Consider the following 57,671-nt stretch of genomic DNA (forward strand, 5'->3'; position numbering starts at 1 on the left):
ATCCTGGAATGCGAAGATATTGGAGGATGATATGAAAATAAAAAAAGAGCCCCCATTACTACAGCTGGGGACTCCATTATGACGCTAACCTGTTCATCTGTGGAAATATGAAATGCGATAAGCTGTGGGCTGCACAGCTCCCTTCCAGCATGGAACAGATTCGAAGCTATTAACGTGCCGCTTCCACCTTGTTCAATTCCTTGGTTCGCTTCGTATCACGTTCCAGGATGGGTTTTAGGTACTTCCCTGTATAAGACTCGGACACCTTGACTAAATCCTCAGGCGTTCCGGTAGCGATGATGGTACCACCGCCGCTGCCGCCCTCCGGACCCAGGTCAATCAGATAGTCCGCTGTCTTAATGACATCGAGATTGTGCTCGATGACAAGGACGGACTCCCCGGACTCCACCAGGCGGTGAAGCACAACCAGCAGACGGTCGATATCGTCCACATGCAGGCCGGTAGTCGGTTCATCCAGAATATACATCGTTTTGCCTGTGCTGCGGCGGTACAGCTCGGAAGCCAGCTTCACGCGCTGGGCTTCACCACCGGACAACGTGGTGGCAGGCTGGCCCAAAGTAATATAACCCAGACCGACATCCATCAGCGTCTGCATCTTACGGTGAATCTTCGGAATGTTTTGGAAGAAATCCGTTGCATTCTCAACGGTCATCTCCAGTACTTCAGCGATGTTCTTGCCTTTATATTTGACTTCCAGCGTTTCGCGGTTGTAGCGTTTGCCCTTACACACTTCGCAAGGCACGTAGATATCCGGCAGGAAGTGCATCTCAATCTTGATAATACCGTCCCCGCGGCAAGCCTCGCAGCGGCCACCCTTCACGTTGAAGCTGAAGCGGCCCTTCTTGTATCCGCGAATCTTCGCTTCATTCGTCTGGGAATAGATATCCCGGATATCGTCGAAGACGCCTGTGTAGGTCGCTGGGTTGGAGCGAGGCGTACGGCCAATCGGTGACTGGTCGATGTCAATAACCTTCTCGATATGCTCCAAACCTTTCATCTCGCGGTATTGCCCCGGACGTACTTTGGCTCTGTTCAAGTCACGAGCAAGTGTCTTGTAGAGGATCTCGTTGACCAGTGTCGACTTGCCTGACCCGGACACACCGGTTACCGCGGTAAAGACGCCAATCGGAATTTTCACGTTAATATTTTTCAGATTGTTCTCTTTCGCGCCTTTAATCTCAAGCCAGCGTCCATCGGTCTTGCGCCGCTTGCTGTTGACCGGAATGAACTTACGGCCGCTCAGGTACTGGCCCGTCAGAGAGTTAGGGTCGTTCATAATCTCCTTCGGGGTTCCCTCCGCGATGACTTGGCCGCCATGAATACCAGCGCCAGGACCAATATCGATGATATAGTCCGCAGCCATCATGGTGTCCTCGTCATGCTCGACCACAATCAGCGTATTGCCCAGATCCCGCATATGCTCCAGCGTCGAGATCAGGCGGTCATTATCCCGTTGATGCAGCCCAATGCTGGGCTCGTCCAGAATGTACAGCACGCCCATCAGGCTTGATCCGATCTGCGTGGCTAACCGGATCCGCTGCGCTTCCCCACCGGACAGCGTTCCCGCCGAACGACTGAGAGTCAGGTAATCCAGACCCACATTAACAAGAAAGCCCAAACGGCTGTGAATCTCCTTCAGAATGAGATTCGCAATCTGTTTTTCTTTCTCGCTAAGCTCCAGATGATCGAAGAATTTCAGGGACTCTCCGATCGACAGGCTAGTGACATAGGCCATGTTGCGGTCATTGATCGTAACGGCCAGGCTTTCCTTGCGGAGACGATGACCTTTACAAACATCGCATGGCTTGCTGCTCATATAACCTTCGATGTATTCGCGAATACCCTCGGAATTGGTATCGCGATAGCGACGTTCCAGATTCGGAATGATGCCCTCGAAGGTTACATACGCTTCCTTGCGCTGACCGAAGTCGTTTTCGTAACGGAAGTGAACCTTCTCATTACCCGTACCGTACAACAGTTTATTCATCTGTTCCTGGCTAAAGGTACTGACCGGCTTGTCCAGCGGAATGCCGAAATGCACGCAGACCGATTTCAGAAACTGAGGATAATAAGTCGACGTGCCCCCACTCCATGCGGCAAAGGCACCTTCCTCCACGCTTTTGCTCGTATCCGGTATAAGCAGCTCCGGATCCACGATCATCTCGACGCCCAAGCCGTCACAATCCGGACAAGCACCGAAAGGGGTATTGAAGGAGAACATTCTCGGCGTCAGCTCTTCCATGCTGAAGCCGCAGATCGGGCAAGCAAAGTTGGAGCTGAACCGCAGTTCCTCCTGACCCATGATATCGACCAGGAGCTGACCGCCTGATAGGTTCAATGCCGTCTCGATCGAATCGGCCAGACGTGCCTCTATATCTTCCTTAACTACGATCCGGTCCACAACCACCTCGATCGTATGCTTTTTGTTCTTCTCGAGCTCGATGCTTTCCGATAGATCGCGCAGCTCTCCATCGACGCGAACCCGAACGAAACCCTGCTTCGCTATATCGGCGAACAGGCTCTTATGCTCGCCCTTGCGCCCGGAAATGACCGGTGCGAGGATTTGCAGTCTCGTCTTCTCGGGATACTGCATGATGCGGTCTACCATTTGCTCGACCGTCTGGGAGGTAATCTCCACGCCATGCTCCGGACAGTGTGGGTGTCCGATCCGCGCGAACAAGAGACGCAAATAATCATAGATTTCCGTGACGGTACCTACCGTAGAGCGCGGGTTGCGACTCGTGGTTTTCTGGTCAATCGATATCGCCGGCGAGAGGCCTTCAATGGAATCGACATCCGGTTTCTCCATCTGTCCGAGGAACTGGCGTGCATAAGCGGACAAGGATTCCACGTAACGGCGTTGACCCTCGGCATAAATCGTATCGAATGCGAGAGAGGATTTGCCAGAGCCGCTAAGCCCCGTAAGAACGACGAACTTGTCACGCGGTATCGTGACGTCGATATTTTTCAGATTATGTGCACGGGCGCCTTTGATCACAATATTTTCAATGGCCAAACGATATCATCTCCTACTCCATATGGCATGCATGTGGTGCTTATATTTTCACAAAGAGAACGACCGCATAGGCCGTCCCCCCTGTCATTCGTATCTCCAACATTTATTCGGCTTGCAGCTCCAGCAGCGCATCACGAAGCTCTGCCGCACGCTCGAATTGCAAATTCTTGGCCGCTTCCTTCATCTCGGATTCCAGACGCTGGATCAGATTCTGACGCTCTTTCTTCGACATCTTCTGTCCTTCTCCCACCAGATAATCTGCTTTGCCCTCTGCAACCTTCGTTGCTTCGATGACATCGCGGATCTTCTTGCGGATCGTCTGCGGCGTAACGCCATGCTCCTCATTATAAGCGATCTGGATACTGCGACGACGTTCGGTTTCCTTAATCGCCCGATCCATGGAGTCTGTGATCTTATCACCATACATGATAACTTTACCTTCCGAATTCCGGGCAGCCCGGCCAATCGTCTGGATAAGGGCACGGTCAGAACGGAGGAAACCTTCCTTATCCGCATCCAGAATCGCAACCAAGGAAACCTCCGGCAGGTCAAGACCCTCCCGTAGAAGGTTAATACCCACCAGCACGTGGAATGTACCAAGCCGCAGATCGCGCAGAATCTGCATCCGTTCCAATGTCTTGATATCGGAGTGCATGTAACGAACCTTGATGCCAATTTCTTTCAGGTAATCAGTCAGGTCCTCTGACATCTTCTTCGTGAGGGTGGTCACGAGCACACGCTCGTCACGTTCCACCCGGTCATGGATCTCGCTAATCAGGTCATCGATCTGCCCTTCTGTCGGGCGCACATCAATGATCGGATCTAATAGACCCGTCGGCCGAATAATCTGCTCGACCATCGTATCACAGTGCTCCATCTCATACGGACCCGGCGTGGCCGATACGTAGATGATCTGGTTGACTTTCTCCTCGAATTCCTCGAACTTCAGCGGCCGGTTATCCAGCGCGGACGGCAGGCGGAAGCCGTGATCAACCAGCACCGTTTTCCGTGCCCGGTCACCGTTGTACATCGCGCGGATTTGCGGGAGCGTAACGTGCGATTCATCAATGACAAACAGCATATCGTCCGGGAAATAGTCAAGGAGCGTATATGGCGTAGCACCAGGCTCCCTGAAGGTCAGGGGGCCGGAGTAGTTCTCGATGCCGGAGCAGAATCCGACTTCCTTCATCATCTCGATGTCGTAACGGGTACGCTGCTCCAGGCGCTGCGCTTCCAGCAGCTTGCCTTCCGAGCGCAGCAGTTCAAGGCGTTCCTCCAATTCGCGTTCGATGTTCACGATTGCTACCCGCATCGTCTCTTCACGGGTAACGAAGTGAGACGCCGGGAAGATGGCGATATGCTCGCGTTCCCCAACCAGTTCGCCCGTTAAGACGTCGATCTCCGTGATCCGCTCGATCTCGTCGCCGAACAGCTCGACGCGAACGGCATGCTCCCCCTTCGAGGCAGGGAATATCTCGATCACATCCCCACGGACGCGGAATGTACCGCGAACGAAGTTGATATCGTTCCGCTGGTACTGGATATCAACCAGCCTCGACAAAATCTCATTGCGCGGCTTCTCCATGCCCACCCTGAGCGAAAGCAGCAATTCTCCGTACTCATGCGGCGAACCCAAGCCATATATGCAAGATACGCTCGCCACAATGATGACATCGCGCCGTTCGAACAGCGAACTCGTTGCAGAGTGGCGGAGCTTATCAATCTCTTCATTAATGCTGGAGTCCTTCTCGATATACGTATCGGAGGAAGGGATATAAGCTTCCGGCTGGTAGTAATCGTAATAACTCACGAAATAATCCACCGAGTTATTCGGAAAGAATTCCTTAAACTCGCTGGCCAGCTGTGCAGCCAGCGTCTTGTTATGCGCAATGACGAGTGTGGGACGGTTTACCTTGGCGATTGTCTGCGCGATCGTAAACGTCTTACCCGTTCCTGTTGCACCTAGCAGCGTCTGATGTTTTTTCCCTTGGCGGAGTCCTTCGACCAACGCATCAATAGCCGTGGGCTGATCGCCCTGCGGCTGGAATTCAGACTGGATCTCAAAGGATTTGGTACTGACAACTAAATCGCTCATTGCCCTTCATCACCCTCATACTCTAAAATGAAATTCATGCTAAAAGATATGTCGAAACTTCCCGATGATATACTATGGGAAATTAGTGGTGTCTACGTAAAGAATAAGAATATTTGTTCCCGTCTCATTATACCCTTTACGTTTTTTTGATGCAAATAGTTTAATGAAAATTTCAATAAGTTCCAGCGCGAATGTTCCGTGCTTCAACTTGTATGACCCCACAGCCTTCATATTCCATGTCGGACTAGCTTCAAGCGAACCCATGGTCTTCAATTAACTTCCTTAAGGAGATGATACAGCGTTATGGATATTACAATTATTTTTGGCATTCTCGCCGGTCTGGCCGCGTTGATCGGAGGGTTTTTATGGGAAGGCGGGCATCTGAGCGGCCTGCTGCAAGGAGCGGCTGCGCTTATCGTATTCGGCGGCACCATCGCCGCCGTCATCGTCAGTTTTCCGGCCACCCGGCTCCGCACCATCCCGGCTGCGCTCAAGCTTGCCTTCGGCCGCAGCAACCGTTCAACGGACGAGCTGATTGACGCCATTGTTGATATGTCGGTTACAGCCAGAAGAGACGGGGTCCTGGCGCTGGAGCGTATCTCCGCCGATCACGAGGATCCCTTCTTGCGGGAAGGCATGCAGATGGTCGTCGACGGCAGCGATCCGGAAATGGTGCGCCAAATCCTGGAGCTCGATATCAATGCCGCCGAGCAGAAGCACGAAGGGTATGCCAAGATTTTCGAGTCCGCCGGGGGATATGCTCCTACCATGGGGATCATCGGTACCGTCATGGGATTGATCCACGTGCTGGGCAGTCTGCAAGACCCAACCGATCTCGGACCTTCGATCGCGGTCGCGTTCACCGCCACTTTATACGGCGTCGCAAGTGCCAATATTATCTTTTTGCCCATTGCGTCCAAGATTAAAGCACGTTCCGAAGAAGAAATTGCAAATATGGAGCTGCTGCTCGAAGGAATTATGGCTGTTCAGAACGGAGAGCACCCGCTGTTAGTTCGTAAAAAGCTAGCCTCCTTCGCTTCCGCTGGCACCACGGACATTCCGTCCTCAAGGGGGATTGTGCATGAGACAGCCGAATAGACGGCGCCGTCATCGCAAGCAGGCCGAAGGCGAACAGCGCGACCGCTGGATGATCACCTATGCCGACCTGATTACGCTGCTCCTGATCTTTTTTGTTGTAATGTATGCCATGAGCCGGCTCGATACGGAAAAATACAAACTTGTCACCCAATCCCTGCAAGCCACCTTCCAGAGCGGAGACAGCGTCCTGGAGATGGGTTCGGGCCTTACCGGCACAGCCGATACGGAGAACCATAAGAATCCTCCACCGCAGCCTGCCGCCAATGAGGAAGAAGAGGGTAAAGATGCAGGTTCTGAACCGCTAACCGAGCGGGAGCTCGCTTTCCGTGCCCAGGAAGAAGAGCTGGCGAACTTTATGGGGCTTATTCAGCAATACGTGAAGGACAACCAGCTCGAAGAGGATATCTTCATCGCCGACGAGCCGCAAGGGATTGCCATCACGTTAAGCGACCGGTTCCTGTTCGATGTCGGCAAGGCCGAGCTTAAACCCGGGGCTGCTCCCGTTCTGGGCAAATTGGCAAGCCTGTTCGGTGATTTAAACACCACCGTGAGCATCGAGGGGCATACGGACAATGTGCCGATCGGACGCTATTCCAGCTACAAGGACAACTGGGAGCTTTCCGGTGCCCGGGCGATGTCGGTGCTGCGGTTCTTCCTTGAGAGCAGCAAGCTGGACCCGGAAGGCTTCCAGTATGCAGGTTATGCCGACACGAGGCCAGCCGCGGATAATGCGACTGCTGAAGGCAAGCAGAAGAACCGACGGGTCGAAATTACAGTGTTACGGCAGCTTAAGGAGTAGGAAGATGGCCTCCAAGCGGCTCAACCCGCTCCATGCCTTGACTTAGAAGAAAATGCTCAACCCATCGTCGCCAATATGAAATAAGCGCCCGGTAGACTGAATCCATGCATTCAGATCTGACCGGGCGCTTTCGTTTTAAAAAAATGATTCGATTACTAACAACGTTCCTGAGAGATATTAGGTTTCCAACATACTTGTTAAGCTAAGCGCCTTGCCCTGCCCCGCGCTCGCTTGGCCGCAGGACAGCGGAACCGACGGCCAGCAGAATGACCGCCATCAGACTGAGGATGGCCAATGGCAGTGCGATATCGGATAACGTGCCGCCTGTAGCCGCAATCTCCACCGCCTCAATGGCCCATTTTTGCGGTATGAAGTTGGCGATCTTCTGCATGAATTCCGGCATAATGGCAAGCGGCCAGAAGCACCCGCCCAGCATGCAGGTCGGCGTGACGATCATGGAATTGATCATAGCCGCATTTTGCCCGTTCCGGATCAACCCAGCAACCGTACTTGCCAGCCCTAACGATACCATCATAAAGGCCATCAGAATAAGGAAATGCAGCAGTAACGGAATTCCGTAATCGTAACGGAGCACATACCGGCTGAGCGCGAGCACGATGATCACCTGCAACGAGCCGACCACCAAGCTGCCCAGAAAATTACCTAAAGCGATCTGATAGGCACGCACCGGTGCAGTGTACATGCGAGACAGCGTTCGCTGTCTGCGGTCATCGATCATCATCGACACAACGCTGGAGATGAGGGTCATCATGAACATCAGGGTAAAGCCTGTTACGTTCGAGAGTCCCGGCTTGGCGTACAGATTCAAATCCGTGACCTCCGTATCCACCCGATTCAGCGCGGATTGCTTGAGCACTTCTTGCAGCATCAACATGCGGTCAACAGCCGGCTCCGAGGTTTCCCGAATCAAAGCAGCCGTGCCGCTCAGACGCGTAACCGCAGAGTCCGCCGTCATTCGTATCATCACCGAAGCTTCCGAAGTTGAAGCCTCATATACCTGAACCGTCGGCCACTGTCCTTCAATCAATCCGTCGCTGAAGCCCTCCGGTATATAAACGCCTACCATGCTTTTATTCTCCACCAGGTCTTCTCTCAACATGTTCTCGGATTCGAACTCATTGAGTACGTATTGGCCGCTGCGCTCCAGCTCGTTCATCAGATACTGGCCTGCCGGGCCCTCATCCTCATTCACATAAGAGACTAGAATGCTCGCAGCCGAGGTCTGCCCCAAGAAAAACACCGTCAAGGTAACAACCACGCAAGGAACCAGCAGGAAGACGATCCAGCCTCTTTTGCGCCCCAGTGTGCGTCTTACCATATGCCAGGCTATGGTTAAGCTATGCATGGTATCCCACCTTTCTGTACGTAATCATGGCTGCAGCCGACAGGGCCGCGGTAATAGCCGCTAGCATACCCAGACAAGTGAGAATCAATTGCACGTCGCTGTTCAGCATCATCCGCAGCATGCTCTGCATGGCCCAATGATTGACGGTGAAGGAAGCGATCTTTTGGAAAAATTCCACGGGAAGCGGCATGAATCCCCCGCTGACAAATGTCATGGCGATAATGATCGCCTGCATCAGCCCCCTGGCTCCTGCCGCCGTTGAGGAGACTAGGGTTATAAACGTGGCAATGGTCATGGACGATAGCGTGATTAAAACGCAGACCATGATGAGCAGCAAAGGGTGAGGCCCCCATTTCACGCCGTACAGCCACATGGAACCCAGCACAATGGCTGCTGCCTGTACAAGCGTAATCAGACTGCAGCCAATAATCTTACCGGCAAATACAGTTCCGGGTGTGACCGGTGCGCTTTGCAGGCGATACAGGGTACGGCTTTCCCGCTCTCCCAGCAGACTGCTGCTTGCCATCTGACCGGAATACAACAGAAACATGATCAGCATGGAGGCTGCGTAATATTGGGCTGCTGAATACGTGGCTCCTTTCTCGCTTAGGTTCCCGATCGTTACGTTCGGTTCGGACGAGGTTTCAACAGGTGCTGCCGTTTGAGCGGCAAGAACTTTATCTCCGCCCATAACGATAACCTCCGCCTGTTTGTGATTGACATCCGCGATAAAGGTCTTGAAGATGGTGTCTGCTACCAGGTTGAGATTACGGTCTCTTCCGGGCAACAATTCAAGCTTCACGTCCGCTCCCTGGCCCATTCGTTCATCAAACGAAGCGGGAATTACCACCGCATAATCCACCTCGCCCCTGCGCAGCTTTCCTTCAACCTCTTCACGGCTGGCTGCCATCTCTTGAACCAGAATGTCCTGTATCTCCGGTGAGCTGGTTAGAGCCTGAACACTCCCCGGCAGCTGACCCCCGTCCGCAGCATTCACTACAAATCCCACTCTGACCGATGGCTGTTTAAACTCCTGATCGTTGCCAAACCAGCCCGAGAGTGCATTTCCCAATATAAAAATAAGGAGGAGCGGCAGCAAAAACTGGTTAATCAGCACCGATCGGCTGGTAGCCATCCGCTTTAGCTCAAACCAGGCAATAATCATCGTATTCATCTTCGGGTATTCCTCCTTCATGAATTCCTCTGCATATGTCCCTTATGATCAATCACGCAGCGTCCGCCCGGTCAGACTGAGAAACAACGTTTCAAGCCCCGGTTCCTCGCACTCCAGGGAGCGAAGCGTCGTATGCTGTTTACTGCAGATGAACAGAATATCCTGCAGCTCCTCCTGAGCCGACGGTACATAGACCTCAATCTGGTTACCATTCTGCGTGACGCGTCGAACGCGCGGGTGAATGGTCAACTCCTCCACCAATTCCGGTGTGATCCCATCAGCAGTAAGTATGATTTTTTCCTCATGCGCCACGCGTGCCCGAAGCTCCTGCTGCGTCCCGCAGGCGATAACATGACCTTGATCCATAATCGCCACCCGATCACTGATCGCAGCAACTTCCTCCATATAATGACTCGTATAAATTACGGTTGAGCCCATGCGGTTCAGCGTCTTCACGGATTCCAGGATATGATTTCGGGACTGCGGATCAATCCCTACCGTAGGCTCATCCATAATGATCAGCTTCGGACGGTGCGTGATCGAGCATGCAATATTCAGTCTGCGTTTCATCCCCCCGGAGAAGGTGGACGGCTTTTCCTTCGCCCGATCCTGCAAGCCGACAAACTCCAGCGCCTCTTGCACCCGTTCCTTCAACTGGTGGCCTCGTAGCCCGTACAATTTTGCAAAAAAAGCGACATTATCCCAAGCCGACATCTCTTCGTACAGAGCCAGATCCTGCGGCACCAACCCGATTCTCCGCTTCACTTCCAGCGGCTGCTCTTCAATCGAGATACCGTCCACCTTAATGCTGCCCTGATCCTTGGGAAGAAGGCCACAGATCATACTGATGGACGTGCTTTTGCCGGCCCCGTTCGGTCCTAGAAGCCCAAAGATTTCCCCTTCGTTCACTTCCAGGTTCATATGATCCACCGACAGCTTGTTTCCATATCTTTTCACGACATCCTTCATCTGCAGAAAGACCGCCATATTCACCATCTCCATTTCTCATATCTCTCGTAACCTTTTGTTGATTTCATTCTATCTGGAATGTCCGAAATTATAAGGTAGAAGAAGTCACCTTATAGGGTGACGAAAGTCATCTCCTTACCAAAAACATCCTTGTGATATAATGAAGCCAATCGTTTGAACGTTTTGATTTCACTATGGAAAAGGGTCTGATCGCACGTGACATCCCCACTCACCTGTCTCCGATATGGCTTAATTCTCCTTCCGGCCGCCGCGGACATCTTTTTGCAGCAGCTCGATGATTACGGGGAATATATGGTGTACATATTGCTGTTTCTATTGATTACGGTGCTAAGCCGCTTTTTGCCATCGCCTGCTTATCTGAAGGCAGCCGCTCTGCTGGAAATTCCACTATCTCTGTGGCTATGCCATCAATACGGCTTCATGATGGTGTTCCTGTCCGTCTCCACCCTATGCGTCTATCTGCCCTTATTCCAGCGGCCAGGCAGGCTATGTCTGGCGTTTGGTCACCTTCTGCTGCTCAACATGGCCATTACCAATTACGATGCGCTGCTGCTGACGACAGCCAATCTGCTGTTTCTGTTCATGACGGTAACGTTCAACCACATCTATGAAATGAATCAGAAGCAAGTGGATCATATTCAGTTATACGACGAGCTGAAAAGACTGCATTTCCAGCAGGATGAAGCAGGTAGACAATTGCTGCAATTTGCCCATCAGGTAGAGAGCGCAGCGCAGGCCGAGGAGCGTAACCGCATCTCCCGCCAGCTGCATGACGATATCGGCCACCGGCTGATTCGCATAAAAATGATGATGGAAGCAGCTCTCCATATCGTGCCTCAAGATCTCGTCCGCGGCATGGATATGCTCCATCAAATCCGTGACCAGCTGGGAGAGAGCATGGAGCAGATGCGGACGGCCGTAAAACAGATGAACCCGGTCCGGCGGATCACGGACGACTATTCCCTGGATCGGCTCCTGGAAGAGACCGGCCGGGAGACCGGGATCGAGACCGACCTTATATTGCAGGGCATCCCCTATCCGCTCTATCCCAGTCAACAGGTGGTGCTATACAAAAATGCCCGTGAAGCTATCACGAACGCCATCCGCCATGGCGAGGCTAAACGAATCCAAATCATCCTGCATTACGGAGATCAGGACGTCCGGATGGAGGTTTCCAACGATGGCACAGTCCAGGAGCCGGCTGGCCACGAAGCTGCACCAGACCGTCAAGGTATCGGAATGAGCAGCATGCTCGAGCGAACCCAAGTGGTGGGTGGGACGCTTGAGGTACGGAGAACCGTACCTTTTACTGTCATCACCCGGCTGCCTGTCTACCAGAAGCGTGAGATTATGTAATTTAACAAGACAAGACGCAGTATCTTATTTTATAGAAAAGGTCGTGGCCATCCATGATATCCGTTTTAATTGTAGATGATGACCCGTTCATTCGGGAAAGCTTGAAATTACTGGTGGGGATGGACCCGGATATCGAAGTATCGGCTGTCGCGGAGCACGGCGAGGAAGCGCTGGCTTTGTTGGAGGGGGGACTTCCTGTCGATGTTGTGCTCATGGACATTCGGATGCCTGTATGTGACGGTGTGGAAGGAACGCGGCGGATTCGTGAACGACATTCGGATGTGCGAGTGCTTATGCTGACTACCTTCGATGATGATGATTATATCGTGGAGGCTCTGCGGAACGGGGCTAGCGGTTATCTGCTGAAGAACATTCCGCCGGACCGCATCATCCAGGGAATCAAAACGGTGCATGACGGTAACATGCTGATTCATCCCGATATCGCCCGCAAGCTGACTGGCATGCTTCGTCCAACGTCGCAGCCCGTCCCTAAAGCTGCTGAGCTGGAACAATTCGGGCTGACCCCGGCCGAGAAGAAAGTCGTCGTCCTTATTGCGGACGGCTTGTCCAATAAGGAAATTGCCGGACAGCTTTTCTTAAGCGAAGGCACCGTCAAAAACTATGTCACCGAAATCCTGGGAAAGCTGAATCTTCGGGACCGGACGCAAATCGCCATTTTTTATCTTAAAAAGATGCAGGGTTAACTCCATTCAAAAAATTTTATAGCTCATACAAAAAAAAGCGGGGCCTTGTCCATATAGGACAAAGGCCCGCTTTCAGTATCATGATGAATGGAATCCGGCTTCTTCGGAGCCGCCGGTCGTCTTACTACCGGAAGAACCACGCTTGCTGCGAATATGAAGTTTATTCGCCAGCAGCGTGATCAAGCTTACCGGCTTCAACCCGACCGCTATGCCATCCCTCGGGTCGGGGGCAACGATAGCTCCCAATTGATGATGATCCCCCGCGTAGATTGCACGCTGCAGGAATTTACTCTCCCCTTGATGGTTCTGTACCTCCAGCTTACAGAAGGCCGAATTCTGACGAAGCGCGCTATGCAGCTGTTCCTTACTGTGAATCAGTTTACCGTTCACCTTCAGGATCGTCTCTCCTGCCAGAATGCCAAGTTCGCTTGCCGGACTATTCGGAAGCACTGCGAGAACGCGTAGTCCACGAATCGGATGCACAAAGATCGGACTGCGCTGCTGTTCTTCATAACGGCTGTACCACACCAAGCCCTCATGCAGCAGTAATGCCGCTAATGCAGCCACGATCGTGAGTGGTGTCCACCACTCGGCCAACAGACTCAATGCCAGCACAATGGCTCCGTAAAATATGAGCCGCTTCGATGTGATGCTTGCCTTCTCCTGCGGGAGCATGCTCTGCGTCATTTCCCCGAAGCCAATCACGACCGGGAGTGCCATCATGGTAAAGCCTGTACTCCAGGCATCACCACCGAAGAACGGCGTCCATGGCAGCACGCTGCCTCCGCTTACCGCCGGAACAAGCAAGAACAAGGGCAAGGGCCAGAAGCTCTGCATGTGATAACCGCCAACGAGCTTGCCACGTTTACCCTCAAGAAACAGCGGTGTAGCAAAACCCGAACCCTGTATCCTGACAAGCAAGGCTTCTGCAAAATGCAGAACGGCGGATAAAGCCAGCAGCGCAGGAATGTCCAATCCCTGGATCGTTGTCGTTATGTGACTGACCCAGCCATCCGGCTGCCAATTCGGAAACCAGCCTAATCCAAACTGAATGATCCCGAGAAGACCGATGGAATAGGCAAAGCATAAGTACCGGATATGAAACAGCATCAGGATCAGGGAAGTCACCCATATGCATATGATGGCTTCCAGGCTTAAGGATATTCCCAGGAAGGCTACTACGATGGACACGCTGATTCCTGCCAGCAGCCCGCCCAGAAACGTTCGCCAAGTCTGCAATCCCCAGGAATGCAGCTTCACATGGAACAACTTACGCTCCACCAACACCTGCCTTCGGTAGAACAGCATGACAAACAAAATCGAAATATAATAAAAGGGCTGCGTCAGCAGTTGTATGCCTGCATCTATCCCATACATCAGCAGTTGTTTCAATGTCTCCAACAGCTTGCCACGCTCCTTTCAGCTTCAAGATGCTTCGAAATTTATACTTTCAGATATCTTAAAAGAAAAAAAGAAGGCTAACGTTCAGCCTTCTTACTTGTTCGACGCCTTGGCGGCGATTTCCTTCCGGACCTCGGCAATTCCGCGATTCATTTGATTATCCTCTTTCGGATCCTGAATCTTCTCAATCAATGCGGCTTCCAATGCCTCGGCTGTAGCGCCGTTAAGGATACCGTCCGCTTTTAGCTTGTGCTTGCTCTGGAAACTCTTAACGGCCTTCTCTGTATTCCGGTCGAAATAGCCATCCGTACGCCCGATCTTATAACCAACCGCTTCAAGCATGATCTGTGCATTCTTCACATCCGTGCTATTCGTGTCGTACGTATAAGTTTTCTTCTTATCGATCGGTGCAACGGTAAAGTATTCTGGCTGTGACACCTGAATATCCGGCTCAATTCCCTTCTCATGGATCCAGGTACCGTTTGGCGTCAACCACTTGGCAATCGTTACTTTCAGCAGGCTTCCATCGCCAAACTGCTTATCAAAGCTCGTTTGCACGGTACCTTTTCCGAAGGAATGCTCACCCATTAAGGTAGCTCCTGCCGATTGCTGCAGTGCGCCCGCCAAAATTTCGGAAGCGCTGGCGCTGCCCTTGTTCATCAGCACCGTAATCGGATAGGATTTCGCCTCACCGCCCGAAGGATGCTTCTCTCGCTTCTTATCCTTATCCTCTACCTGAACGATCAATTCGCCTTTAGGTACGAACTGCTCTGCAATGTCAATGACAACGGACAGCACACCGCCTGGATTGTTCCGGACGTCGATCAGCAGTCCCTTCATGCCTTGGCTTTCCAGTTTCTTGAGTTCTTCCTTAAAGCGTTCGCCTGTATTCAGCGAGAATTGGGAGATCTCAATAACACCGATTCCGCCCTTCTCCATCCGTGCCGACACGGTTTCCAGATCGACGTCATCACGAACGATAACATACTCGACAGGCTGCTCAGAGCCTGCACGCTTAATCTGAAGGACGGCCTTGGAACCTTTCGGACCGCGAATCTTGTTGACTGCCGCGTTCAACTCCAGACCCTGCAAAGATTCCCCATTAACTGAGAGGATGGTATCCTTTGCCCGGATCCCGGCTTTATCCGCAGGAGATCCCTTGATCGGGGATACAACGACGACACTGCCATCTACAGAGGATACCTCCGCACCAATCCCTGAGAAGGAGCCCTCAATGCTCTCTTCAAACTGGGCTGCCGTTTCTTTTCCCATATAGTTGGAATATGGATCTTCCAGCGCTTCCATCATCCCGTTGATGGCGCCGTCGATCAGTTTCGACCGATCGATATCCTTGTAATAATTGCTTTCGATGAGGTCAATCGCTGTCCCCAGTTTTTTCGCTTCAGACTGCTCCAGTCCATTCCTGTTTGCTATACTGGCCAGCAGCCCCTCACCGTCTCCGGTCTGACTAGGAGCGGGCAGCTGGGTCAAAGCCATCGTTAACAGCACGCCGCACAGCATGGCAGCTATGACCAGAAAGACAGCCGTTCGTTTTTTCAGCAAGTACTTCACCGCCTTTGTACGTTTCAACTGCTACACATGGGGAATCCCGTCCACCTAGTATATGATTGGCTTGCCGGGAATATTTATACAGCGGTCTGAAGGTTATATGGTATAAGTCCTAAAAATTTGTTACAGATAAGGCGAAGGATTCACCGGCGATCCATTGATCCGAACCTCAAAATGAAGATGCGGTCCTGTGCTCTGACCCGTGGAACCCACTTCGGCAATCTTCTGCCCTCTGGACACCTTGTCGCCTTCGCTGACTTTAATGCCGCCATTGCGGATATGTCCATACAAGGTCCATACGCCGCCCCCATGATCAACAATAACACAGTTTCCGTAACCGCTCCACCACTCGGCCAAGATGACCGTGCCGCTCTCCGCTGCCCGGATCTCAGTCCCCTGTGGTACCGCGAAATCCTGGCCTGTATGCATCTTGCCAACCTGGCCCGTTACCGGATGAACTCTCGGCCCATAACCCGATGAAAGTCTGGCACCGGAAACCGGGAACGCGAATGGTCCGCCGTTACCTGTATATCCGCCGCCACCTTTACTACCGCCGAGGGTGGTCGCCTTGGCTCTTTTCGCCGCAGCTGCTTTGGCAGCCGCTGCTTTACGGGCAGCTTCCTCAGCCGCAAGTTTATTCTTTTCCTTCTGCAGATCCGAACGTTTGCTTGCCAGGGCAACCAACATTTTATCCTGCTCTTCGGTCAAGATTTCCGCATCCTCGATATCCTGATCATACTGGGCCAGTAGTACGCGCTTCTCCTGTTCCTTCTCGTTCAGGATACTCTTGCGGTCCTCCATTTGGCCATACAGGTCCTTGGCGGTTGCATACTGTCCTTCAAGCTCCTTCTTCTTGTCGATGACCAGCAGCTTGTCCTGCTTATGCTCCACCAGCAAATCCTGGTCCTGGTTAACGATCGTCTTCAAAGAATCCGCACGCTCAATAAAATCGCTGAAGCTGGTCGAGGAGAGCAGCACATCCAGATAAGATACTTGCCCATCCATATAGATGAGGCGAATCCGGGATTCCAACAGCTTCTCACGGGAGGCGATACGCTCCTCCGCCGCTTCAAGTTCTTTGGTCGTTTTTCTCAGCAGATCCTCTGTCTCCTCGATCTTCATGGAGATTTTGGTCAATTCATTGCTGACGATGCTGATCTGCTCCATCACATATTTCAAATTCTTCGTTGTTTTTTTCTTGTAATGCTGAGCTTCTTGTTTATTTTCCGCTGCTTTGTTCTTCTGTGCCCGTGCTTTCTTGACCTGCTCCTGAAGCACGCTCAGCTCTCGATCTACATCGGCTGAAGTCTTCTTCTCGGCTTGTCCGACGGTCGGTTGGATCATAACAGTGGCCAGTAATAAGGCTGCTACTCCTGCGGCGATTTTCTTCAAGTTTCGCTCCCCATCCTTTACCTTGTTTTATACTTTCAAAAATTTACGTATCGACATGGTGCTGCCCCAGATGCCAATGACCATGCCCAGCCCAACGATAATGATGCCGAGCTGCAGCCACAAATCTCCCAGCGGGATTAAGCTCTTTGCCAGCGTCAGATCGGTTTGCGACGCAGCGTACAGACGATTGTAGCCTACAAACAACAGCGTGACCGTCACAATGGAGCCCATCAGGCCGATCATGGCACCTTCCACGAAAAACGGCCAGCGAATGAAGTTGTTGGTCGCGCCGACAAGCTTCATAATGCCGATCTCGCGGCGACGAGCCAAAATAGTAACCCGAATGGTGTTCGAGATCAGGAACATGGACATCAAACCGAGTCCCGCTACGAAAATAAAGCCGATATTCCGCACCGTCTTCGTAATCTTGAACAGAGTTTCGACCGTGCCTTCCCCATACTTGACTCGCAGGATCGGCTCCTCCGTATACTTCTGGTTCAGAGCGGTAATCTTGTCGGCAACAAAACCGACCGTGGTCGGTTCAATAACGGAAACCTCGAATGCATCCGGAAGCGGATTCTGGTCCGCCTCGCTGAAGCCTTCCACCCATTCGGAGCCCAGGCTTTCCTCAAGCTCCTTCATGCCCTCTTCCTTGGACACGAACTTGATGCCGCCGACCTCCGGCATTGCCTCGATTTCACTCTTGATGGTTTCGCGCAGCTTCTTATCCACATTGAGATTTAAGTACGTATTGATTTGCACATTGCTATCTGCTTTATCGGCTAAAGCGTTAACATTCATGACTAATAGCATGAAAACGCCCAGTATAAACAAAGACACTACGATGGAAGTAACCGATGCGACCGACATCCATCCATTCCGGAAAACGCTCTTCGCCCCTTCCCGCAAGTGCCGCAAGAAGGTTCTAAAATTCATACCCGTAATCTCCTCTCTGCTGGTCACGGACGATCTGTCCATGCTCAATCGCAAGAACGCGTTTACGCATGGTGTTCACGATATCCCTGTTGTGGGTAGCCATTACGATGGTGGTTCCCCTGAAATTGATTTCATCCAGCAGCTGCATGATGCCCCACGAGGTTTCCGGATCCAGGTTACCTGTAGGCTCGTCCGCAATAATGACGGAGGGGTTATTCACAATCGCTCTGGCGATTGCGATCCGCTGCTGCTCACCGCCGGAGAGTTGGGATGGTTCGCGGTTCGCCTTGGCTCTCAGGCCCACAAGCTCCAGCACCTCCATGACCCGTCTCTTGATAAGACGCTGCGGCGCTTCAATAACCTCCATGGCAAAAGCTACATTTTCGTAAGCAGTCAGCTTGGGCAGCAGACGATAGTCCTGAAAAATAACCCCGATATTTCGGCGAACATAGGGAATTTTGCGCTGCTTCAGCTTCCCGATATTAAATCCATTAACAGAAATTTGCCCCTTCGTAGGCACTTCTTCTCTATAGATAAGTTTCATAAACGTCGATTTGCCAGCACCTGACGGTCCGACAACATAGACGAATTCATTTCGATTGATTTTGACGGAAACTCCTTGAAGCGCATGAGCGCCGTTCGGATATGTCTTCCATACGTCCTGCATTTCGATCACTTCATCACTTCCCAATCCTTAATTAGCCATTATACTTTTCGACAGTTTCCATCGAATTCCTTTAAAATCCATGAAAAATCCTCACGACATCGTCTATTGTAACAAATTTGTTACCTTTTGAGTACCCGAAAGTTTAAGCCCACCGTGACATATACATGAAAAAGTGCATGAACTGCGGCCAATACGAAGTTAAGAAGGTGGTTCAATTGAAAAAAATTCATCTTGGTCTCATCATTGTCATCAGTTTCGGTCTTCTCCTCTCCGTCGGCTTCGGTCTATTGACGATGTACGTGAACCAGAAGGAACTCCCGAAGGGGGTCGTTCTCTCCGGTTGGCAGGTAGGCGGTACACCCGCAGACGAGGTGCTGTCAGAGCTGGATCAACGGCTGCAGGCGATGACAGCATTGAAGGTGGAGCTGCAATCGGACACTCTGAAAGGGCACACGGAAAGCTTCACTCTCCGGGAAGCCGGAGTTCAATTCAGCGCTGCCGATTTTCGGGAAGCTATCGCCAGGTTGTCCGAAGGATCATTATGGGATCAGGTTCTTTACCGGCGTAACTTTCAGCTGGAGTGGCATATATCCACGGACTGGGATCGCAATGTGTTAAAAGAGCGGTTGAGCGAAGACTGGCAAAAGGAACGCTTTGGCGAACCCGTCAATGCGGTACGGAGCATATCCGAAGATGACGTTGTCCGGTACACCCCGGAGAAAACGGCATACCGCATCGATTGGCCGACATTCTATGAAGGGTTCGGCGCTGCGCTTCCGAATGAGTCTCACTTCACCGAGCCGAAATTGGATGAGATCATTACGGTCCAACTGCCTGTCATCCGTCAAAAGCCCCCCGTTACCGTAAAATCGCTGCAGGATGAGGGGATTGAGCGCAAAATCGTCGAATTCTCTACCAGTCTCGGATCCAGCGGGCCTGGACGCGTTCATAACGTGACTGCCGCTGCCAAAGCCGTAGACGGCATGATTCTGAAGCCCGGCGATGAATTCAATTATGCTCATATTATTGATGCCGCAAAGAAGGAGTACGGCTTTGAAGAAGCCCCCGTTATCGTGAACGGCAAGCTGGTTCCCGGGATCGGCGGCGGGATCTGCCAGGTATCCAGCACGGTCTATCATGCCGCTTTGCTCGTCGGGCTGGAAATCACCGAACGGCGCAATCATTCCCTTCCGGTCAGCTACCTGCCCAAGGGGCAGGATGCCACCTTTGCTGAAGGGGTGATCAATTTTCGCTTTCGGAACAATACAGGCAAGCATCTGCTTATTTTATCGGAGGTATCGCACGATAATTTAACACTAAAGATGTTCGGCACCTTCCCGGAAAATACGGAATATGAGCTTGTGTCCACCACCGTTGAAACCTTGCCGTCACCAGAGAAAATCATTCACAATAACTCGCTTCCTCCAGGACTCAAGCAGGTGGTTCAGAACGGGAAGCCAGGCTATGTGGTTGAAACCTACCGAGCCAAGAAAGTAAACGGCAAAGTTGTGGAGAACGTCAAAATATCCAAGGATACCTACCGCCCCCAGAACAGCATCGTTGCCATTAATCCGACGAACGATGTCCAACTGCCTGAAGCGAATGATACCCCGAAAGAGGAAGTGGTTGAGGACGGTATCAGTGCCCCGTAAACCTGAAGACAACATGGAACAGCCCGGATTCGCGATAGAACCGCGAATCCGGGCTGTTTGCCTTGCCGTTATTTCAATGTAATGTATCGACTTTATAGCAGCTCTCGTATTCTCCAGACGGATATCCTCGCCTTCAATCAGCTCGGCATTCAGATGTCCCATCCGGAAGGGCATCGTTGTTACCCTTAAAACCGCCGAGATGCTCTGACCTCGGCTTCCGGATGCTGTGACAGTTCATCTCTGTACTCCACTTGCCGAATCTCGCACCCTTTGCCTAGGATCACCCGGTTACCGCGGACGATATCGGCTTCAACATACTCGAGATCAAGGACATCGCCCTCAATAATACGAGCCTCCAGCCGTGTTCCCCGTAAAGGCAAGGACAGCATTTCCCAGAGCCGCTTCCCTTTTTTGCGGACCGTTATCCGGTCTCCAACGATTTCCTGTGCAAGGCAGCGGCCCAATACTCGGATATCCGCTGTTCCAACATGCAGGCGGCCATCGATCTTAAATCCCCCTTGCAACGTGGCGGATTCACTTCGCACGTCACCACGGCTTCTCAGGTTTCCGGTGACCTCAAGCTTCTTCGATTCGGAATCTCCGTGAATGCTGCAATGCCCCCCGATAAAGATGGAGCGACTGCGCAATCCATCCTTCAAACTCAGGCTGCCGGCTACATGCAGCTCCTCAGACTCCACAGCCCCCTTAATGGTTCCCGAACCGTTCACGCGAATCGTACGGGCAGCTACGGCGCCACTAACACTCATCGTTCCATTGCCTATTAATTCTCGGCAATCCAGATCTCCATTCACCTGCCCGGCCCCGTCAATGCGTACCTTATCGTATTGGCCGCCGCTTGAACTTCCGGTTCCCGTAATCTTCAGATCGGACAGCTTGTCGTCATGTGGTATCATGAGTATCCTCCTCCAGATTTACAAAGTGATCACTATCTATATCTTAACTTCTTCATCACAACAGTTATTTCTACAATAAATGTCCGTCCTCCACCAGGTGGAGTCATAATCTCCCTCTAAGATACCACACTCCCGCTATTCATAGAACAGCCCGATGGCTGAACTTCACCTCGGTCCCAAGACCGAGGCGTTCTCAGGCACTGTCCTCGTCTTTTCCTGCAAATGATGGATCGGATTTGCTTGGAGCAAGGGAGATTGATTGTGATATGATTCAAATAGGCTCGTCATTGATCTCTCATTTAGTGAAGTGAAAGGGGATACATCATCATGGCTCTTATGCAATGTCGCTTTTACTCGGAGGTACTCGGTCTCAGCACGTCCATGACCGTCATTCTCCCTCAGCAAACCTCTTCGCAGATCGGTATGACCAATCATGCCAAAAGCGGTCTGCATCCGACGCTCTTCCTGCTGCACGGCCTGTCCGACGACGATTCCATCTGGCTGCGCAGAACCTCCATTGAACGCTATGTGGCCGAGATGGGCATTGCCGTCGTGATGCCGCAAGTTCACCGCAGCTTCTATACCGACATGGAATACGGCGGCAAATACTGGACCTTCATCAGTCAGGAGCTGCCGGCCATTGCCCGTTCCTTCTTCCCGCTATCCCACGCAAGAGAAGATAACTTTGTCGCCGGCTTGTCCATGGGCGGATATGGGGCATTCAAGCTGGCGCTCCGCTGTCCGGAATCCTTTGCCGCGGCTGCCAGTTTGTCGGGCGCGCTCGATATGGCGGGTCATGTCCAGAGGAATGAGGCCTTGTTTGAACATCGATTAGTCTACGGAGATCGAGACATTACCGATACCGACAACGATCTGTTATGGCTGCTTCAGCAAGTCGAACGATCGGAGGGGCCTAAGCCGCTGCTGTATCAATGCTGTGGAACCGAAGACTTCCTCTATGAAGACAATCAAGCGTTCCGCAAAGCCTGCGAAGAAACCTCCCTCAATCTCACCTATATGGAAGGCCCGGGCGATCATGATTGGGGATATTGGGATACCCGCATTCAGGATGTTCTGAAGTGGCTTCCACTGAAGGCCTGATAAACCTATAGTCACACCATGACATGCCAGCAGTTTGAATTCGGCAATGCAAGATATGGCGAATCTCATCATTATAAGAAAGACGACGTAGATTCTCAGAAGACGAAGACGGATTTGCTTGCGATATCAGGGGGACCACGCTTCGAAGTTTATACTTTCTGATATCATAAAAAGGTGGATCAGCAAACTTATCGTTTGCCGATCCACCTCTATTTTTTCTACCGTAATATGCCGTTACTCAACATTCCCTTGGCGGAGACCCAACCATTCTTCCGTAGTCTGAAGGGTCTGCACGCTGCGATCAATGGCCGCCTTCACTTGCTCGGTTGCCGTGCCGCCGTAAACGTTACGCGCATTGACCACCGTCTCCGGTTGAAGGACGCCATAAATGGAGTCGTCGAACAGCTCCGAGAACTGCTTGAACTCATCCAGCGTCAGGTCCAGCAGATACTTGTTGTTCTGGATACAGTACAATACAGTCTTGCCGATCACTTCGTGCGCCTGACGGAAAGGAAGCCCTTTGCCAACCAGGAAGTCCGCGATGTCGGTTGCGTTCGAGAAGTCGGTATTCACCGCTTCGCGCATGCGGCCTTTGTTGACCTTCATCGTGGCGATCATCGGCGCGAACAGCTGCAATGCGCCTTCCAGCGTAGCCACCGTATCGAACATGCCCTCTTTGTCTTCCTGCATATCCTTGTTATAAGCAAGCGGCAGGGACTTCAGCACGGTGAGAAGACCCATTAGATTGCCGTATACACGTCCGGTTTTGCCGCGAACAAGCTCAGGCACATCCGGATTCTTCTTCTGCGGCATAATGCTGCTGCCCGTGCAGAACGCATCATCCAGCTCGATAAAGTTGAACTCCGTGCTGCTCCAAAGCACCAGCTCCTCGCTTAAGCGGGACAAGTGCATCATGATGATGGAAGCATCCGAGAGGAATTCCAGGATGAAGTCGCGGTCGCTGACCGCATCCAGACTGTTCTCGTAAACACCATCAAACCCAAGCTGCTCTGCCACGAAATGGCGGTCGATCGGGAACGTTGTACCCGCAAGCGCGCCTGCCCCGAGCGGCAACACGTTAATACGCTTATAGCTGTCGATCAGACGGTCGATATCCCGCTGAAACATGGACACGTAAGCCATCAGATGATGCGCGAACAGAATCGGCTGTGCACGCTGCAGATGCGTATACCCCGGAATAATCGTATCCAGGTTATCCTTGGCTTGTCCGATCAATGCGGTTTGCAGCTCATGCAGCATGCCAGTCAGCGCCACCACGCGGTTACGTAAATACAGATGCATGTCCGTAGCCACTTGATCGTTACGGCTGCGGCCTGTGTGGAGCTTGCCGCCGACAGGTCCGATTTCCTCAATCAGATTCTTCTCGATGTTCATATGAATATCCTCATCCGATACGGAGAACTCGATGCTGCCCTCACGGATGCGCTCCAACACCTTGTTCAAGCCAGCCTTGATCGTCTCCACGTCTTCGGCCGGCACGATGCCGCATTTGCCCAGCATGGACACATGCGCAAGGCTTCCCTGGATATCCTCTTCGGCCAGCTGCTTGTCAAAACCGATGGATGCCGTATATTCCTCTACCAATGCGTTGGTCTGCTTCGTAAAGCGTCCGCCCCATAACTTGCTCACAACACTTGCCCCTCTCTGTTTAAGGCAGAGGGCCGCTTCCCGCTTAAGAAGTCCCATTCATCCCGGTTGCGCGAGAATCAGCGGAGCTCCCTAGCATGAAACGGCCTTCAGCCTGTTCATTATTGTAAACTTATTGATTCTGGTTCACGCCGGTTGCCACTTTCAAACGCAATGCATTCAAGCGGATAAAGCCGGTCGCATCGCCCTGATCATAAGCTTGCGTCGGATCGGCTTCCATCGTTGCGATATCCGGGTTGTACAGACTGACCGGACTCTTCACGCCTGCGCCGATAATGTTGCCTTTGTACAGCTTCACGCGCACCGTACCGGATACGTTCTTCTGGCTCTCCGTTACCAGCGCTTGCAGTGCCAGACGCTCCGGCGCAAACCAGAAACCGTTATAAACCAAGGTACTATAGCGGGTAATCAGGCTGTCGCGCAGGTTCATCACTTCACGGTCCATCGTGATGGATTCCATTTTGCGATGAGCGGTGAACAGGATGGTTCCGCCTGGCGTCTCGTAGACACCGCGGCTCTTCATGCCAACGAAACGGTTCTCTACCATATCCACGCGACCGATGCCGTGTTTGCCACCCAGCTCGTTGAGCTTCTCCATTACTTGAAGCGGACTCATCGATTCGCCGTTCAGCGCAACGACATTCCCTTGCTCAAACGTAAGCTCGAGGTATTCCGCCTCGTCTGGTGCATCCTCAGGCGATACGCTGAGCAGGTACATATCCTTGCTATCCTCTGCACTTGCATCGAACCAAGGATCTTCCAGCACACCGCTCTCATAACTGATATGGAGCAGGTTGCGGTCCATGGAGTAGGATTTGGCTGCAGATGCCGTTACCGGAATGCCGTGCACTTCCGCGTAAGCAATCATCTCTGCGCGTCCCGGGAAGGAGTTGCGGAACTCCTCGATGCGCCAAGGCGCGATCACTTCAATGTCCGGTGCCAAGCCGGCTACGCCCAGCTCAAAACGAACCTGGTCGTTTCCTTTACCGGTAGCGCCGTGCGCAATCGCCGTTGCGCCTTCGGCACGAGCGATATCCACCATGCGTTTAGCAATCAATGGACGCGCGATGCTGGTCCCGAGCAGGTACTGCCCTTCGTACATGGCACCCGCCTGGAACATCGGATAGATGAAATCCGTTGCAAATTCGTCGCGCAGATCGTCGATGTATACTTTGGAGGCGCCTGTCGCCAGCGCTTTTTCCTCAAGTCCGTCCAGCTCTTCCTTCTGGCCGATATCAGCCGTGAAAGCAATGATCTCCGCATCGTAGGTTTCTTTCAGCCACTTCAGAATAACGGACGTATCCAGGCCACCGGAATACGCCAGTACGATTTTTTGTTTTGCCATGGTTAAACTCCCTCTCTTTGTTACTAACAACCCTGTCGTTCATTATACTAAAGATAACGTCCATTGACGCATTTTCATAGAGAATATCACTCTGTAATAAAAGGCTTTATGCCATCAAAGCAACCATCAAAGCCTTCTGAGCATGGAGACGGTTCTCAGCCTGATCGAAAATAACGGAATTGGCACCGTCAATCACGCCTTCGCTAACCTCTTCGCCACGGTGGGCCGGAAGACAATGCAGGAACAAGTAATCCGGCTTCGCTGCCTTCACCAGCTCCTCATTCACCTGGTAGTCTGCAAACGCGGCTTCCCGCTGTGCCTGCTCCTCTTCAAAGCCCATGCTTGCCCATACATCCGTATAGATCACATCCGCATCCTTCGCGGCTTCGATCGGGTCTTGGGTGATCGTGATTTTGCCGCCCGTTTGCGCTGCGATCTCCTCGCTCAGCTTCACGATGCTGGCATCCGCCTCGTAGCCCTTGGGACTGGCCACAGCCACATGCATGCCCATCTTGGCTCCGCCAATCAGGAGTGAATGCGCCATATTGTTGCCATCGCCGATAAAGGCCATTTTGAGGCCTTTCAGCTTGCCTTTGTGCTCCAGCACGGTCTGCAAATCAGCCAGTACCTGACATGGATGCGCCATGTCGCTCAGACCGTTGATAACCGGAATTGAGGAATATTTTGCCAGGTTGATCACATTGTCGTGCCCGAAGGTACGGATCATCAGGCCGTCCAAATAACGGGACATCACCTGCGCCGTATCGCTGATCGGTTCGCCACGCCCGAGCTGAATATCGTTTTTGCTTAAAAAGAGTGCATGTCCGCCCAGCTGGAACATGCCAGCCTCGAACGACACCCGCGTCCGCGTGGACGACTTCTCAAAAATCAAACCGATTGTCTTGCCTTTCAGCGGCTGATAGACTTCACCGTTCTTCTGCTTGCGTTTGATCTCAATCGCCGAATCGAGCAAGAACTGAATCTCTTCCGTTGAGTATTCATCCAGCTCGATCATATCCCGCCCTTTCAGGCTCAATTCCTTCACTTGTCCGCTTGCGGCCATATCCATCAGCCTCCTTAACCATGCTGTTATTGTCCAAAATGCTGCTGCACGATCCTTCTATGCTTGGCTAACCGCCGTATGCTCATGTATAAGTTCCGTAACAATCGATACCGCCTGGTCGATCTCTTGTTTTGTGACGTACAGATTCGGAAGCAGCCTGATCACATTCGGTCCTGCCGTTACGAACAGCAGCCCGCGGCTCTGTCCTTTCAGTACCAGCTCGCCAACTGGTTCAGCGCATTCGATGCCGATCAGCAGTCCTTTACCCCGGATCGCCTTCACAAAAGGATGACTGCCCAGGCTCTCATTCAGCTTGGTCATCAAATATTCTCCAGCTTCGGCCGCGCGCTGCGGCACGTTGTCTTCCAGCATCGTCTCGATGGTGGCCTGGATAACGGCGCTGGCAATCGGCGTGCCGCCAAACGTCGTGGCATGGCTTCCTGCCGTGAAGGCTTCGCGCAAGTAAGCTTTGCCCAGCATCGCGCCAACCGGGAACCCGGAACCGAGCCCTTTGGCTACGGTAAAAATATCCGGCTCAATGCCGTAATGCTCGTGCGCAAACAGCTTGCCGGTTCGGCCCATGCCCGTCTGCACCTCGTCGACAATCAGCAGCAGTCCGTGCTTCTTGCACTGCCCGGTGACGGCTTGCAGGAACTCCGGCTCCACCGGATGCACGCCGCCCTCCGCCTGCACCATTTCGATCATGATGGCGGCGGTGTTGTCGTTAATGGCCGCTTCCAGTGCCGGAAGGTCATGCAGCGGAACGCTTTTGAAGCCTGCCGGAAGCGGAAGGAAGCCTTCCTTTACCTTATCCTGGCCGGTTGCCGTCAGCGTAGCCAACGTCCGTCCATGGAAGGACTGCGTAAACGTAATGACCTCGTACCGTCCCGTTCCCTTCACCTTCTGATGGTAGCGGCGCGCCAGCTTAATGGCCGCTTCGTTCGCTTCGGCTCCGCTGTTGCAGAAAAAAACGGCGTCAGCGCAGGTGTTGGCTGTCAGCAGCTCAGCTGCTTTTTCCTGACCGGGAATGTGGAACAGGTTCGAGACATGCCACAATTCATCCAGTTGGGCCTTCAGCTTCTCTTTCACCTTTACCGGAGCATGGCCGAGATTCGTTACCGCCAGACCGGCCATAAAATCAAGATATTTGTTGCCTTGATCGTCCCATAACCAGCTGCCTTCCCCTTTGACCAGGGCGATTGGATATCTGGCATACGTTTGGAACAATGAGCTTTCATTCGCTGCTTTAACACCGCCTGCTGCTGATTCTTTTCCCATGACCTTCACACACTCCTTTGCATATGGCATTGCTTCGTGTTTCACAATTGGAACATCTCCCGATAAGGGCATCCATTTATGCTTAACCAACACTGCGAATTCGGATCATTCCTCCGATCCCTGTTGCCCACAGAATTTTATTGAATGATGTAAACTAGGATAAATTCCGTGGACAAAGGGGCACGCTTCGCTTCTCCGGAATGATTCCGCCTTCTCCGTTGAAGTTTTCATATAGTTACGGTTTGAATATCAAATCGTAACTTGTTCCATCCTTACTACATCCGCACGATGCGCGTTCCCAGCACTTCTCCACCCAACACTCGGCTCAGTACATTCGGCTCGCTTCCGTCCACGATGACGACCTCGCTCACTTTGCCGTGAATGCAGCTGATGGCCGCTCTGACCTTCGGTATCATGCCGCCGTAGATTTCGCCTGTTCCGATCATGTCCTCGATCTCCTGCACCGTCACGGTCGGAAGCACCCGCTTCTCGCCGCCTGCTCCCTTCATGATCCCGGGCACGTCGGTGACAACGATCATCCGGTACACCCCCAGGTGGGAGGCAACGGCACCGGCCGCCGTATCTGCATTAATGTTGTAGCGCTGACCGGATGGATCCACCCCGATCGGTGCAACTACAGGCATATAGCCCATTTCCAGCACGCCGCTCAGAATTGACGACTTCACAAATGTCACATCGCCGACCCAGCCAACCTCCGCGTGGTTCGTCACCGGTTTGGCCTCAATCAGTCCGCCGTCCGAGCCGGACAAGCCGATAGCAGAGCCGCCCACGCTTTGAATCCGCCTTACGATCTGTTTATTGATGGTGCCCGCAAGGACCATCTCCACGACATCCAGCACATCCTCCGTCGTCTTGCGCAGCCCGTTCACAAACTCGGTCTCAATACCGAGTTTCTCCAGATTGCCGGAGATCGCGGGTCCACCGCCATGAACGATAACAGGTTTGACTCCATTTTGCTGCAGATCCTTTAAATCCTCGAAGAAGCTGTCAGGAAGCGCAGCGAGCGTGCTGCCGCCGCATTTCATGACAAACGTATCTGCACCTGTTGTTTGGACCGACAACGTATCCTTTTGATCGATCGTGCTCTTCATAGCCGTCTCCTCCGTCCTACTGAATATTTATCTACGTACGATAAGCTGCATTAATGCGGACATAGTCATAAGTTAAATCACAGCCCCAGGCCGTAGCCGAGCCATTTCCGATATGCAGCTTCACGTCAATATCCACGGTTTCACCCTGGAGGTAAACCAGAGCCGCATCCTCGTCAAAAGCAACGGGCCTTGACTGCTCCAGCACCGAAATCGGACCGATGGCAATATCCACCGTCTCCGGATTGACCGGACGGCCCGCACGGCCGACAGCCGCAATAATGCGTCCCCAGTTAGCATCTGCGCCGAACACCGCAGATTTGACCAGGCTGGAACCAATGATCGTCTTGGCGATGGCTTGCGCGTCATCGTCGCTTTCGGCGCCGTTCACGCGAACCTCGATCAGGCGGGAAGCTCCCTCTCCGTCACGTGCAATCGCCTTCGCCAGCTGCTGGCACACATAATGGAATCCGGCTGCAAATGCATCCCAATCCGGATGCTCCGGCGATAGCACGTCATGTCCTGCCAGGCCGCTGGCCATCGCAACCAGCATATCGTTGGTGCTTGTATCCCCATCCACCGTAATCATATTAAAGGTCAGGTTGGTCGTTTGGCGCAGCAGCAGCTGCAGCGCTTCCTGACCAATGACCGCATCTGTCGTCATGAATCCGAGCATGGTCGCCATGTTCGGATGAATCATCCCCGACCCCTTCGCCGTTCCGGCGATAGTCACCTTCGTACCGTTAACTTGTACGGTGACGCAGGCTTCCTTTTTCACGAGATCGGTTGTCAAAATCGCCTGGCTGAAGCTTTCAGCCCCCTCGCTTCCGCCGCTGAGTCGTGCAGGCAGGCCGGCGATACCCGAGGAAACGCGGTCCATCTTCAGCAGTTCCCCGATGACTCCCGTTGAGGCGACAGCCACATCGTTCTCATCCAGACCGAATTGCGCAGATGTGCTAGCTCGCATCGTATAAGCATCCTCTTCACCCTGCTTACCTGTACAGGCGTTGGCGTTCCCGCTATTGACGACGATAGCGCGAAGCTTACCGTCCTGCAGGCTTTCACGCGTCACCTTCAGTGGTGCCGCTTGAATGAGGTTTGTCGTGTATACAGCAGCCGCCACGGCAGGCACATCACATACAATGACGCCCAGATCGTTACGGTCGGTTTTCTTAAGTCCACAGTGGAGTCCAGCAGCTTTAAACCCTTGCGGTGTTACGATGCTGCCCCCATCAATAATCGCAAACATATTCTCTCCCATGTCTGTATCCCCAGCCGCTTACGGATAAATCGGCGTAAACGTAAGTCCGAGGCTCTCCTCCCATCCCATCATCAAATTCAGGTTCTGGATCGCTTGCCCGGCCGCACCCTTCACCACGTTGTCAATGACCGATATAATGGTCACTCTGTTCGTACGCGCATCCACCGCAAATCCGATATCGCAGAAGTTCGACCCGGTGACTTCTTTTGTCGCAGGCCATACGCCCAAGTCACGGATTCTCACAAACTGGCGGTCCTTGAAATACTGGCGATACAGCTCAATGAAATCCTCTTCCGTATAAGGGCCATTCAGCGTGGCATACATAGTGGTCATGATTCCCCGCGTCATCGGGACCATATGGGTTGTAAAAGTAACCGTAATCGGTTCGCCAGCTACCTGAGTCAATATCTGCTCAACCTCGGGAATATGTTGGTGCTTATTTACCTTATAGGCTTTAAAATTCTCGTTAATTTCGGCATAATGCGTCATCAAACTCGTTCCCCGGCCTGCACCGGACAAGCCGGATTTGGCATCGATAATAAGAGAAGAGGCATCAATCCATCCCGCACTAATTGCCGGAATCAGCCCGAGCAGCGTTGCTGTCGGATAACAGCCCGGATTGGAGATGAAATCCACATCGCGGACCTCTTCGCCAAACACTTCGCATAGGCCATATACAGCCTTCTCCAAAAGTTCCGCACTCGGAGCCGTGTGCTTATACCACTGTTCATACACTGCCCCGTCCTTCAAGCGAAAATCTCCCGAGAGATCAATGACCTTCAGGCCTGCATCCAGCAGCTCCGGCACCAGCTTGGCACTGACGCCCGAAGGTGTGGCCGCAAACACCAGATCTGCCACCTCCGCGATTTCCGCTGGATTAACACCATCCAGGTTCCGGGTCATGATATTCGTCAAATGCGGAAAACCGTCCGATATCGGCACGCCTGCAGTCGATGAAGAGATTACCGATGTAATCTCAACGCGCGGGTGCGCTTGCAGCAACCGGATCAGTTCCACGCCACCGTAACCGGTAGATCCAACAATAGCAACTTTTATTGTATTTGTGTCCGTCATTTATCCTCATCCCTCTCCCCAAGGAACAGCCGAAGGACCTTATGCAAGGTCCCATTCATCCATTCCCTTCATCTCTACGTCATGCCCATCCGTTTCCATCTTTCGATCGATTCACATTGCCCCCTGAGCTCTGCCCTTGACGTGGAAAGCCATAGAAATCAAGTGACTGCTGATGCTCTTGATATGGTTTTCCATCGTGAAGCAGTCAGGCTAGTGATGATCTTGTTCGGAAGTCTTCTGTCTCCTGCGTTAAAACGACGCTTTCTTCATAGGGTATTCATTGACTTTATCCGTCTCATAAATATGTATTATTATACGACTGTATTCATATAAATACAATGGATTATTCAAATTTGGTCCCATTGCAAATGAATTCCAAGCGCCTTCAATGTCTAAAGAGTCGATTCAAATTCTTCTTTTAGAATGGAATACAATTTGAGGTCCCAATGCTGACCTTTGATTTTGATCCCCTTCCTCAACGTTCCCTCATAGGACATGCCGATCTTCTCCATGACACGCTGAGAGCCGATGTTCCCTTCTATGCAACGAGCCTGGATGCGCACAAGATCCATTTCGCCAAATCCGAGTTTCAGTAACGCGGAGGCTGCTTCCGTCATAAGACCTTGTCCCCAACAATCCCGCGCGAGTACGTAACCGATCTCCGCACTCTGCTGTTCGGGCTTCCACCACACAAAATCCACCGTCCCCACCAAACGCCCACTCTCCTTCAGCTCGATCCCCCAAGGGGCAATATCATGCTTGGCATACTGGACTAGTATAAACTGGATGAATTTCTTACTGTCATCGATCGAGCGATGGGTTTCCCATGTTACGTACTTGGCAACCTCATCATCAGAGGCATAGGTATACATCTGATCCGCATCCTGCATCGATATTCTGCGAAGCCGCAGGCGCTCGGTTTCCAGCACCGGCAAATTAGCAAAGATCTGTTCGATTTCCATAATCCCCCACCCCCTGCACAATATTAGATACCATTATATGCTCTTTACTAGAAAAATAAAGAAAAATTCAAGGTCTTCGATCAGCCCCCACCGAAAAGCCGATTCCATTAGAAAAACGACTATCGGCGTCCTTCACAAATGTCAGACCGCGTTTAGAGAAAATTTTTCTTACGATTACCGAATGGTTCAGCTTTGCTGAAACCCTATCGATTCTATAATTCCACAAAAAAAGAGACGGTGATATACACCGCCTTTCGTGTATCGAGAACCTCTCGACACCGCTTCTATTATGTTACGCCTTGATATTGCGGAAGCCTTCACCCAATACCTCATGGGCATTGCTAATGATGACAAACGCATTCGGGTCCACCGATTGCACCACCGTTTTCAGACGGGGAATTTCACTTTGTCCGACTACGACCATCAGAACTGTCCGGTGTTCACCCGTATAGCCGCCCTCTGCGGTCAGCTTGGTTAATCCACGGTCGAGATCCTCGAGAATGGCCTTCGTTATCGGCTCCGTATGATCGGATATAATGTAAGCCACCTTGGTGAAGCTAAAGCCCAGCTCAATGGCATCAATCACTTTGCCTGTCACGTACAGTCCAATGAGTGCATACAACGCCTGCTCCAGCGACAGCACGAGGGCTGCCGAAGAGATCACAATCGCGTCCAAGAGCACGACACAGAGGGAAAAGCTGAGGCCGCTGTATTTTTGCAGGAGCTGGGCCACGATGGTCAATCCACCGGTTGAACCCCTACCGCGATAGACCAGCCCCATCCCGATTCCGACGCCGATCCCGCCATAGATGGAAGCTAAGAGGGGATTGGAGGTTGGAATCGGCCAGTCCTTGGTCAAAAAGACGAACAACGGCAAAATCACGCTTCCCAGCAGGGAACGGATGCCGTAATCGCGTCCAAGCAACCAGAAGCCCAGCACAAACAAGGGGATATTCAGCGCCCACTGCGTAAAGGCCGGTTCAATGCCGAGCCATGCTTGCGCAAGAACGGACAATCCGGACACACCGCCTGAGGCGATGTGGTTGGGCAGGAAAAACAGATTAAATGACAGCGCCATAATAAAGGAGCCGATGATGATAAAAACGGTGTCCACCGTCTGTCGAAGGGGACCGTTGATCGGAATCAGGGGTTCTCTTTTCCTTTTGTTAATCGATGGATTACCAGCGGATTGCGCCATAGCTCTTCAAATCTCTCCTCAACGTCCTACTCGACTTCCAGCTTGATCTGACTGCGCAAATATCCATCGATAAAAGCATCCAGATCCCCGTCCATGACGGCTCCTATATTACCGGTCTCCACCTGTGTACGATGGTCTTTCACCATGCTGTACGGATGGAATACATACGAGCGGATCTGGCTGCCCCATGCGATGTCGGACTGCTCGCCGCGGATTTCCGCCAATTCCCTCTGCTGCTCTTCGATCTTACGTTCATAGAGCTTGGAACGAAGCATGGTCATCGCACGCTCACGGTTCTTTATCTGGGACCGTTCATTCTGACAGGTTACAACCACTCCTGTTGGCAAGTGGGTGATCCGTACGGCCGAGTCCGTCGTATTGATATGCTGACCACCGGCACCGCTCGCACGGTAAGTATCAATCTTCAGGTCCTCCGTGCGGATGTCCAGTTCAATCTCATCGTTAATCTCAGGAACGACGTCACAGGACACAAATGAGGTATGGCGACGGCCGGAAGAATCGAACGGGGAGATCCGAACCAGGCGATGCACCCCTTTTTCAGCCTTCAAATACCCATAAGCATTGTAGCCCTTAATGAGCAGTGTCACGCTCTTGATTCCCGCTTCATCCCCGGGCAGGTAATCCAGCGTCTCCACCTTGAAGCCGCGTTTCTCCGCCCAACGCGTATACATGCGATGCAGCATTTGGCCCCAGTCCTGAGACTCGGTTCCCCCCGCGCCCGGATGCAGCTCAAGGATGGCATTCATTTTATCGTAAGGCTGGTTCAACAGCAGTTGGAGTTCAAACTCTTCTACACGTCCAACCAGGTCCTTGATCGTTTCTCCGATTTCTCCTGCAAGGGAGTCATCGCCTTCTTCATCCGCCAGCTCGATCATCACGACGGCATCATCGTAATCCACCTGCAGCTTCTGATAGTGATCCACCGATGACTTCACGGCATTCATCTCGGTAATAAGCGCCTGAGCCTTCTCATTGTCATCCCAGAAATCCGGAGCTGCCATCTTCTCCTCAAAATTCTCAATCATCTCCTGCTTTAAACTTAAGTCAAAGAGACCCCCTAAGATTGGTTAGTTTCTTGCTGATTTCACGCAGGTCCTGCTTCACACTTGGATCGATCATGAGTCCTCGTCCTTTCTTATCTACACGTAATAATTTCAGTATACCCTCTCCTGCATGAAAAACGTTCCATTTAAGAGAAAATCCACGTCACATCGCTTCACAAAATATTTCACTGTTTATTCAGATAAACTCCCTTAAACGCAGCAATGATTTCGAATCACGGTGGAATAGACCACAGTCACCCGGTTCATCTGCCGCTCTTAAGGGAGTTGAAAAGTTTGCGCCCGTAACCTGGACGGGCTATATGAGGATGATCGAATTTTACAGAGATGCTGATCAAATTCGATCATCACAAGAAAAATATCCTCTAAACGCGGTCTTGCTTCTGTGAAAGCACGTCGATAGATGCTTTTCTTCTATTCATCGCACTTGGCTAGATCGCTTAAGCGTTCTGTCCATGGCAGTGCTTATACTTCTTGCCGCTGCCGCAAGGGCATGCATCATTCCGGCCGATCTGTTCAGCCACTTGGACCGGACGCTTCTCGGCAGGTTCGCTGCTGCTGTTCGTGGAGACTTTATTCTCGTCCACAACTGCTTGACGCTCCTGATTTGTCGCGATTTGGGCCTTCATGATGTACGTCGCCACTTCTTCCTGGATCGTCGCGATCATGGCATTAAACATCTCGAAGCCTTCGAATTGGTATTCGCGAAGCGGATCGGTACCGCCGTATGCACGGAGGTGGATACCTTGACGCAGCTGGTCCATCGCATCGATATGATCCATCCACTTACTGTCCACCGAACGCAGCACGATAACTTTTTCGAACTCGCGTACCATTTCTTCGCCGATGGCTTGCTCACGCTCTTCGTACTTCTTCATCACGAGCTCGAAGATATACTCGGTAATCTCTTCGGCTTCTTTGCCCCACAGATCTTCGCGAGTGACGGAACCTTCGTCCAGCAGCTTGCTGTTGACGTAGTCTGCCACTTCTTGCAGTTCCCAGTTCTCCGGAATATCATCGCTGCAGTGAGCCTGCACAACACGATCAATGACCGGCTTAATCATCTCTACAACGATTTGCTTAATGTCTTGGGACTCCAAGATCTCGCGGCGCTGTTTGTAGATGATCTCACGCTGTTGGTTCATGACGTCATCATATTGGAGAACAACTTTACGCATATCGAAGTTGTTGCCTTCTACCCGCTTCTGCGCGGATTCAACCGCACGGGTAATCATTTTACTCTCGATCGGCTGATCTTCTTCAAAACCAAGACGATCCATCATATTCAGCACGTTGTCTGTACCAAAACGTTTCATCAGCTCATCACCGAGGGACAGGTAGAACTGAGTTGACCCCGGGTCACCCTGACGACCGGCACGACCACGCAACTGGTTATCGATCCGGCGCGATTCGTGACGTTCTGTACCGATAATGTGAAGTCCGCCAATATCCTGTACGCCTTCACCAAGCAAAATATCCGTACCGCGTCCCGCCATATTCGTCGCGATCGTTACCGATCCCGGCTGACCGGCGCGTGAGATGATTTCCGCTTCCTCCGCATGGTACTTCGCATTCAGAACTTTATGCTGGACGCCTTTGCGCTTCAGCAGTTCCGATAAACGCTCGGAGTTCTCAATGGAAACTGTACCTACCAGAATTGGCTGGTTCTTTTTGTGACGTTCTACGATCTCCGCTACAACCGCCTTAAACTTGCCCTCTTCGCTCTTGTAAACCACATCCGGCATGTCGACACGCTGATTCGGTTTGTTCGTAGGAATTTGAAGCACTTCAAGGCCATAAATCTTCTTGAATTCTTCTTCCTCGGTTTTCGCCGTACCGGTCATACCTGCCAGCTTGCGATACATCCGGAAGTAGTTCTGGAAGGTGATCGTTGCCAGGGTCATGCTCTCGTTCTGAACCTCGATGCCTTCCTTCGCTTCAATCGCCTGGTGAAGACCGTCGCTATAACGGCGTCCAGCCATCAGACGTCCCGTGAATTCGTCAACGATAACCACTTCGTCGTCGGTAACAACGTAATCCACATCGCGGCGCATAATCACGTTCGCTTTCAGCGCTTGTACAATGTGGTGGTTCAATGTTACGTGGTTATGGTCATACAGGTTGTCGATACCGAAGGAACGCTCCGCTAGTGCCACGCCTTTTTCGGTTAAGGCCACGGATTTGACCTTAATGTCTACCGTATAATCCTCTTCCGCAGTCAGACGCTTTACAAAGCGGTCTGCTGCAAAATACAGCTCCGTCGATTTCTGAGCTTGTCCCGAGATGATGAGCGGCGTACGCGCTTCGTCAACCAGGATGGAGTCCACTTCATCAATGATACAGAAATAGAGCGGACGCTGAACCATCTGCTCTTTGTAGAGGACCATGTTGTCCCGCAGATAGTCAAAGCCGAACTCATTGTTCGTACCATACGTAATATCGCAAGCATACGCTTGCTGTTTATCCGGGTGTTCCATACCGCTCAGGTTAACCCCGACCGTCATTCCCAGGAAATTATATATTTGCGCCATCTCTTGGCTGTCACGCTGCGCCAGATAATCATTGACCGTTACAACGTGAACACCTTTGCCAAGCAGGGCATTTAAGTAAACCGGCAGCGTACCTACAAGGGTCTTACCTTCACCGGTCTTCATCTCTGCAATTCTGCCTTCGTGGAGGGCCATTCCTCCGATCAGCTGCACGTCATAGTGACGCTTGCCGAGTGTCCGTCTGGAAGCTTCACGGACTGTCGCAAACGCTTCAGGAAGCAATTCCTCCAGCGTCTCACCTTTCTCGATCCGCGCACGGAACTCTTCGGTTTTGGCTTTCAGCTGCTCATCGGAGAGCTTCTCAAAATCCGGTTCCAGTTTGTTGATTACATCGACCGTCTTCATGAGACGTTTGACATCACGCTCGTTGGTGTCGCCGAAAATCTTTTTGACAAGTCCTAGCATGGTTAACCCCTTTCGTGCAAAACAAGTGATAGAATCAACTTCATTAAATGCCAAAGGGTTAAATGATGAAATCGATTCATTGATTCCTTATGATGGTCCCATTTCATGCAGGCTAAAAAGCCCGTCCCATAAAATGAGGGTTTGCATAAATTGTAACAGTTTGTAAGGGATGCCGCAACAATATGTGCTATCACAAGAGATGTCTGTTACGTGAAGCCCTACTCTATGAGACGCTGGAAGGCTCAAAAAAGTTGCGTCGAGCATTTGTCCAGCGTTAAACAATGGAATTATATTCATTTCACAAACAAAACATCACATCTAAATAGGTGTGAAATATTCATCTCCCATTGTCCAGAAATAACAAAGACTCCGCCCCGGTGATGCTCTTCAATCATGGCTAACCGAACGCGAATCCCCTTATATAGGAAGTCCTTAAGACGTTATACCTGAAGCTATTTAAGAAACGGCCCCGAAGTCCGCTATGAGTCATCTCATCAAAATAATGGTTGCACTATTCAGCATACTCCGATGGTTTACCATCAAATACCACCATCTTTACGATGCCTACCGCATCAAAAACGTATATATCCAAATAAAGAGCCCCACCCGCTTACACGGATGAAGGCTCATCTTACATTTCAATTTCATTTCACCATTTTAAAATTCGAATCAGGTCCAGCTACTTCTGCATTCCGCTTGGAATGCCGCTTAAGCTTAATCCCGCTCGATCAATCCGTACTTGCCGTCATCACGCTTGTAAACGACATTTACTTCTTGTGTGTCAATGTTGGAAAATACGAAGAAATTATGGCCTACCATGTTCATCTGCAGGATCGCTTCTTCCACGTCCATCGGCTTCATGGTAAAACGTTTCGTACGGACAACTTCGTAACTGTCATCGTCATACTCGACTTGCTCTGCCTCCATCTGACTGGTTGCCGCTGCTCCGTTCGTCGCAATGAGCGTTTTCAATCCGCCCTCTTGTCTGATCTTACGGTTCAGCTTGGTTTTGTGCTTGCGAATCTGACGTTCCAACTTGTCCACAACAGCGTCAATGGAAGCGTACATATCGTCGCTTCGGTCTTCCGCACGCAGTACCACGCCTGTGAGCGGAATGGTCACTTCCACTGTGTGCAATCCTCGAATGACATTCAGTGTGACATATCCTTCAGAGGTGGGGGGTGCATCAAAATACTTATCTAGCCTGCTGAGCTTCTTGTCAACATAGTCCTTCAAAGCATCGGTCACTTCAATTTGTTGACCTCGGATAGTGAATTGCATTGGGCACTCCTCCTTTGCACCTTCATTATAGCATTTTGTTAAGGCTATGTAAAAAGTCAGAATTGTGAATTTTAGCACAATATTTTTCAGGGAACGACGCACAGAAAAAGACTCCGGACGAACCGGAGTCTTGGGCTAGCGAATCTCGAATTGTTAACCATCTATACCGTTTATGTAGGTCGGCTGTGCCGGGATGATTATAATTTGATTACGTTAGCTGCTTGCGGGCCACGAGCGCCTTCAACGATCTCGAATTCTACGGATTGTCCTTCTTCCAGAGTCTTGAAGCCCTCGGATTGGATCGCGGAGAAGTGTACGAATACGTCGCCGCCGTCCTCAGTCTCGATGAAGCCATAACCTTTCTCTGCGTTGAACCATTTCACTTTACCTTGCATGCACTAACATTCCCTTCATTGTCAAATAAAGTGTGACACTAATTGTCCACATTTCCGACTATAGCACCCGCCTTATCCACTGTCAATTACTAAAGAAAAGGTTTTCTTTTGCAAAAAAACCTGAAAAATGTCGACTTGGCTTTATGACTGAATTGGCGGGAGAAAATAGTTTGCGGACAAAATAGGTTTATGGTTATTTACCCAGGGAGGGAGGGGGTGAAACAGGGTGCAAACCTATTATGCAAATGATTACTGTCTCAAAATATTGCGTACTAGAATGGCCCGATTTATTCAACGCTGTCATTAGTTTAACTTCCTACTAATTGTTTATAGCGTGAAAGAGATTATTGTAGCTTTTAGAATCTAACTTCTTCAGTATATCTTTAAAAGGAGAGGCTTCCTCCTTCTCACCAATAAACTCAAGGAAATATGCAATATTATACACTACTTCTTTATTCTCTAAATCAAGCTGATACGCCTTATCGAAATACGGAAGCACTTCCTCATAGTTCCCCATTTGAAAATGAACCACGCCAAGAGTATTCAATAATTCAACCTTAAGGGCAATATCTGAAATGTACGTAATCTTATCTATTAGTTTCTCTGATGTAAAACTTTTTACTTTCTCAAATATAACTTGCGGCTCATTCTGGTCATCAAGCAATTTTTCCAAAACATCATGCGCCGGGTCCTTTTCCAACATAGCAATATATTGATAGGTTTTGAATTGCTCTCTTCTTTCCTGGCTTCCCATTGCAGCAAATTGATTAACGATGATTTCTGATTCCTTTGTTTCTGTCAGAGTCGAACCACTCATATTTTTAATCTCGTAACCTGTTGTAATCGCCATTTTGTAGATCTCTTTCAAGGTAAAAAACCTTAAATGCGTCTTATCTAAAATACCAGATTCCTCATACTCCCAAGTTCCCATAATCAACTTACTGATTACACTATAATGCATGATGTTAGGGAGACTCATTAGAATTTTCCCTTCTGGTTTCAGATGCCTTCTTATGTTCTTTAAAGCTGCCCATGGATCACTCATATGCTCCAAGACATCTGCGAAAATAACGTAATCAAAATACTCTTCAGGATACGACAAACTATCCTTTTCCACGTCCGCCTCAACCATATCCGCAATCAAAGATGCAATAGCGGCACTATATTTATTTAGCTCAATCCCATATAATCTACTGTTTTTATATACATTCTTGATACCTAGCAAAGTCCCTCCACACGCGCAGCCTACTTCTAAAATGCGAAGAGAGGCGTCAACTGGAGCCTTGATCATTTCTAACAGTTCAGTTCTGACATGCTGAGAATAAGTGGCGTCAAACCCCCACTTTTTTTGAAACTTTTGCTTATTCTTGTTTAGAAGTTGTTGATATCTTAGATCTTGCCCACGACCTTTAAATGAAACACTGCCATAATGATGAATAAATGTATCTTTGCATAACAGCAACTTAAACCCTGCTTGCCGGATTCTAATTGAGTAATCGTCATCTTCGTAATTACCTGGAGTAAAGAGCTCATCAAGGAGACCAACTTTTTGAATTACGCTCCTCCTTATTAAAAGACAGAAGCCAACCAATTTTAATCTCGCCTCCCATTTGCTAGGATTAAGAGAGTTGAAGTTCATTGCGTAATTTTGCATTTCATAAAGTGTACTGTAATTTGTCGGCACTGTCTGATTGTATGAACACCTATTTGTTACACAACTTACAGCCCCGATTGTTTCCTCACTATATAAAGCTGAGAGCATATTTTTCAACCAGTTTTCTGTAACAACCACATCATTATTTAGTAAAAGTATGTTGTCCCCACTTGCTGCTTCTATCCCCTGATTACAGCCCTTGGGAAATCCCAAATTCTCTTCATTTAAGATCATTTTAATATCTTTTTGTTCTTGTAGCCACTCTCTTGTGGAATCGTCAGACGCATTATCGACAATGATAATTTCATAACTTTCAGGCTTCGTATATGTGCGAATGCTTTCAATACATTCCTTAGTGTATTCCAATTGATTAAAGGTCAATATGACTATACTTGTTAACATGGCTCCTCCTAGAGAACATTATAATCTGCATGCTTTTATATTGAACTAGTACTGCTTCTCTAGCTATATATAATTAATCGGTATAATTCCTTTAAATGTTAGAGACGTCCGTAACTGGACTATTGGAATATTCAATAAAAAAAGCTGCCTCTAAGTCAATTGCTTGACTTTTGAGACAGCCATCATGATTAGCAAATAATGCTAACCTTTAATTATACGTGTACTCGATTGTGTTACTTTCCTGTCCATCAGGATTTACTACTGTAACTTGTACTCCCCCTGTACCTGCCGGGACTACAGCGGACATACGAATAGCTGAGGTAAAGGTTACTTTAGTTGATTCAACCCCATTAAAGTAAACCTTGGCACCTTTTACGAAATTCGATCCATTTAAATAAATCGTATTTCCTCCTGCAGCTGGACCGCTGGTAATATTCAGGGATTTGATAATTGGTGCCGGAGCCATTGGAGGCTCTTCATAAGTGAATGAAGCTGAAGCACTTTCGCCATTTGTTAATGTAACAACAAGCGGTACTGTACCTGCGGTAGAACTTGGCGGAGTAATTACCTTTACTCTTGTGCTACTTACATACGTATCAATAGGCACTTCAGCTCCATTAATCGTCACAAGCATTGAAGGCTCAAAATTGGCCCCGTTAATGTAGAGATGAGTTCCCCCTGCCTTTGGTCCGCTTGCAGGTGTCAAACCTGTGATCGAAGGTTGAACCAATGTGTACGTATAAGCTCCTGGAAGAGTAAATGTGCCTTTATCCGGGTTTATTACTTTTATATCCACTTGCCCAACCGAGGAAGATGCTGGCGCATAAACGCTTATACGTGTCGCGCTTGTAAATGAATAGAACTGAGCTGGAGTATCCCCAAAAAACACCTCAATTCCTCTTTTAAAGTTCGTTCCTGTCAGATATACAACATTACCGCCTGATGTTAGACCTGTGTTTGGATTTACCACTGTGATTTCAACAGGTTCAGCCTGAGGCTCAATATAAGAATAAGTAATATCCTCATTGGTTAACTGACCACTAGGGTTCTTCACTTTTACTTGGACAGTAGCAGCTTGTGCCCAAGTCGGGGTAACTATCTTCAATTGCTTATTGTTTACAAAGGTACTTGGGATCTCTATGTCATCGAATAGTACCACAGCATTCTTAACAAAGTTCTCACCGTTTAGTACCACTGTCGTATTCCCCGTTAAAGGACCGTTATTTGGTGTAATTGTATTTAACACCGGTGCCGGAGGGGGAGGAGGCAAAATATAGGTATAGCTTAATGGCAAGACCGCCTCTTTATCGTCCGGATTTACTACCTTAACATCAACAGTACCTTCAATAGAGGAAGCCGGAATTGTAACAGCCAAGCGAATGGCCGTAGTGGAAGTAACCACTGCCTCAACGTCATTCACAAATACTCTTACACCTTTTACAAATCCGGAACCCGTAATATATGCAGTATTACCGGCTGTTGTTTCTCCGGAATTAGGTGTAATTCCACTTACAACAGGAGCCGGGTATTGAGGTTTAGCATAGGTGTATGCCTGATTTAATACAGCCTCCTGGCCATCCGGATTCACAATTTTTACATCTACCGCTCCTTCTTGCCCTGCAGGTGCCTCAACCTGAATCCGTTCCGTAGAAATGACAGATTTTACGACTGCCTCATTTGCTCCAAAGTAAACCTTTACAGATGGGTCTATCAATTTACCAATAATATAAACGGATTCTCCACCAACAGGAAGTCCTGTATTTGGAGTAACCGATGTGATTTGAAGCTTTGGCTTCTCGGCTTCTTTGTAAGTAAAACCAGAAGGAATTGTCACGGAAGTTCCATCCGGGTTTTTAATTGTAATATCAACGGCTCCAGCCTGTGTCACAGACGGGGTCTTAGCAACTAAATAGTCAGTCCGTTGTGTTGAGATAGCAGCTGGTTGATCCCCGAAATTAACAACAACACCGGATAAGAAATAGTTCCCACTAAATACAACGTTAGTCCCGCCCTCTACAGGACCTTCCATAGGGCTGTAGCTCTTTACTTCAGGATTAGCAATATACTGATAACTGCTTGTTGCATATTGATTATCCGGATTCATAACTTTAACTGTTACTTCTCCTTGCTTGCCTGCTGGCACGATTACCTTCAGACTTTGTGCGTCCATATATGTTACGCCTGTTGATTCAGTATTATTAAAAAATACTTTCGCCCCGCTTACGAATTTATCACCATTGATTTGAATTTCATTACCACCTATTGGATGACCCGACGGTTCAACAATGGATGTAATCACTGGAGCGGGAAGTTTAACTTTAATCAACTTATTCGAAATAAGCATATTACGGTTTGCACCAGCATAATCTTGGTAGGTTATGTTGGCCGCATTGGTTGATACATAGAAGTTACCAGTCTGTTGTACCTTCGGTCGAATTTTGTAAGTAAACTTCAAAGTATTGTTTTTGAGTTCCAGAAAACTCCAGCTTATTTCATTCCCTGATACTGTCGGTTGCGGGATATTATGTAGGTAAGAGTCAGGAACAATTTCAAATTGGTCGTTTACATAGTCGGTTACTTTTACATTATACGCACTTGCTATTCCGATTTCTTTTACAATAGCCGCATAAATGTCGCTCAGACCGACAGAGCCTAACACAAAGTGATGATGAGATGAAGTTGTTGCCATTTTGGTCAGAAGCTGATTTGGACCACTCGTATCGGGATTGTCATTCGTATTTAATAATGCAATGGTATAGAATACAATGCCTTGGTCTTTCGCGGCTGTCGCTCTATCCAGAGCATATTGGTAGGCATTACCGTTTGGTTCGGTAGCATCTCCATCCGTCATTAATACAATAACTGGCTGTGCGCCTTCGCGCGGTGCTTTTAACAACTCTTCAATAGCAGCATCAATGGCATACCCTGTTCCAGTTCCGCCACTCGCCTGAATCGTATTAACATAGGACTTGGCGGCGTTTGCATCTGTTGTCATCGGAAATGTCTTTACATTATTTTGCGAACTATAATCAACAATGCCTACACGATGGACATTCAAATCCATCAGATCAATAAAACCCTTAGCAGAGTCTCTAGCGGCAACAATTTTATCGCCAGCCATACTGCCTGATTTATCGATAATCAGGATAACATCGTTGGGCCTCACAACAGATACAGGGGGAGTTCCTTGAATCGTAAGTTCAACCGTTGCCTCTCCTTCTGTTGTGATTTCGGCTGGTGTAACTTGTCGAGAAATCTGAATGTAATCAGCTGCTGCCGATGTGGGAGCCGCAAAGCTACCAAGACCGCAAATGGTTAATATAAACACTAATAATGCAGCGATCCTTTGTTTAATACGCATGCAAATCCTCCTTATTATTTGTAAGTATCAAACATGATACCTGAGCTGAGAGAAGATATCTCATATTTACTTTTAAAGTTATTTTCTTTGCGCAATTGACTGATCTGATTCGAGACGATCCCATGTTGCCTAGCTATCTCGTGGTTTATTTGCAATTCCAACTGGTAACAGACACGCAACAATTCCTGAACCTGTTTTTTTTCTTGTACGGGCAGACTATTGATATCTACATCTTGAAAATCTTTGACCAGCTTTGATTGCATGGAGATGAATTCGTCTGACTTAGACGACCAATCCTCATTTGATTGAATCTCTATCAAGTAGTGTTTTGTGAAGTCTACCAATGCCTGGGCAGTATCCACCAAATTATGAGAGTCCATCATTTTCGCTTCACCGTCTTGATTGCCTCATGCCACGTATCACGGAGTTCCGTAACCAAGTCAATAATTTCCTGGAGAACTTCCAAGTCCAACTGCATGCTTGCATAGACCAAACGTTGGTTAAAATATTCGTATAGCGAAGCGAGACTTTTAGAGATGTCATAGTTCATATCAAGGGTCGCATGCAACTCATCAATAATGTTAATTGCCTTTGTGACATATGCATTTTTACTCTGATAGTCTCTATTCTCCACGCTAATATACGCTTGCTTTAAAAACCGTATACAACTGTTATAAAGCATCAACGTCAGTTCTTCGGGTGTAGCAGTTTTAATTTGTGTCTCATAATATCGGTTCACTGCTTGCTGCATGGCTGATTACCTCTTTTCGTCAATTATTGCGCCTACTACTATTTGCTGCAGTTTCTCTACCAACTCAATCATTTTTTCCGGAGGGAGTTCGCGGATAATTTCATTGGTTTCTTTGTTATAAATTTTGATAATCAGATCCCCAGTAGACGCATGCAGTTTAAATTCATACCGTTGTGGCGTACCATCGAGAGTTCTGTTTACTTTATTAATTGCGTCCAGTACCGCCTTTTCGCTAACTGACAGCGGTTGTACCTTGTTCTTCGTCTGAAGATCCTGATAACTAGCCCCTACATAGCTAGGGGTAAACGATGGTTCTTTAATCTGTGCATTAGTGTTAGACAAGGAAGCTGATGGTAAGTTAGGAACCTGCATCTGATACCCTCCTCGACTTTCATTATCCCATATTTTGCATCAGGAAATTTAATTGGCTATTACTGTATGCCATTGCTTTCTCCATAGCTGCAAACTGTTTGTAATAATTGTCCTCTTTCTTGATCAGCTTATCTTCAAGTCTTTTGATTTCTAACTCCATTTCACTGGATTGCTTGCCCAATTCTGAACTGATATCGTTATAGGAACCACCAATACTGCCGGACTTTTTGGTGATTTCCCCAATCGTTGTATTTAATTTCTTATACATCTTTTGGAATAACCCTTCTTCTCCGCCATTAGAGGAAGCAAGTGTAAACATCGTCTCCACTTGGCCAGGGTTTGCTTCAATTGCTTTTCTTAATTTTTCCTCATCCAGCACGATTTTCCCACCTGAAGCCGAAAAATCTTTTGCATTCCCAGCATAGGCTGTTGTTCCAAGTCCGATATCCATTGGAGATAGTTTCGTCGTTCCTCCGACAGGAATAGGCTGGGACAAAAAAGAACGCATTGTCCGGGCAAATGGTTCAAGCAGAGAGTCATTTCTAAGAAGCCCTCGTTTAGCCATAACCTCCCATTTTTTGATATCATCCTCGCTCATTTCCTTCTTCTGATCACTTGTTAATGGATCGTATCCCCTAGCGATTTTTTCATCTGTTAATTTTTGAATTAACGTTATTGCCTCGTTATAGATACCAACAAACTCCTTGATTTTGTTTATTACTGCATCAGTATCGCTATTATTCATAATTGTTACTGCTGATGTTGTTTGCTGTAAAAGGGTATAAGTAACTCCATCCTGGGTAAACGAATTACTCGAACGATCAGATTCTATTCCATTGATTACAACCTTAGCATCATTTCCTTGGCTGACATTGTTGTCCATCTTAATTGCCGCAAGAAAATTCCCTTCTGTATCCCGTGCGTCAATCTTGGCAGTCTTGCCAGTCTCCCTGGAAAGGAAAACAAACTCGTCTGCAGCAGAATCGTAACTCAATGCAACTCCAGCACTCGACTGGTTGATTTTATTAATGATGCTCTGAAGCGTATCATCCTTGCTGTATGTGATTTCTACACCATTAATCGACATTGCTAAGCTCGCAGTACCCGATGATGGATTCAGAGTTGGGGTAGTTTGAAAGTTCCCCGCATTATTCTCTAACGATTTGCTTAAATCAAGACCACTGCCGTTTGTGATTTTGTCTGCACTCTTCTTAGTCGCTTGCGTCGCCAAATTCTTGACTTCAATCGTCGTTGTCACTTTACCCGGGTTGCTTCCGCTTACCTTTACAGCATTTTCGTTTGATGAAGTAGCCTTGACTCCGGAAAAATCGGTGCTGAAACGCATTTTATTAATATTATCTCGAAGTGCCATTAATTTAGCATTTACGTCCCTATAAAGATCCATTTTATATTGAGTGGTAGTCTTCTTTTGAGTCTTTTTTGTCAGCGGAATTCTTTCCGCTTTCATTAAATCGGCTACTAATTGGTCGATATTCATACCGGAAGACATCCCCGATATACGTATAGTCATTCGATCACTCCTCTACAAACAATATCAGCTCGAAGAACCGCAGGTTCATAAGGTTTAGCTATATTGTAGTACACTAAGGCTTCCTCTGTTTTCCCGGTTACTTCGTAAAACACGCCCAAATTATAGGCTGCGAGAAATGAACCTGCACCTTCGATTGTCGCATATTTCCCAGACTCCCCAATTTGAATCGCCTGCTTAAAGGCAATGGGGATAAGCTCCATTCGGCCAGCGTCCATATATAGCAAACCAAGCTGAAACCATAAATCCGAGTAATCGGAATAATGATTTTGGTTGATTTCCAATAGTTGGATGGCGTCCTCAACCAGTTGGGCTTTACGCAGCACTTTAGCGAATTCAACAACCATAGCAGCATGGGATAAAGTTGGAGCAATCATGAATTTAACGGCTTGTATAAATGCCTCGCATGCTCCTTCAAGTTCGTCAACAGAAGCATGCAATTTACCCAGCTGGTACCACATATAGCCATCCGTTGAATTCACCCGAAGTTGTTTTTGGTACAACGAATGATACAAATCATATTTTTTCTCTTTATAGTTTGACTGATTGTAACCGTAATGATCGATCATAATTTCGCCCATTTCAAATGAAGCGATCGATTGATCATTATATAACACTTCATGAACAGGACCATGGAATCTATATTTCTCATGATTAGGAAATAACCGAACCATACGATGAACTCGGGTAAACTCGTGAGAGTCGTCAATATTCCGAATCATAACGGCAGCGGGCTTTTGTGAGTTTTGTTTCACATAATTCAATATCTGTTCGTATGTGCCTTTTTGAAAATGTTCATCCGCGTCCAACACAAATATATGAGAGCCCGTTGCCTTAGAGAGGCAGTAATTTCTCGCCTTAGCAAAGTCTTCTTCCCATGTATAGTGGTATAAACGAACGTTACTATATGATTCGGCAATTTCAGTTGTTTGATCTGTGGAACCTGTATCCACGATAACAATTTCAATGTCGCCGGGAAGACTCTGCAGACAAGACCCGATGTATTGTTCTTCATTTTTGACGATCATGCATATCGATATCCTCATGATTCTCTCCTATAAGAAAGGAGTCCACTGATTCAGTGGACTCCTACTGGACTTAAAGCTCATCCAATTAACGCAACAATTGCAGTACACCTTGAGGTGCTTGGTTAGCTTGAGCCAACATGGCAGTAGAAGCTTGTTGCAAGATATTGAATTTCGTGTAGTTCATCATTTCTTTAGCCATGTCAGTATCACGGATACGGGATTCTGCAGCTTGCAGATTCTCTGCAGTTGTACCCACGTTGTTGTACATATGCTCAAGACGGTTTTGGAACGCACCCAATGCGGAACGAGCTTCGTTAACAGTTCCGATTGCTGTGTCAATTACAGCAAGTTCAGCTACAGCTGCAGTTTGCGCAGTCAAGCCACCAAAAGCAAGTCCGCTAATGTCGGCTTTACTCATGTCAATTTCAACTTTTTCAGCAGCAGTTCCACCCAATTGGATGTTAAGAGTAGCAGTATTGCTCAGCAACTTAATTCCGTTGAATTCAGCGTTCGTGGAGATTTCACCGATTGCAGTAGCCAGTTCTTGATATTCAGCATCCATTGCTGCCAAGTCACTTGCGTTGTACGTGCTGGAAGAACCTTGAGTTGCCAGTTCCTTCATGCGAGTCAGCATGTCAGAAATTTCGTTCATAGCGCCCTCAGCAGTTTGCACAAGAGAAACGCCGTCTTGAGCGTTACGCATACCTTGGTTCATCGATTTGAGTTGGGAACGCATTTTCTCAGAAATCGAGAGGCCCGCAGCATCGTCAGCAGCACGGTTTACACGGTAACCGGAAGACAGTTTCTCGGAAGATTTACCCTGTTGAATGTTGTTGAACGTCAGGTTGCGGTGAGAGTTCATCGCGTTAAGATTGTGGTTGATAATCATTGATTATTCCTCCTTGAGTTTATAATTCACATCCTTGTGAAGTAGGCTCTTCGTCCTACATTATCTATATCGGAATCAAATTAGAATAGTTTATATTATATTTCGCATTTTTTATTTTTTTATTTTTTTTATAAGGTTAGGATCAAGTTTTGCATTGGTGGCTTCCATATTGTTTGCCTTTACTTCCTCAACTAATTCCTTCCTTAAGATAACAACATCTTCTGGAGCTCGAATGCCGATCTTCACACTCTCTCCATCTATAGAAGAGATATAAATCTCAATATCATTCTGAATGAGAATGGATTGACCTCTCTTTCTTGTCAGTACAAGCATCATTTCATCTCCATTCCATTTGACTTATCCGTAATCAAAGGAGCATTCGTTCGATAGCCCTTGTTCTCCTGAAGAACATATTGAGTCCCCTTGCCGTTTAAGACATTTACTATTAGCGGAGCTACAAGATTTAATGTTGACTCCTCCAACGTTCCCTTCATTGTGACAATATTCAGAATCAGGGCATCCTCTGCCTGATCCAAATGCAGTGTACTTTTCATAGATTCATTTAACTGTATAGAATAGTTTGGATACCAGTGAAATGGAGTTACCGTCAAAAAGGAAATATTCTCGTCCTCCTCACTCTTTATGTAAGCAAAAGGAGTGCCTTCGATCGACTCTAGTCGAAAACTATTTAAATGATTAAAACCCAGAATATTTCCTTGAAATGAAATTTGCATGTTATTGAACTTCTCCAACATTCTAAAAACCTCCTAAAAAAGACTACAGCTTCAGAAGCTATAGTCTCATTATCAACCATATAGATCATAATCGCTAACCCAAATTTTCAGGCTATTCTGATTTCTTATATAAGTGTCTACTCCCCCAGGTGTATAGGTAACCTCAGGGCGATTGGGCGAATAATTCACATTAGTTTGATGCATGGACCAGCTCATCTGCAGATCAACAGGTGTATAATGAACACTGACATTATCAGTGGAAGCCGCGCCATTGTATTCAATGCTCGGTTTCTCCTGAACTCTCTGTGCCATAATGTCTGCAATCGAATTTCCCGGTTTAGTAAACTGGGCTAATCTGTTACCTTCGTCCACGATTCTTGAGACATTCATCAGAAATTGTTGCTCCATCTGGGAGGAAACCATCTGTAACCACTCCAAATGATTTCCTTTGCCCAAAGCCATCCATGCCTTTGAGCTATCAATAGTCAATTCAGCCGGTACCCTTTGTACCTCCATTGCAGCAGGGGTTGTCTCAATATTTAACTCCCCCTGTGGGGATTTCATTTGGAACTGCCCCTGGCGGGATTCCATTCCTATATTAGCGTAGGTTTGCCGGATAGATAATCGCAGTAAATTCATCTGTCCCTCCTTAACTATCTGAGGTAATCCAGGAGACTGATCTGCATAATCTTAGCACTCGTTGCCAACGAGGCTTGATACACGCTTTCATCTTGTTTTAACTTCATAATAGTCTCAGCATAGTCCGCGTCCTCGACTTTAGACTGCATAGAAGTCAGGTTCATTTCAAGATCACCAAGACGCTGACTAATAAGTTCCACCCGATTGGTTTTGGCTCCAATCTCCGACCTTGCTTCATTCAGCTTAGCAATTCTGCTGGAGAAATTGCCTAGTTCTGCTTGAGCAGCAGCTTTATCATTTGTGTCCAGCGCTGTCTGGACTCTCTTCAAAACTGCAAATAGATTATCCGCATCCGTCGGCTCGCCAAAAACGTCTTGGCCTGTAACGTTAATGGTAAGCGAAGCCCCCTCGGTAAATTTATAAGTGATCCCGTGTGTATCCGTTACTTGTGTAGGAGCGAGAGCTTCATCATAAGGCGCCTGATCGGTTAACTGTCCGTTAAAAATATGTTTGTCATTAAATTTGCTATTTCCCAAAGATACGAGTTGTTCGTAAATCTGGTTCAATTCTGTATTTACAGCATTTAATGCCTCTTGCGGATTTGTGCCGTTGACTGCTTGAACGATCAATTCATTGGCACGTTGAGAAATCTCATTGACTTGACCTATCACTGTGTCTGTATACTCTAACCACGAAAGGGCCGTGTCGGCATTTTTTTGAAACTGCTCATTAAACGACAATTCGCTCCGATATCTTAATGAATATGTAATCCCAACAGGATCATCAGACGGCTTGTTTAACTTCATGCCTGTAGAAAGCACATTCATGTTGCCGTCCATTCTCACTAAATTCGTATTAATATTTCGTATCATCTGCAGGTTCATCATACCTGGTGTAACGCGTAAAGCCATGAACTATCGCCTCCTCTATCTACCTACGACTCCCATGCTGTTAATGATTTTATCAAGGTTTTGATCCACAGTGGTCATAAAACGGGAAGCAGCTCCATAAGAATGCTGCAATTTGATCAGGTTCGACATTTCTTCATCCAAAGAAACTCCGCTTACAGATTGTCTTCTGGAATCAACCTGATCTACTAGCAGCTGATTATTATCTTGCTGTCTTAACGCTTCTCGGCTCTGGACGCCTAACTGCCCCATCACAGCCCGGTAATAATCGTCTACTGTACCTGTTGTTATTCCATTGTTACTTGCTATGGAGTTAAATGCGAACGGACGCTCTCTCAATTGAGACATCAACAAAGCGAGTGTATTATTTCCTTTGACTACCTCATCACCATTAGCGCCTGCTACAACTCGCAGTGAAGAAGCTATTTTGTTAGGATCCTGGACAATGGCGTTATTAACACTAAATGTGGCCGCCGTTATAGGCCCACCACCCTTCGAGCTAAAGAAGTCTCCCGCAGCCTGAGCGGGTGAAGTAAATAGATACCCAAGTTTATGAAGCCCATTTAAACCTTTGACAGTTACTGTTGTATCCGCAGTTAACGTTCTTGTGGTTCCGCTATAGGTTACTCCATTTAACACTGTTCCTTCAGGAAGTACCGAACCTGCCGGAATCGTAATGCTTACATCACCGTTAGCTATCGTATTGGCCAACTCGTTTAATTGGTCCAAGTAATCTTTCACGATACCATCTCTGGATTTAATGATACCGAACAGTTCTCCACTATTTAGCCCATTGCTAGCATAGGCCGTCTCTAATTGAGCAGGAGTAACAGGGACAGCAGCGTCTCCGGCGACAAGTTCAAGCCCACCCACAGTAACCCGGTAGCCTGTTTCTTCTTCCACCGCTACTACATTAGCCATACGGGATAATTCATCAATGATGAGATCGCGTTGATCTCTAAGATCATTGGCATTATCACGAAAACCCTCAATGCGATTAATCTCATAATTCAGCTGCGCCACTTGAGTGGTCAGTGTATTTATATGATCTGCATTCACGTTAATCCCTTGAGTCAAATCAGCTTGCATATCCGTTATTTTCTTACTGGTTTCGTTAAAGGCTTCCGCCATCGCTAAAGCATTTTCTCTAACGATTTTTCTTGAAGTTACGTTTTCGGGGTCCTTACTGAACTCCGACCAAGCTTTCCAAAAGTTATCAATAACCGTTGTCAAACCAGATTCAGAAGGTTCGTTAAAAATCGTTTCCAACTTAGAAAGTGTCCCTGCTTGCACTTCCCAATCACCAAGTGAGCGATTTGCGTTCCAGTATTGTTGGTCCAAAAACTGATCTCTTACACGTTTGATATAACTAACCTCAACACCTGTGCCCAGTTGGCCAGGAGATATTGAATTATACATTCCTGGCATAGCCAGCGGACGTGAAGCGATCAAACCTACAACTTGCCGTGAATAACCAGGAGTGCTAGCATTTGCTATGTTATGTCCGGTAGTGTTCATACCTGCCATCTGAGCGAAAAGGCTGCGCTTCGCGGTTTCAATCCCGTGAAATGTAGATACCATGTGTTCTCTCCTTAATAAGTGCCACGCTTACGCTTTGGCATCAAAAAAATTGTTTTTATTCGAAAGTGCAGGTGGGGTGTCCGTAGGCTTCTTATAGATCATTTCCTCATCCACACCGACAATTATATTTAAAGAGAAGTCAATAAAATGTAGAGACTGCTCCAGCAACTGGGTTGTTAATTCATTCTGTTTTTTTAATATCACGGCGTTGCTCAGTAAGCTATCACGGATCTGCATAAGCTCTTGCTTTTCGTTCGGATCAAATACAAGTCGCGATAGCTCGGTTACGCTGAGATTTAATTGGGAGCGGATCCCTTTTTCTTGTAAGAAAAAATTCACTTGCTCCACGCGCTGCTGTTCCAGTTCGTTCATCTGTCTTAACAACCGATTTTCATTTGTCATCAGTCGAGTCAAGTTAGAAGAATCATTATCAATGATTGCCTTTTGTTTCTCTTTACCGACGTCTATCATTTCAAGATGGACATTATTTAACTTCGTCATCGCTAAAATGACATTCTGTACACTCACTTGGACTCACCTGATTTATTGTAGGATTGAAAATACGGGAGCAATTTGTCTGCCAAACGGTCGACTGGCACTTCATAAGTACCATTAGCTACAGATTCCTTCAAACGCTGAATTTTCTCCGCGCGTTCCGGATCCTGTACTTTACTCTGTGCACTCAGTTCCATCGCCTCCGAGGAGATTGATACTTCATCCTTGCGGCGCTTCTTCTTATCGATATGCTGCATCTCCCGAGATTCAATATTCCGTTGATACGAATTGATGCCGTTCACACGTCCCGATTCGTTAATCTTCACGCCCTATTCACCTCACTTAAAATAAAAGACCGATAAGCTTTACTAAGTTTATCGGTCGGATATGAAACATTGTTAATAGTTCAAAAGTTAGTATTTGCGCAGTTTATCGACTGCACTGTAAGTCTCTCTGTCTTTTCTGGACCCAGGCTGATGTTCCTGGTCGCCAGCAGCAGCCTGCCTTAGCTCCCTCGTTAATCGCGTCCGGCAGGACTCGCACATATTGCTCTCACGAATCAACGTTCCGCATACTTCGCAAGGATACGCCAGGTTTGGCGCGTTCGCAATCGAGATCCGGCCTTCCTTGATGAACTTCGTAATTTGCCGCACAGATACTTCCGTAGCCTCAGATACCTCATGAATCGTTGCACCTTTTTGCTCACGAAGAAAGGTTGCGCATTTCTCATATTCCTTCTCAATAACCTTCATGCAATCAGGACATAATTCCCGAATATTAACCGTATATAACTTGCCGCACCGAGGGCAATTCCCCAGATTCATGCTCAACAACCTCCATGCCACATAGAACCTTTAATACCCCTAGATTACATTATCTTAGGCCTTACGTCTATCATTCGGTAATAGAATCCACACATTTTTCCTATTTTAATCATTTACGAACGAGCCCAGGTTAAACTATAGATCTCGATGGGCATTTCTACAATGGATTCATATCTCCGCAAAACCTGAGCACAAGCGTTAATCGTACTCCCGGTTGTGTAGATATCATCTACCAATAATATACGGAAAGGTCCTTTGATCCGTGATGTCCCCACTTGAGATCGAGCATGCTCTACGGCCTGGTTGCTTATGGACCCCAGTACATCGGGTGCATCCTGCAACGCACCAAAAACACCCTCCATGTCCTTTAGCCGATCCATCCGGCTCTTGAAACTCTGTTTATCCGTGTGACGTCTACGTTCCAGCAGTCGAACACAAGGCGCCTTTATTCTAAGCGCAAGCCCCTGTGCGAGCACCTCCGCTTGATTGAACCCCCTCTCCTGGAGCCTTTCCTCACTTACCGGAACCGAAGTGACGGCGTGTATACTCCATGGTATGTTGCCAGAATTCCGTGACCCCTTATTGCCCAAATGGATGTTCGCTTCCCGATGGAGCAGCGTGTATGCCCGTAACATCATTTCTATCAAGAGAGGAGCGTAACGCTCATTCCCCCTATATTTGTACTGGGCCAACCACTCTCTCATCTGCGTATCATAGGTTACTGCACTCCGGTTTAAAATAAATCTCCGCTCGTTCATGCCTGATCGAATACAATCCGGACAGCCGATTCCCCGCCCGCATCGCCAACATTTAGGTTTCATAATCCAGGGGATATTCCGATAACAGGCACGGCATATTCCCGGAAGTTCCCTGGTGAATGAACCTAATTTTCCACAAGTGAGGCAGGTTTCGTCAATCGGTTTGAGCAAACGTTGCATATGCCCGAGCAGATGACTAAAGACATTTGGTATCAAATATATGCTCCTTCCTTTCTCAGAGAGGTAGATTAAAGACAGCGTTCAATGAAATAAAAAGAGTACAAATCATACAGCGCGTGCATATCGCACAACCATTGCCGCGATTGCCGATATATGCCTGGTAATATTTTTCTCAACTAAATTGAGAGTGTTAAAATGATTCCTGATTGAATATTTATATGTATCTTAGATAGAAACTCATGTTCCGATGAAACCCAATCACTCAAACCTCTTAAAGCTGAGCATCCAGTTGATCGCCAATTCCATTACTACATTTTCCAGCCTTATCGCTGTTCCTTCTATCATTCGTTTGTGGCTGTTTCATCTAACAATCGTTTGCGATAGAGGAGTTATATGAAGAATTATGAGGCTCCATGAGGTTTCATGAACTTATGGGAGTCTATAAGAGCTATGAGAGAGCTATGAGAGAGCCATAGGGAGTATATGAGAGCTATGAGAGTCTATGAGAGCTAACACTAAATATCATGTTAAACTCAACCCCCTAGTCATTCGACAATTCCTGAACAGATCGTAAATACCCGCCTTTACGTGCGATTCGGTTCATCGCCCTGATTTGCCGGACTGCCGAGCTTTGGCTCCGAGTCCATTGGGACGCAGCAAATACCACCCGTCCTGCCGGATCATCCTTGGATCGGCCCGCACGGCCGGCCATTTGAATCAACGCAGCTTCGTCAAAAAGCTCACTGTCTGCATCCAAAATAAACACGTCACTCTTCGGAACCGTTACCCCTCGTTCAAGAATGGTCGTTGACACAAGTAAGCGAATCTCACGGTTTCGAAAGGACATCACTTTGCTTGCCCGTTCCGGATCGATGGATGAAGTCCCTTCAATCGGCATACCCGCAATAGCCTTGCGAAGCAGCCCCAAAATAGGATCAATATGCTTGATGCGGGAAACAAACAGGAACACTTGAGCACCACGGGTAAGAGATTCGCTCAAACTGCGAACCAATGGTGGGGGAAGCTTTTTTTCCTGTAGACAGCGGCTCACCATCGAGATTTTCAGCTTTTGCGGCACGGGTAATGGATGGCCGTGGAAGCGTGCGGGGACTTTGACATGCGGCAATCGGCCTGCAGCTGCCTCACGCTGTAATGGTGTTGGTGGAGTGGCTGACAGATAGATATACTTTCCCCCTGATTTGCAAGCTCCTTTGGCCGCGTGATCCAGCATCGGATCATTATGATAAGGGAACGCATCAATCTCATCGATCACGACCAGGTCAAAAGCTCCCCTGAAACGCAGCAGTTGATGGGTCGTTGCCAGTGTGATGCTCCCCCGCTTCCATCGGTCCGGACTCCCCCCATAGAGCGTGATCACTGTCTCCTCTGGAAAAGCCTTGGATAAGCGGGGTGCCAGCTCCAGCACCACGTCCCGTCTTGGCGCAGCAACCAGCACGCGCCCACCCGCATCCAGAATAGACTGCAGCAGCGGAAAGATCATTTCGGTCTTTCCGGCACCGGTCACCGCCCAGATGAGAAACCGGGCGGGCCCCGCGGAGCCCCCTGCGGGCGGCTCCGCCAAAAACCGCAGCGCAGCGCCAGCGGCGGCGCTTTGTGCTGCGCTAAGCCCCCATCGGCCCAAGGCCGCGGTGGGGGAACCCCCGGCCGTGCCCCGCACGGCCGACCCTGCTGCGCCATGCAGCAGCAGGGCACAGGCGCGGCTGCGCCCCATCGCGAGGCAGGCCTCGCAATAGGCGCAAGCCGCCGAGCCGCACGCGGCGCATGCCGTGCGGCTTCGGGCCTCGCTGCCGCATCGCCGGCAGCGGAGGGCCACGGCCCGGCGGCGCAGCCAGCCGGGCGCACCCTGCGGGGCTGGCTGTGCCAGCCCCGCTTCCAAACGCAGGCGGCCCAGCAGGACGCCGAGCTGGGCCGCGGAGCGCCAGTCGCTGGTGTCCCCGGCGACCTCCGCCAACAAAGCCTCGACCTCGCCGGCAAGCAAGGCTCGTCCTGCCATGCACTGAATCAGCAGCTCTGCCTGCTGCATCAACAAAGCCCAATCCTCAGCCACGTTCCTCTTTTCAATAACGGAATTTACATACGATCCGTCCAACAGCTGAATCTCCGTAAACAAAACGCTCGATTGTGATTTGCTTCCTTCAGGCTCTTGTAGTAAGAACGAACTTAAGCTCTGGTACAAATAATTCTGCCATTCCGATTTCCCCCATTGATCCATGTCTTGGTTGGATCGAAATCTCTCTTGAATGACAACGGCCCATCCTAATGGAACTTGTGTTGATAACAGCACCAATGAGCGTACGCTGGCTTTCTCATCCGTCCATCGTTTCACTCCATACCACCATTGAAAATCCACCCGCATATCCAGCGAGAGACAACACTTCCATTTCTCAGATGTTCGAATGGCATATATGGCAATCTTCATGACATCAACTCCAATATCGAGACATATAAGATGGTAAAAGGCCAAGTGCTGGTATGTTATTAAGAAGCACATGTTTCAAGATTTCATATCTACAGCTCATCAACTTCATGCCGAGACCATTACATTATGAAATAGATCCTTCTCACGATGCCCTATGTCGAAATCTGTCACACCCCTAATTTAAC

The 57,671-nt window shown here is 49.0% G+C and carries 48 protein-coding genes; 6 read left to right on the forward strand and 42 right to left on the reverse strand.

Annotated features, from left to right (window positions below):
- Window positions 1–169: 169 nt before the first annotated feature.
- Both uvrA and uvrB read right to left on the reverse strand, forming a co-directional pair.
- Window positions 170–3,037 (reverse strand): excinuclease ABC subunit UvrA, encoded by a 2,868-nt coding sequence (gene uvrA, locus CRG97_RS29995; protein WP_098749164.1) that lies wholly within the window; start codon window positions 3,035–3,037, stop codon window positions 170–172.
- Window positions 3,038–3,140: 103 nt separating this feature from the next.
- Window positions 3,141–5,132, reverse strand: a complete 1,992-nt coding sequence (gene uvrB, locus CRG97_RS30000; protein WP_098749165.1) for an excinuclease ABC subunit UvrB — start codon at window positions 5,130–5,132, stop codon at window positions 3,141–3,143.
- A gap of 303 nt (window positions 5,133–5,435) precedes the next feature.
- On the opposite strand from uvrB, the gene CRG97_RS30010 reads away from it, so the two are divergent.
- Together CRG97_RS30010 and CRG97_RS30015 are read left to right on the forward strand one after the other, a co-directional pair.
- Window positions 5,436–6,230: a flagellar motor protein gene (locus tag CRG97_RS30010; RefSeq protein WP_098749166.1), complete on the forward strand. Its 795-nt coding sequence runs from the start codon at window positions 5,436–5,438 to the stop codon at window positions 6,228–6,230.
- Window positions 6,214–7,029 (forward strand): OmpA/MotB family protein, encoded by an 816-nt coding sequence (locus tag CRG97_RS30015; protein WP_098749167.1) that lies wholly within the window; start codon window positions 6,214–6,216, stop codon window positions 7,027–7,029. Before CRG97_RS30010 ends, CRG97_RS30015 begins: the two co-directional genes overlap by 17 nt.
- A 202-nt stretch (window positions 7,030–7,231) precedes the next feature.
- Here the strand turns inward: CRG97_RS30015 and CRG97_RS30020 are convergent, their stop codons facing one another.
- From CRG97_RS30020 to CRG97_RS30030, 3 genes are read right to left on the reverse strand one after another with little or no spacing between them, the layout of a single operon-like run.
- Window positions 7,232–8,395, reverse strand: coding sequence for an ABC transporter permease (locus CRG97_RS30020; protein ID WP_098749168.1), 1,164 nt, complete (start codon window positions 8,393–8,395; stop codon window positions 7,232–7,234).
- A complete protein-coding gene (locus CRG97_RS30025; RefSeq protein ID WP_098749169.1) occupies window positions 8,388–9,569 on the reverse strand; it encodes an ABC transporter permease in 1,182 nt (393 codons plus the stop codon). The genes CRG97_RS30020 and CRG97_RS30025 overlap by 8 nt, the downstream gene beginning before the upstream one ends.
- Window positions 9,570–9,617: 48 nt before the next feature.
- Window positions 9,618–10,565: an ABC transporter ATP-binding protein gene (locus CRG97_RS30030; RefSeq protein WP_098749228.1), complete on the reverse strand. Its 948-nt coding sequence runs from the start codon at window positions 10,563–10,565 to the stop codon at window positions 9,618–9,620.
- Window positions 10,566–10,754: 189 nt separating this feature from the next.
- Here CRG97_RS30030 and CRG97_RS30035 point away from each other — a divergent pair, with 189 nt between their 5' ends.
- Both CRG97_RS30035 and CRG97_RS30040 read left to right on the forward strand, forming a co-directional pair.
- A complete protein-coding gene (locus CRG97_RS30035) occupies window positions 10,755–11,915 on the forward strand; it encodes a sensor histidine kinase (RefSeq protein ID WP_237566619.1) in 1,161 nt (386 codons plus the stop codon).
- Window positions 11,916–11,968: 53 nt separating this feature from the next.
- On the forward strand, window positions 11,969–12,619 hold the full coding sequence (locus CRG97_RS30040; protein ID WP_098749170.1) for a response regulator: 651 nt from the start codon (window positions 11,969–11,971) through the stop codon (window positions 12,617–12,619).
- Between the two features lie 78 nt (window positions 12,620–12,697).
- Here the strand turns inward: CRG97_RS30040 and CRG97_RS30045 are convergent, their stop codons facing one another.
- The 5 genes from CRG97_RS30045 to ftsE all read right to left on the reverse strand — a co-directional run bounded on the left by CRG97_RS30045 (window position 12,698) and on the right by ftsE (window position 18,593).
- Window positions 12,698–14,020, reverse strand: coding sequence for a PDZ domain-containing protein (locus CRG97_RS30045; RefSeq protein ID WP_098749171.1), 1,323 nt, complete (start codon window positions 14,018–14,020; stop codon window positions 12,698–12,700).
- A gap of 93 nt (window positions 14,021–14,113) precedes the next feature.
- Window positions 14,114–15,583, reverse strand: a complete 1,470-nt coding sequence (locus tag CRG97_RS30050) for a S41 family peptidase (RefSeq protein ID WP_098749172.1) — start codon at window positions 15,581–15,583, stop codon at window positions 14,114–14,116.
- A gap of 129 nt (window positions 15,584–15,712) precedes the next feature.
- Window positions 15,713–16,981 carry a murein hydrolase activator EnvC family protein gene (locus tag CRG97_RS30055; RefSeq protein ID WP_098749173.1) on the reverse strand — a complete coding sequence of 423 codons (1,269 nt, stop codon included), beginning with the start codon at window positions 16,979–16,981 and terminating at the stop codon, window positions 15,713–15,715.
- A 27-nt stretch (window positions 16,982–17,008) separates the two neighbouring features.
- A complete protein-coding gene (gene ftsX, locus CRG97_RS30060; RefSeq protein ID WP_076324041.1) occupies window positions 17,009–17,917 on the reverse strand; it encodes a permease-like cell division protein FtsX in 909 nt (302 codons plus the stop codon).
- On the reverse strand, window positions 17,907–18,593 hold the full coding sequence (gene ftsE, locus CRG97_RS30065; protein ID WP_076324040.1) for a cell division ATP-binding protein FtsE: 687 nt from the start codon (window positions 18,591–18,593) through the stop codon (window positions 17,907–17,909). Before ftsE ends, ftsX begins: the two co-directional genes overlap by 11 nt.
- 206 nt (window positions 18,594–18,799) lie before the next feature.
- Here ftsE and CRG97_RS30070 point away from each other — a divergent pair, with 206 nt between their 5' ends.
- Window positions 18,800–20,236, forward strand: a complete 1,437-nt coding sequence (locus tag CRG97_RS30070; RefSeq protein ID WP_098749174.1) for a VanW family protein — start codon at window positions 18,800–18,802, stop codon at window positions 20,234–20,236.
- A 185-nt stretch (window positions 20,237–20,421) separates the two neighbouring features.
- Here CRG97_RS30070 and CRG97_RS30075 read toward each other — a convergent pair whose 3' ends face one another.
- Window positions 20,422–21,150, reverse strand: a complete 729-nt coding sequence (locus CRG97_RS30075; protein WP_098749175.1) for a bactofilin family protein — start codon at window positions 21,148–21,150, stop codon at window positions 20,422–20,424.
- Window positions 21,151–21,477: 327 nt separating this feature from the next.
- Between CRG97_RS30075 and CRG97_RS30080 the strand changes: the two genes are divergently transcribed.
- On the forward strand, window positions 21,478–22,251 hold the full coding sequence (locus tag CRG97_RS30080) for an alpha/beta hydrolase (protein WP_098749176.1): 774 nt from the start codon (window positions 21,478–21,480) through the stop codon (window positions 22,249–22,251).
- Between the two features lie 234 nt (window positions 22,252–22,485).
- On the opposite strand, the gene argH is transcribed toward CRG97_RS30080, so the two are convergent.
- The 31 genes from argH to CRG97_RS30235 all read right to left on the reverse strand — a co-directional run bounded on the left by argH (window position 22,486) and on the right by CRG97_RS30235 (window position 57,486).
- The gene (gene argH / locus CRG97_RS30085) at window positions 22,486–23,901 is read right to left on the reverse strand and encodes an argininosuccinate lyase (RefSeq protein WP_098749177.1); all 1,416 of its coding nucleotides are present in this window, start codon (window positions 23,899–23,901) and stop codon (window positions 22,486–22,488) included.
- Window positions 23,902–24,031: 130 nt separating this feature from the next.
- The gene (locus tag CRG97_RS30090; RefSeq protein WP_098749178.1) at window positions 24,032–25,264 is read right to left on the reverse strand and encodes an argininosuccinate synthase; all 1,233 of its coding nucleotides are present in this window, start codon (window positions 25,262–25,264) and stop codon (window positions 24,032–24,034) included.
- Window positions 25,265–25,370: 106 nt separating this feature from the next.
- Window positions 25,371–26,327: an ornithine carbamoyltransferase gene (gene argF / locus CRG97_RS30095; protein WP_098749179.1), complete on the reverse strand. Its 957-nt coding sequence runs from the start codon at window positions 26,325–26,327 to the stop codon at window positions 25,371–25,373.
- 57 nt (window positions 26,328–26,384) lie between these two features.
- Window positions 26,385–27,605, reverse strand: coding sequence for an acetylornithine transaminase (locus CRG97_RS30100; protein WP_098749180.1), 1,221 nt, complete (start codon window positions 27,603–27,605; stop codon window positions 26,385–26,387).
- A 275-nt stretch (window positions 27,606–27,880) separates the two neighbouring features.
- On the reverse strand, window positions 27,881–28,717 hold the full coding sequence (gene argB, locus CRG97_RS30105) for an acetylglutamate kinase (RefSeq protein WP_098749181.1): 837 nt from the start codon (window positions 28,715–28,717) through the stop codon (window positions 27,881–27,883).
- A 31-nt stretch (window positions 28,718–28,748) separates the two neighbouring features.
- A complete protein-coding gene (gene argJ, locus CRG97_RS30110) occupies window positions 28,749–29,975 on the reverse strand; it encodes a bifunctional glutamate N-acetyltransferase/amino-acid acetyltransferase ArgJ (RefSeq protein WP_098749182.1) in 1,227 nt (408 codons plus the stop codon).
- An 18-nt stretch (window positions 29,976–29,993) separates the two neighbouring features.
- Window positions 29,994–31,049, reverse strand: a complete 1,056-nt coding sequence (gene argC, locus CRG97_RS30115; protein ID WP_098749183.1) for an N-acetyl-gamma-glutamyl-phosphate reductase — start codon at window positions 31,047–31,049, stop codon at window positions 29,994–29,996.
- Window positions 31,050–31,441: 392 nt separating this feature from the next.
- Window positions 31,442–32,011, reverse strand: coding sequence for a GNAT family N-acetyltransferase (locus CRG97_RS30120; protein WP_098749184.1), 570 nt, complete (start codon window positions 32,009–32,011; stop codon window positions 31,442–31,444).
- A gap of 292 nt (window positions 32,012–32,303) precedes the next feature.
- A complete protein-coding gene (locus tag CRG97_RS30125) occupies window positions 32,304–33,209 on the reverse strand; it encodes a YitT family protein (protein ID WP_098749185.1) in 906 nt (301 codons plus the stop codon).
- A 26-nt stretch (window positions 33,210–33,235) separates the two neighbouring features.
- Window positions 33,236–34,349 (reverse strand): peptide chain release factor 2 gene (prfB, locus tag CRG97_RS30130; RefSeq protein ID WP_098749186.1). Its coding sequence is split into 2 segments (ribosomal slippage): window positions 33,236–34,276 and window positions 34,278–34,349, totalling 1,113 coding nucleotides; the frame shifts between segments, so codons are not numbered across the junction.
- A 382-nt stretch (window positions 34,350–34,731) separates the two neighbouring features.
- Window positions 34,732–37,245, reverse strand: coding sequence for a preprotein translocase subunit SecA (secA, locus tag CRG97_RS30135; RefSeq protein ID WP_098749187.1), 2,514 nt, complete (start codon window positions 37,243–37,245; stop codon window positions 34,732–34,734).
- A gap of 714 nt (window positions 37,246–37,959) precedes the next feature.
- On the reverse strand, window positions 37,960–38,526 hold the full coding sequence (gene hpf / locus CRG97_RS30140) for a ribosome hibernation-promoting factor, HPF/YfiA family (RefSeq protein ID WP_076324023.1): 567 nt from the start codon (window positions 38,524–38,526) through the stop codon (window positions 37,960–37,962).
- Between the two features lie 197 nt (window positions 38,527–38,723).
- Window positions 38,724–38,921, reverse strand: a complete 198-nt coding sequence (locus tag CRG97_RS30145) for a cold shock domain-containing protein (protein ID WP_009594275.1) — start codon at window positions 38,919–38,921, stop codon at window positions 38,724–38,726.
- A gap of 319 nt (window positions 38,922–39,240) precedes the next feature.
- Window positions 39,241–40,977, reverse strand: a complete 1,737-nt coding sequence (locus CRG97_RS30150) for a glycosyltransferase (RefSeq protein ID WP_098749188.1) — start codon at window positions 40,975–40,977, stop codon at window positions 39,241–39,243.
- 208 nt (window positions 40,978–41,185) lie between these two features.
- The gene (locus CRG97_RS30155; RefSeq protein ID WP_098749189.1) at window positions 41,186–44,338 is read right to left on the reverse strand and encodes an IPT/TIG domain-containing protein; all 3,153 of its coding nucleotides are present in this window, start codon (window positions 44,336–44,338) and stop codon (window positions 41,186–41,188) included.
- A 14-nt stretch (window positions 44,339–44,352) separates the two neighbouring features.
- Complete coding sequence (locus CRG97_RS30160; RefSeq protein ID WP_098749190.1) at window positions 44,353–44,721, reverse strand: hypothetical protein; 369 nt, start codon at window positions 44,719–44,721, stop codon at window positions 44,353–44,355.
- Complete coding sequence (gene fliS / locus CRG97_RS30165; RefSeq protein ID WP_098749191.1) at window positions 44,718–45,089, reverse strand: flagellar export chaperone FliS; 372 nt, start codon at window positions 45,087–45,089, stop codon at window positions 44,718–44,720. The genes CRG97_RS30160 and fliS overlap by 4 nt, the downstream gene beginning before the upstream one ends.
- A 6-nt stretch (window positions 45,090–45,095) precedes the next feature.
- Window positions 45,096–45,461: a flagellar protein FlaG gene (locus CRG97_RS30170; protein WP_098749192.1), complete on the reverse strand. Its 366-nt coding sequence runs from the start codon at window positions 45,459–45,461 to the stop codon at window positions 45,096–45,098.
- Window positions 45,462–45,483: 22 nt separating this feature from the next.
- The gene (gene fliD / locus CRG97_RS30175) at window positions 45,484–46,959 is read right to left on the reverse strand and encodes a flagellar filament capping protein FliD (protein ID WP_161952976.1); all 1,476 of its coding nucleotides are present in this window, start codon (window positions 46,957–46,959) and stop codon (window positions 45,484–45,486) included.
- A gap of 29 nt (window positions 46,960–46,988) precedes the next feature.
- Window positions 46,989–48,038 carry a glycosyltransferase family 2 protein gene (locus CRG97_RS30180; protein ID WP_161952977.1) on the reverse strand — a complete coding sequence of 350 codons (1,050 nt, stop codon included), beginning with the start codon at window positions 48,036–48,038 and terminating at the stop codon, window positions 46,989–46,991.
- Between the two features lie 85 nt (window positions 48,039–48,123).
- Complete coding sequence (locus tag CRG97_RS30185) at window positions 48,124–48,927, reverse strand: flagellin N-terminal helical domain-containing protein (RefSeq protein WP_098749195.1); 804 nt, start codon at window positions 48,925–48,927, stop codon at window positions 48,124–48,126.
- A gap of 111 nt (window positions 48,928–49,038) precedes the next feature.
- Window positions 49,039–49,263, reverse strand: coding sequence for a carbon storage regulator (locus CRG97_RS30190; RefSeq protein WP_237566620.1), 225 nt, complete (start codon window positions 49,261–49,263; stop codon window positions 49,039–49,041).
- On the reverse strand, window positions 49,260–49,682 hold the full coding sequence (locus tag CRG97_RS30195; protein ID WP_098749197.1) for a flagellar assembly protein FliW: 423 nt from the start codon (window positions 49,680–49,682) through the stop codon (window positions 49,260–49,262). Before CRG97_RS30195 ends, CRG97_RS30190 begins: the two co-directional genes overlap by 4 nt.
- A gap of 51 nt (window positions 49,683–49,733) precedes the next feature.
- Window positions 49,734–50,300 carry a DUF6470 family protein gene (locus CRG97_RS30200; protein WP_098749198.1) on the reverse strand — a complete coding sequence of 189 codons (567 nt, stop codon included), beginning with the start codon at window positions 50,298–50,300 and terminating at the stop codon, window positions 49,734–49,736.
- 14 nt (window positions 50,301–50,314) lie between these two features.
- The gene (flgL, locus tag CRG97_RS30205; protein ID WP_098749199.1) at window positions 50,315–51,211 is read right to left on the reverse strand and encodes a flagellar hook-associated protein FlgL; all 897 of its coding nucleotides are present in this window, start codon (window positions 51,209–51,211) and stop codon (window positions 50,315–50,317) included.
- 15 nt (window positions 51,212–51,226) lie between these two features.
- Window positions 51,227–52,789 (reverse strand): flagellar hook-associated protein FlgK, encoded by a 1,563-nt coding sequence (flgK, locus tag CRG97_RS30210; RefSeq protein ID WP_098749200.1) that lies wholly within the window; start codon window positions 52,787–52,789, stop codon window positions 51,227–51,229.
- Window positions 52,790–52,816: 27 nt separating this feature from the next.
- On the reverse strand, window positions 52,817–53,317 hold the full coding sequence (locus CRG97_RS30215) for a flagellar protein FlgN (protein WP_098749201.1): 501 nt from the start codon (window positions 53,315–53,317) through the stop codon (window positions 52,817–52,819).
- Window positions 53,314–53,610, reverse strand: a complete 297-nt coding sequence (gene flgM / locus CRG97_RS30220; protein WP_098749202.1) for a flagellar biosynthesis anti-sigma factor FlgM — start codon at window positions 53,608–53,610, stop codon at window positions 53,314–53,316. The genes CRG97_RS30215 and flgM overlap by 4 nt, the downstream gene beginning before the upstream one ends.
- Before the next feature lie 87 nt (window positions 53,611–53,697).
- Window positions 53,698–54,108, reverse strand: coding sequence for a TIGR03826 family flagellar region protein (locus CRG97_RS30225; RefSeq protein ID WP_098749203.1), 411 nt, complete (start codon window positions 54,106–54,108; stop codon window positions 53,698–53,700).
- A 113-nt stretch (window positions 54,109–54,221) separates the two neighbouring features.
- The gene (locus CRG97_RS30230; RefSeq protein WP_237566621.1) at window positions 54,222–54,929 is read right to left on the reverse strand and encodes a ComF family protein; all 708 of its coding nucleotides are present in this window, start codon (window positions 54,927–54,929) and stop codon (window positions 54,222–54,224) included.
- 658 nt (window positions 54,930–55,587) lie between these two features.
- Window positions 55,588–57,486: a helicase-related protein gene (locus CRG97_RS30235; RefSeq protein WP_098749205.1), complete on the reverse strand. Its 1,899-nt coding sequence runs from the start codon at window positions 57,484–57,486 to the stop codon at window positions 55,588–55,590.
- Window positions 57,487–57,671: the final 185 nt, after the last annotated feature.

The organism is Paenibacillus sp. EZ-K15 (assembly GCF_002573715.1).
Classification (GTDB): domain Bacteria; phylum Bacillota; class Bacilli; order Paenibacillales; family Paenibacillaceae; genus Paenibacillus_AQ.

What these genes read in the sequence shown, in the direction of transcription:
- uvrB (WP_098749165.1), bottom strand. Translation starts at nt 5,132, where the DNA reads ATGAGCGATTTAGTTGTCAGTACCAAATCCTTTGAGATCCAGTCTGAA.
- CRG97_RS30010 (WP_098749166.1), top strand. Translation starts at nt 5,436, where the DNA reads ATGGATATTACAATTATTTTTGGCATTCTCGCCGGTCTGGCCGCGTTG.
- CRG97_RS30015 (WP_098749167.1), top strand. Translation starts at nt 6,214, where the DNA reads ATGAGACAGCCGAATAGACGGCGCCGTCATCGCAAGCAGGCCGAAGGC.
- CRG97_RS30020 (WP_098749168.1), bottom strand. Translation starts at nt 8,395, where the DNA reads ATGCATAGCTTAACCATAGCCTGGCATATGGTAAGACGCACACTGGGG.
- CRG97_RS30025 (WP_098749169.1), bottom strand. Translation starts at nt 9,569, where the DNA reads ATGAATACGATGATTATTGCCTGGTTTGAGCTAAAGCGGATGGCTACC.
- CRG97_RS30030 (WP_098749228.1), bottom strand. Translation starts at nt 10,565, where the DNA reads ATGGTGAATATGGCGGTCTTTCTGCAGATGAAGGATGTCGTGAAAAGA.
- CRG97_RS30040 (WP_098749170.1), top strand. Translation starts at nt 11,969, where the DNA reads ATGATATCCGTTTTAATTGTAGATGATGACCCGTTCATTCGGGAAAGC.
- ftsX (WP_076324041.1), bottom strand. Translation starts at nt 17,917, where the DNA reads ATGAATTTTAGAACCTTCTTGCGGCACTTGCGGGAAGGGGCGAAGAGC.
- CRG97_RS30075 (WP_098749175.1), bottom strand. Translation starts at nt 21,150, where the DNA reads ATGATACCACATGACGACAAGCTGTCCGATCTGAAGATTACGGGAACC.
- CRG97_RS30080 (WP_098749176.1), top strand. Translation starts at nt 21,478, where the DNA reads ATGGCTCTTATGCAATGTCGCTTTTACTCGGAGGTACTCGGTCTCAGC.
- CRG97_RS30090 (WP_098749178.1), bottom strand. Translation starts at nt 25,264, where the DNA reads ATGGCAAAACAAAAAATCGTACTGGCGTATTCCGGTGGCCTGGATACG.
- argF (WP_098749179.1), bottom strand. Translation starts at nt 26,327, where the DNA reads ATGGCCGCAAGCGGACAAGTGAAGGAATTGAGCCTGAAAGGGCGGGAT.
- CRG97_RS30100 (WP_098749180.1), bottom strand. Translation starts at nt 27,605, where the DNA reads ATGGGAAAAGAATCAGCAGCAGGCGGTGTTAAAGCAGCGAATGAAAGC.
- argB (WP_098749181.1), bottom strand. Translation starts at nt 28,717, where the DNA reads ATGAAGAGCACGATCGATCAAAAGGATACGTTGTCGGTCCAAACAACA.
- argJ (WP_098749182.1), bottom strand. Translation starts at nt 29,975, where the DNA reads ATGGGAGAGAATATGTTTGCGATTATTGATGGGGGCAGCATCGTAACA.
- argC (WP_098749183.1), bottom strand. Translation starts at nt 31,049, where the DNA reads ATGACGGACACAAATACAATAAAAGTTGCTATTGTTGGATCTACCGGT.
- CRG97_RS30120 (WP_098749184.1), bottom strand. Translation starts at nt 32,011, where the DNA reads ATGGAAATCGAACAGATCTTTGCTAATTTGCCGGTGCTGGAAACCGAG.
- CRG97_RS30125 (WP_098749185.1), bottom strand. Translation starts at nt 33,209, where the DNA reads ATGGCGCAATCCGCTGGTAATCCATCGATTAACAAAAGGAAAAGAGAA.
- secA (WP_098749187.1), bottom strand. Translation starts at nt 37,245, where the DNA reads ATGCTAGGACTTGTCAAAAAGATTTTCGGCGACACCAACGAGCGTGAT.
- hpf (WP_076324023.1), bottom strand. Translation starts at nt 38,526, where the DNA reads ATGCAATTCACTATCCGAGGTCAACAAATTGAAGTGACCGATGCTTTG.
- CRG97_RS30145 (WP_009594275.1), bottom strand. Translation starts at nt 38,921, where the DNA reads ATGCAAGGTAAAGTGAAATGGTTCAACGCAGAGAAAGGTTATGGCTTC.
- CRG97_RS30150 (WP_098749188.1), bottom strand. Translation starts at nt 40,977, where the DNA reads ATGTTAACAAGTATAGTCATATTGACCTTTAATCAATTGGAATACACT.
- CRG97_RS30155 (WP_098749189.1), bottom strand. Translation starts at nt 44,338, where the DNA reads ATGCGTATTAAACAAAGGATCGCTGCATTATTAGTGTTTATATTAACC.
- CRG97_RS30160 (WP_098749190.1), bottom strand. Translation starts at nt 44,721, where the DNA reads ATGATGGACTCTCATAATTTGGTGGATACTGCCCAGGCATTGGTAGAC.
- fliS (WP_098749191.1), bottom strand. Translation starts at nt 45,089, where the DNA reads ATGCAGCAAGCAGTGAACCGATATTATGAGACACAAATTAAAACTGCT.
- CRG97_RS30170 (WP_098749192.1), bottom strand. Translation starts at nt 45,461, where the DNA reads ATGCAGGTTCCTAACTTACCATCAGCTTCCTTGTCTAACACTAATGCA.
- fliD (WP_161952976.1), bottom strand. Translation starts at nt 46,959, where the DNA reads ATGAATATCGACCAATTAGTAGCCGATTTAATGAAAGCGGAAAGAATT.
- CRG97_RS30180 (WP_161952977.1), bottom strand. Translation starts at nt 48,038, where the DNA reads ATGATCGTCAAAAATGAAGAACAATACATCGGGTCTTGTCTGCAGAGT.
- CRG97_RS30185 (WP_098749195.1), bottom strand. Translation starts at nt 48,927, where the DNA reads ATGATTATCAACCACAATCTTAACGCGATGAACTCTCACCGCAACCTG.
- CRG97_RS30190 (WP_237566620.1), bottom strand. Translation starts at nt 49,263, where the DNA reads ATGATGCTTGTACTGACAAGAAAGAGAGGTCAATCCATTCTCATTCAG.
- CRG97_RS30195 (WP_098749197.1), bottom strand. Translation starts at nt 49,682, where the DNA reads ATGTTGGAGAAGTTCAATAACATGCAAATTTCATTTCAAGGAAATATT.
- CRG97_RS30200 (WP_098749198.1), bottom strand. Translation starts at nt 50,300, where the DNA reads ATGAATTTACTGCGATTATCTATCCGGCAAACCTACGCTAATATAGGA.
- flgL (WP_098749199.1), bottom strand. Translation starts at nt 51,211, where the DNA reads ATGGCTTTACGCGTTACACCAGGTATGATGAACCTGCAGATGATACGA.
- flgK (WP_098749200.1), bottom strand. Translation starts at nt 52,789, where the DNA reads ATGGTATCTACATTTCACGGGATTGAAACCGCGAAGCGCAGCCTTTTC.
- CRG97_RS30225 (WP_098749203.1), bottom strand. Translation starts at nt 54,108, where the DNA reads ATGAATCTGGGGAATTGCCCTCGGTGCGGCAAGTTATATACGGTTAAT.
- CRG97_RS30230 (WP_237566621.1), bottom strand. Translation starts at nt 54,929, where the DNA reads ATGAAACCTAAATGTTGGCGATGCGGGCGGGGAATCGGCTGTCCGGAT.
- CRG97_RS30235 (WP_098749205.1), bottom strand. Translation starts at nt 57,486, where the DNA reads ATGAAGATTGCCATATATGCCATTCGAACATCTGAGAAATGGAAGTGT.